This window comes from Moorena producens 3L (assembly GCF_000211815.1).
In the GTDB taxonomy this organism is placed as follows: domain Bacteria; phylum Cyanobacteriota; class Cyanobacteriia; order Cyanobacteriales; family Coleofasciculaceae; genus Moorena; species Moorena producens.
This window is the reverse complement of sequence record NZ_GL890934.1, coordinates 22,516-79,166: the sequence shown is the minus strand read 5'-3', so window position 1 is coordinate 79,166 and position 56,651 is coordinate 22,516. Positions and strand designations below refer to the sequence as shown.

At 43.6% G+C, this 56,651-nt stretch carries 44 protein-coding genes and 1 pseudogene; 26 read left to right on the top strand and 19 right to left on the bottom strand.

Features of this window, described 5'->3' with window-relative positions; all coding sequences use genetic code 11:
* Positions 1-359: 359 nt before the first annotated feature.
* Together LYNGBM3L_RS18770 and LYNGBM3L_RS18765 are read right to left on the bottom strand one after the other, a co-directional pair.
* The gene (locus LYNGBM3L_RS18770; protein WP_008186537.1) at positions 360-572 is read right to left on the bottom strand and encodes a hypothetical protein; all 213 of its coding nucleotides are present in this window, start codon (positions 570-572) and stop codon (positions 360-362) included.
* 262 nt (positions 573-834) lie between these two features.
* Positions 835-1,245, bottom strand: a complete 411-nt coding sequence (locus LYNGBM3L_RS18765; RefSeq protein ID WP_008186534.1) for a Fur family transcriptional regulator — start codon at positions 1,243-1,245, stop codon at positions 835-837.
* 310 nt (positions 1,246-1,555) lie between these two features.
* On the opposite strand from LYNGBM3L_RS18765, the gene purS reads away from it, so the two are divergent.
* The 7 genes from purS to arsC all read left to right on the top strand — a co-directional run bounded on the left by purS (position 1,556) and on the right by arsC (position 5,266).
* The gene (purS, locus tag LYNGBM3L_RS18760) at positions 1,556-1,837 is read left to right on the top strand and encodes a phosphoribosylformylglycinamidine synthase subunit PurS (protein WP_008186532.1); all 282 of its coding nucleotides are present in this window, start codon (positions 1,556-1,558) and stop codon (positions 1,835-1,837) included.
* Positions 1,834-2,529: a phosphoribosylformylglycinamidine synthase subunit PurQ gene (gene purQ, locus LYNGBM3L_RS18755; RefSeq protein WP_008186529.1), complete on the top strand. Its 696-nt coding sequence runs from the start codon at positions 1,834-1,836 to the stop codon at positions 2,527-2,529. Before purS ends, purQ begins: the two co-directional genes overlap by 4 nt.
* A 298-nt stretch (positions 2,530-2,827) precedes the next feature.
* On the top strand, positions 2,828-3,130 hold the full coding sequence (locus LYNGBM3L_RS18750) for an MSMEG_0570 family nitrogen starvation response protein (protein ID WP_008186527.1): 303 nt from the start codon (positions 2,828-2,830) through the stop codon (positions 3,128-3,130).
* A 14-nt stretch (positions 3,131-3,144) separates the two neighbouring features.
* A complete protein-coding gene (locus LYNGBM3L_RS18745) occupies positions 3,145-3,471 on the top strand; it encodes an ArsR/SmtB family transcription factor (RefSeq protein ID WP_008186524.1) in 327 nt (108 codons plus the stop codon).
* 150 nt (positions 3,472-3,621) lie between these two features.
* Complete coding sequence (locus LYNGBM3L_RS18740; RefSeq protein WP_008186521.1) at positions 3,622-4,077, top strand: ArsI/CadI family heavy metal resistance metalloenzyme; 456 nt, start codon at positions 3,622-3,624, stop codon at positions 4,075-4,077.
* Positions 4,078-4,093: 16 nt separating this feature from the next.
* The gene (locus LYNGBM3L_RS18735) at positions 4,094-4,810 is read left to right on the top strand and encodes an MIP/aquaporin family protein (protein WP_008186520.1); all 717 of its coding nucleotides are present in this window, start codon (positions 4,094-4,096) and stop codon (positions 4,808-4,810) included.
* A gap of 60 nt (positions 4,811-4,870) precedes the next feature.
* Positions 4,871-5,266 (top strand): arsenate reductase, glutathione/glutaredoxin type, encoded by a 396-nt coding sequence (gene arsC / locus LYNGBM3L_RS18730; protein ID WP_008186517.1) that lies wholly within the window; start codon positions 4,871-4,873, stop codon positions 5,264-5,266.
* A 421-nt stretch (positions 5,267-5,687) separates the two neighbouring features.
* On the opposite strand, the gene LYNGBM3L_RS18725 is transcribed toward arsC, so the two are convergent.
* The 3 genes from LYNGBM3L_RS18725 to isiD form a co-directional block, all read right to left on the bottom strand.
* Entirely contained in the window at positions 5,688-6,086 is a 399-nt protein-coding gene (locus tag LYNGBM3L_RS18725) for a hypothetical protein (protein ID WP_008186515.1), read from the bottom strand.
* A gap of 379 nt (positions 6,087-6,465) precedes the next feature.
* Complete coding sequence (coaBC, locus tag LYNGBM3L_RS18720) at positions 6,466-7,710, bottom strand: bifunctional phosphopantothenoylcysteine decarboxylase/phosphopantothenate--cysteine ligase CoaBC (RefSeq protein WP_008186514.1); 1,245 nt, start codon at positions 7,708-7,710, stop codon at positions 6,466-6,468.
* A complete protein-coding gene (gene isiD, locus LYNGBM3L_RS18715; protein ID WP_008186512.1) occupies positions 7,707-7,919 on the bottom strand; it encodes a protein IsiD in 213 nt (70 codons plus the stop codon). The genes coaBC and isiD overlap by 4 nt, the downstream gene beginning before the upstream one ends.
* A 301-nt stretch (positions 7,920-8,220) precedes the next feature.
* On the opposite strand from isiD, the pseudogene LYNGBM3L_RS18710 reads away from it, so the two are divergent.
* Positions 8,221-8,448: pseudogene (locus tag LYNGBM3L_RS18710) on the top strand (class I fructose-bisphosphate aldolase); the annotation flags it as partial.
* A 159-nt stretch (positions 8,449-8,607) separates the two neighbouring features.
* On the opposite strand, the gene LYNGBM3L_RS18705 reads toward LYNGBM3L_RS18710, so the two are convergent.
* From LYNGBM3L_RS18705 to LYNGBM3L_RS18680, 6 genes are all read right to left on the bottom strand, one after another.
* Complete coding sequence (locus tag LYNGBM3L_RS18705) at positions 8,608-9,315, bottom strand: hypothetical protein (RefSeq protein WP_008186510.1); 708 nt, start codon at positions 9,313-9,315, stop codon at positions 8,608-8,610.
* Between the two features lie 687 nt (positions 9,316-10,002).
* A complete protein-coding gene (gene ctpC, locus LYNGBM3L_RS18700; RefSeq protein WP_008186509.1) occupies positions 10,003-11,298 on the bottom strand; it encodes a carboxyl-terminal processing protease CtpC in 1,296 nt (431 codons plus the stop codon).
* Positions 11,299-11,765: 467 nt separating this feature from the next.
* The gene (locus LYNGBM3L_RS18695) at positions 11,766-16,928 is read right to left on the bottom strand and encodes a WD40 domain-containing protein (RefSeq protein ID WP_008186508.1); all 5,163 of its coding nucleotides are present in this window, start codon (positions 16,926-16,928) and stop codon (positions 11,766-11,768) included.
* Positions 16,929-17,299: 371 nt separating this feature from the next.
* Positions 17,300-17,680 (bottom strand): hypothetical protein, encoded by a 381-nt coding sequence (locus LYNGBM3L_RS45910; protein WP_008186507.1) that lies wholly within the window; start codon positions 17,678-17,680, stop codon positions 17,300-17,302.
* Positions 17,681-17,869: 189 nt separating this feature from the next.
* Positions 17,870-19,012: an IS4 family transposase gene (locus tag LYNGBM3L_RS18685; RefSeq protein WP_044492478.1), complete on the bottom strand. Its 1,143-nt coding sequence runs from the start codon at positions 19,010-19,012 to the stop codon at positions 17,870-17,872.
* A gap of 512 nt (positions 19,013-19,524) precedes the next feature.
* The gene (locus LYNGBM3L_RS18680; RefSeq protein ID WP_008186506.1) at positions 19,525-20,844 is read right to left on the bottom strand and encodes a P-loop NTPase fold protein; all 1,320 of its coding nucleotides are present in this window, start codon (positions 20,842-20,844) and stop codon (positions 19,525-19,527) included.
* A gap of 252 nt (positions 20,845-21,096) precedes the next feature.
* Between LYNGBM3L_RS18680 and LYNGBM3L_RS43885 the strand changes: the two genes are divergently transcribed.
* From LYNGBM3L_RS43885 to LYNGBM3L_RS18660, 6 genes are all read left to right on the top strand, one after another.
* Positions 21,097-21,249: a hypothetical protein gene (locus tag LYNGBM3L_RS43885; protein WP_154659848.1), complete on the top strand. Its 153-nt coding sequence runs from the start codon at positions 21,097-21,099 to the stop codon at positions 21,247-21,249.
* A 28-nt stretch (positions 21,250-21,277) separates the two neighbouring features.
* Complete coding sequence (locus tag LYNGBM3L_RS18675) at positions 21,278-22,120, top strand: cell division protein FtsQ/DivIB (RefSeq protein WP_008186505.1); 843 nt, start codon at positions 21,278-21,280, stop codon at positions 22,118-22,120.
* A gap of 219 nt (positions 22,121-22,339) precedes the next feature.
* A complete protein-coding gene (gene ftsZ / locus LYNGBM3L_RS18670; protein ID WP_008186504.1) occupies positions 22,340-23,611 on the top strand; it encodes a cell division protein FtsZ in 1,272 nt (423 codons plus the stop codon).
* A gap of 335 nt (positions 23,612-23,946) precedes the next feature.
* Positions 23,947-24,525 carry a hypothetical protein gene (locus LYNGBM3L_RS18665; protein WP_044493852.1) on the top strand — a complete coding sequence of 193 codons (579 nt, stop codon included), beginning with the start codon at positions 23,947-23,949 and terminating at the stop codon, positions 24,523-24,525.
* 528 nt (positions 24,526-25,053) lie between these two features.
* Positions 25,054-25,200 carry a hypothetical protein gene (locus LYNGBM3L_RS43880; RefSeq protein ID WP_008186502.1) on the top strand — a complete coding sequence of 49 codons (147 nt, stop codon included), beginning with the start codon at positions 25,054-25,056 and terminating at the stop codon, positions 25,198-25,200.
* Between the two features lie 639 nt (positions 25,201-25,839).
* Complete coding sequence (locus LYNGBM3L_RS18660; protein ID WP_008186501.1) at positions 25,840-27,189, top strand: helix-turn-helix transcriptional regulator; 1,350 nt, start codon at positions 25,840-25,842, stop codon at positions 27,187-27,189.
* A 368-nt stretch (positions 27,190-27,557) separates the two neighbouring features.
* On the opposite strand, the gene LYNGBM3L_RS45905 is transcribed toward LYNGBM3L_RS18660, so the two are convergent.
* From LYNGBM3L_RS45905 to LYNGBM3L_RS43875, 3 genes are all read right to left on the bottom strand, one after another.
* Positions 27,558-27,707, bottom strand: a complete 150-nt coding sequence (locus tag LYNGBM3L_RS45905; RefSeq protein ID WP_165691806.1) for a hypothetical protein — start codon at positions 27,705-27,707, stop codon at positions 27,558-27,560.
* A gap of 232 nt (positions 27,708-27,939) precedes the next feature.
* The gene (locus LYNGBM3L_RS18655; protein WP_008186500.1) at positions 27,940-29,193 is read right to left on the bottom strand and encodes an FtsX-like permease family protein; all 1,254 of its coding nucleotides are present in this window, start codon (positions 29,191-29,193) and stop codon (positions 27,940-27,942) included.
* 504 nt (positions 29,194-29,697) lie between these two features.
* Positions 29,698-29,865, bottom strand: a complete 168-nt coding sequence (locus LYNGBM3L_RS43875) for a hypothetical protein (protein WP_008186499.1) — start codon at positions 29,863-29,865, stop codon at positions 29,698-29,700.
* Between LYNGBM3L_RS43875 and LYNGBM3L_RS18650 the strand changes: the two genes are divergently transcribed.
* The 10 genes from LYNGBM3L_RS18650 (at position 29,865) to LYNGBM3L_RS18605 (ending at position 46,275) form a co-directional block, all read left to right on the top strand.
* On the top strand, positions 29,865-31,079 hold the full coding sequence (locus LYNGBM3L_RS18650; protein WP_008186497.1) for a response regulator: 1,215 nt from the start codon (positions 29,865-29,867) through the stop codon (positions 31,077-31,079). The genes LYNGBM3L_RS43875 and LYNGBM3L_RS18650 overlap by 1 nt on opposite strands.
* A gap of 92 nt (positions 31,080-31,171) precedes the next feature.
* Positions 31,172-31,537 (top strand): response regulator transcription factor, encoded by a 366-nt coding sequence (locus LYNGBM3L_RS18645; protein ID WP_008186495.1) that lies wholly within the window; start codon positions 31,172-31,174, stop codon positions 31,535-31,537.
* A gap of 29 nt (positions 31,538-31,566) precedes the next feature.
* A complete protein-coding gene (locus LYNGBM3L_RS18640; protein WP_008186493.1) occupies positions 31,567-32,112 on the top strand; it encodes a chemotaxis protein CheW in 546 nt (181 codons plus the stop codon).
* Positions 32,113-32,305: 193 nt separating this feature from the next.
* On the top strand, positions 32,306-35,302 hold the full coding sequence (locus LYNGBM3L_RS34975; RefSeq protein WP_008186491.1) for a methyl-accepting chemotaxis protein: 2,997 nt from the start codon (positions 32,306-32,308) through the stop codon (positions 35,300-35,302).
* Positions 35,303-35,574: 272 nt separating this feature from the next.
* Positions 35,575-38,613, top strand: coding sequence for a methyl-accepting chemotaxis protein (locus LYNGBM3L_RS18630; protein WP_008186489.1), 3,039 nt, complete (start codon positions 35,575-35,577; stop codon positions 38,611-38,613).
* A gap of 96 nt (positions 38,614-38,709) precedes the next feature.
* Complete coding sequence (locus tag LYNGBM3L_RS47610; protein WP_008186487.1) at positions 38,710-42,486, top strand: hybrid sensor histidine kinase/response regulator; 3,777 nt, start codon at positions 38,710-38,712, stop codon at positions 42,484-42,486.
* A 286-nt stretch (positions 42,487-42,772) separates the two neighbouring features.
* The gene (locus LYNGBM3L_RS18620; protein WP_008186485.1) at positions 42,773-43,282 is read left to right on the top strand and encodes a chemotaxis protein CheW; all 510 of its coding nucleotides are present in this window, start codon (positions 42,773-42,775) and stop codon (positions 43,280-43,282) included.
* A gap of 201 nt (positions 43,283-43,483) precedes the next feature.
* Positions 43,484-43,702, top strand: coding sequence for a hypothetical protein (locus tag LYNGBM3L_RS18615; RefSeq protein WP_008186483.1), 219 nt, complete (start codon positions 43,484-43,486; stop codon positions 43,700-43,702).
* A gap of 343 nt (positions 43,703-44,045) precedes the next feature.
* Positions 44,046-44,795, top strand: a complete 750-nt coding sequence (locus LYNGBM3L_RS18610; protein WP_008186482.1) for an ABC transporter ATP-binding protein — start codon at positions 44,046-44,048, stop codon at positions 44,793-44,795.
* A 265-nt stretch (positions 44,796-45,060) separates the two neighbouring features.
* Entirely contained in the window at positions 45,061-46,275 is a 1,215-nt protein-coding gene (locus LYNGBM3L_RS18605) for a bifunctional sterol desaturase/short chain dehydrogenase (RefSeq protein ID WP_044493842.1), read from the top strand.
* A 39-nt stretch (positions 46,276-46,314) separates the two neighbouring features.
* Here the strand turns inward: LYNGBM3L_RS18605 and LYNGBM3L_RS18600 are convergent, their stop codons facing one another.
* Complete coding sequence (locus LYNGBM3L_RS18600) at positions 46,315-46,713, bottom strand: DM13 domain-containing protein (protein WP_008186477.1); 399 nt, start codon at positions 46,711-46,713, stop codon at positions 46,315-46,317.
* A 900-nt stretch (positions 46,714-47,613) separates the two neighbouring features.
* On the opposite strand from LYNGBM3L_RS18600, the gene LYNGBM3L_RS18595 reads away from it, so the two are divergent.
* Complete coding sequence (locus tag LYNGBM3L_RS18595) at positions 47,614-49,878, top strand: glycosyltransferase (protein ID WP_044493827.1); 2,265 nt, start codon at positions 47,614-47,616, stop codon at positions 49,876-49,878.
* Between the two features lie 102 nt (positions 49,879-49,980).
* Here the strand turns inward: LYNGBM3L_RS18595 and LYNGBM3L_RS18590 are convergent, their stop codons facing one another.
* From LYNGBM3L_RS18590 to LYNGBM3L_RS18580, 3 genes are all read right to left on the bottom strand, one after another.
* Positions 49,981-51,630: an urea transporter gene (locus LYNGBM3L_RS18590; protein ID WP_008186470.1), complete on the bottom strand. Its 1,650-nt coding sequence runs from the start codon at positions 51,628-51,630 to the stop codon at positions 49,981-49,983.
* 103 nt (positions 51,631-51,733) lie between these two features.
* Positions 51,734-52,738 (bottom strand): nucleoside hydrolase, encoded by a 1,005-nt coding sequence (locus LYNGBM3L_RS18585; protein ID WP_008186468.1) that lies wholly within the window; start codon positions 52,736-52,738, stop codon positions 51,734-51,736.
* A gap of 10 nt (positions 52,739-52,748) precedes the next feature.
* Positions 52,749-54,434 carry an EF-hand domain-containing protein gene (locus LYNGBM3L_RS18580; protein ID WP_008186466.1) on the bottom strand — a complete coding sequence of 562 codons (1,686 nt, stop codon included), beginning with the start codon at positions 54,432-54,434 and terminating at the stop codon, positions 52,749-52,751.
* Between the two features lie 617 nt (positions 54,435-55,051).
* On the opposite strand from LYNGBM3L_RS18580, the gene LYNGBM3L_RS18575 reads away from it, so the two are divergent.
* Complete coding sequence (locus LYNGBM3L_RS18575; RefSeq protein ID WP_008186464.1) at positions 55,052-56,092, top strand: amino acid ABC transporter substrate-binding protein; 1,041 nt, start codon at positions 55,052-55,054, stop codon at positions 56,090-56,092.
* A 16-nt stretch (positions 56,093-56,108) separates the two neighbouring features.
* Here the strand turns inward: LYNGBM3L_RS18575 and LYNGBM3L_RS45900 are convergent, their stop codons facing one another.
* Entirely contained in the window at positions 56,109-56,288 is a 180-nt protein-coding gene (locus LYNGBM3L_RS45900; RefSeq protein WP_131827038.1) for a hypothetical protein, read from the bottom strand.
* Positions 56,289-56,651 lie beyond the last annotated feature (363 nt).

Genomic DNA, 56,651 nt, shown 5'->3' with positions numbered 1-56,651 from the left:
GTCGGCTATGGGTAAAAGAGTTAAAACTTTATGATTAAGGCAAGAGACGAAACCTTAGATCAGGTCGCCTTTATAACAATAGTTTTAAACCTTTTCTGCATAACCTACAACCCAAAAAGGCGACCTTATCTTACGGTAACTTCAAACCCTATTGTAAGGTTTCGTCTCCGGGATGCCCCGACCCACCGGAACAACACAAAAAAGTTCAATTTTGAGGTACGTAGGTGGCGGTTAGCTCTTAATTTGTCTTCCCTACTATTTTCATTATAGCATTCTTCAACCTATGCAACACAGTTCCTGTCCGCGATTCATCCCACACCTCAATGCGCATTGAGGTGTGGGATGAATCGCGGTCTTAGCTAAATCCCTTGAGAAAGTTCCTTGGAACAGAACATCTCACGAGATTCTTGCTTAACATAACCATTCATCACAGCTAGCTGTAGCTTCATGAAGGCATTTAAGTCTTCCAGTGGATATTTTCTGGTTAGAAGCTGCCGTAGCTTATCTTCTTCTGTCACACTCAAATAGCGAGTTTTGAGTGCTTTTTGTACAACTTCCCTGATATTAGCCATAACACAAGCACCTGTTAAAATCAATTAGCACCTTCGAGGCTGAAAGTCTGGCAAAAGCCAATTGAGACTATCCCTCTACAGTACTTATCACCCCTTTTTAAGCTTTTTAAGCTTTTTATGTTAATGATGTAGACGACAGTTAATCTGTGTACAATGGAACATTGTACATTGTACTGATATGGTGTCTTTGGTTAGGTAAGGGCGTCGCCAGCATCACCAAGCTTCTGTTAGCAGGGCTGTTTTAGGTGATTACGGTATTATCTCATTCTGAATCTTGATATTCTGTAGCATTGGTTACAGAACACTGTTCACATAATCCAAAAAATTCCAAGGTATGGTAAAAAATAGTGAATTGATAAGAATTTTGCAACTTCTTCTGTAATTGAGGTATGGGACATTCCTCAATGGGAATAGACATGCCACAATTGAGACAAGTGAGGTGATGTTGATCCTCTTGTACACCACTGTAGAGGGATTCTCCACTACCAAGAGTCCGGACTTGCACCATTCCTTCCAGTTTTAAAGCATCCAAAGCGCGGTAAACTGTAGCCAAACCCATAGATTGCTTACGTTTGCGCAGCTCGACATAAAGATCTTGGGCCGACATAGCCCGATTCAAGGTTGTGAGCAGTTTCAGAATTCGCTCTTGGGAGCGGGTGCGTTGGCCTTTCATTAATCTTTTTTTAATATCCTAGAAATTTTTTGATGTTAATGGTGCTTGTTGGTTCAAACTGTAAAGAAGGATTAATGATCAACGGATCATGAGCAATAATGATCGCGGCTGTGCCCAAATCCCAGGATTAGGCTAGCCCTAGTTACACGCTGTGGCAGCTAAAAAAAATACTAGCTCAAAAAATACTAGCTCAAAAAAATACTAGTTGCTCAGTAACCTATCAGTAACCTAATTGATAGACTTTTTTAATCCTTGATCGTTCATCCTTGATATTATATCCATTATCATTATACAGTGAAAGGGGAGAGTTGTGATTAAAAAATATCAGGCTTCTATTTATGTTACACTTAGAAATTCCGTATTGGATCCAGCCGGTGTAGCTGTTGAGTCAGGACTGAAGCAGCTAGGCTACGAGAGTGTAGAACAGGTGCGTATTGGTAAATATATCGAACTGAGGCTGAGTGCTGCTAATGAAGATACGGCGCGAGAGCAATTGAATCAGATCTGCGACCAGCTCTTAGCCAACCCAGTTATTGAAAATTATCGCTTTGAATTGGTTGAGATGTCAGCACAACTAGGAGTGGAAGCATGAAATTTGGGGTGGTGGTCTTTCCTGGGTCAAACTGCGATCGCGATATGGCCTATGTTACAACTAGCTTACTCCAATGTCCAACCAGGATGGTTTGGCATCAAGAAACCGATATTTCTGACTTAGATGTGGTGGTACTCCCTGGGGGCTTTAGCTATGGGGATTACCTGCGCTGTGGCGCAATTGCTCAGTTTTCTCCAGTGATGCCAATGGTGGTAGACCATGCTAAACAGGGTAAATTTGTCTTGGGCATTTGTAATGGCTTCCAGATGCTGACCGAAATGGGGATGTTACCAGGGGCATTAGTCAGAAATCGGGACTTACATTTTATTTGCGATCGCGTTCCAGTTAAAGTAGAGCGCAATGATTTATATTGGACTACAGCTTATCACCCAGGAGAAATTATAAGTCTACCTATTGCCCATGGTGAAGGGCGCTACTACGCTGATGCTGAAACTCTCAAAGCTCTCGAAGACAATGGTCAAGTATTGTTTCGTTACGCTACTGTTTCAGGAGAGATAGAGACAATAGGTAATCCCAATGGTTCCCTAAATAACATTGCCGGAATTTGTGATACCACTGGCAAAATTTTGGGTATGATGCCCCATCCAGAACGAGCAGCTGATCCGATGTTAGGCAATATCGATGGGATGAGATTGTTTCAGAGTTTGTTAAAGACTTTTAACAATTGCTAGTGTTTTCAATACCACAAATTACCGATAACCGCGACCGCTACATGGGTCGCCTAAACGTTATATGTGTGCCACAGATTCCAATTATACCGGATCTGGTTGACTGAGAAATATTGCCAGAAACTTCAGTTTAGTATTTTTGAAATTGGTCGCTGTAAATGCGGGAAAGGGTATTTTTAAAAGCAAAAGGAAGCAGAGGTTAGCCCTTGACTGGACGGCAAGTCTTTGTTCAAGTTTATCGTTATAATTAATTAAATAAAAAATTCCAAGTCTAAAATATAAAATCCGATCAGATAAGAAGATGCCTGAAACTCACTTCCAGATTGAATGGCCTGATGGTTATCAGGAACTTTGCTATTCTCCTTCTCTAGTAGTCAAGAAATATTTTAATGCTGAGCAAGACTATTCTCTGTCGGAATTTGTGGCACTATCTCGAACTGCGCTTAACGATGGTAGTGATCGCGTCAAAGCTCAATTTGGTTTCTCTTGTAGCAAAGCACTAGGACAACTGAAGCAAATAGAAGACACAGCTAAGAAGTATAGTAATCTATCTGAACCAAAAGTGCGATTACTTAAATTTATCGATGTCCAACCCACAGAATAATTCAATAAAAATTGATGCAAGCCACTTCTGCTCCAGACTCCACTACTATCCTCGCTGGCTTCCATGCTCTTTCCGATCCCCTGCGCCTGGCAGTGATTGAGCTACTGAGATCGCAAGAGTTGTGTGTTTGTGATTTATGCGATCGCTTAAATGTCCAGCAATCAAAACTATCATTTCACCTGAAAACCCTTAAACAAGCTGGTCTGATTCGCCCCCGCCAACAGGGAAGGTGGATGTACTACAGCCTGAATTTGCCCCAGTTTGTGGTTTTAGAGCAATATTTGGCAGAATTTCGTCGCACAGCTGTGATGGTACCTACCCGTAGTTGTTGCTCAGACTAGCTTAGGGTCTAGACTGCTTTTGATGTACCTAATACCATTAGCCCAATACCATTAGCCAATTCAGCCGATGGCTTAACTATTGTTTAAGCAATAAATCAATTTTTTTTGATATATTAGGATTAACTAATTAGTAAAACAGGAGGGTTCTTCATGGCTACTCTCAAAACTCATGTCTCCCTGAATGTCACTGACCTTCACAAATCTGTCACCTTTTACCAGGCAATGTTTGGTGTATCTCCAGTTAAATACAAAGCTGACTACGCCAAATTTGATTTGGCAAATCCGCCCCTCAATCTCACCCTAGAACTAAACCCCAACATGGACTCTGGTGGGACATTATCTCATCTAGGTGTACAGGTTGAAACGACAGAAGACGTACAAGCTCAGATCAAGCGTTTTCAAGCTGCAGGACTAGAGGTGTTAGAGGAAAAGAACACTCACTGTTGCTATGCCATCCAGGATAAAGTTTGGGTAAGTGACCCAGATGGTAACCGCTGGGAAGTATTTGTGGTGAACGTCGAAGATACTTCACCCGAGATGAATCTCAAGATTACCGACAATTCTCAGCAGGAATCCAATACTGTGACATCCTCCTGCTGTGGATAAATTAAATCACCTTTAAATGAGAATCCGCAAACTGATACCCAAACAAACTCTCGGGCCCTTAATATCCCATTGCTGGCGAGAGGCAGTAACTGAAGGCATGGCTACATTTATCTTAGTCTTTTTTGGCACTGGTGCTGTCATGGTTAATCACATCACTAGTGGAGCCTTAACTCATCTGGGCGTCAGTTTTGTTTTTGGAGCAGTGGTCGCTGCTTTAATCTATGCCACAGGACATATTAGCGATGCCCATATTAACCCAGCTGTGACTCTTGCTTTCTGGGCTAGTGGCTTTTTTCCCGCTCGCAAGGTGTTACCTTATATCCTGGCTCAATGCATTGGTGCGATCGCTGCTTCAACATTACTGTTGTTGACACTGGGGTATGTTGCTGATCTTGGCGCAACTCTGCCTCTACAAGGGAACTGGTTTCAATCCTTAGTCCTGGAAGTAGTACTCACCTTTATCTTAATGTTTGTCATCTTAGGCTCTGGTCTCGACCGCCGTGCTCCCATTGGCTTTGCTGGTTTGGCTATTGGCTTAACCGTAGCATTAGAAGCAGCTTGCTTCGGACCAATTACCGGTGCCAGCATGAATCCAGCCCGTTCATTGGGGCCAGCTGTAGTAGCTGGAATTTGGCAACATCAATGGATTTATTGGGTTGCCCCAATTGTAGGAGCGCAATTAGCTGTGATTGCCTATCGGCAACTTTCCCATGGATTTAGGGATATTCAATAAAACCATAGCTAGCTAAAAATTAACAACTAAAAACTAACAACTAAAAACTAACAAATTACTATGAAACAAATCATGTTTGTTTGTAAAAGAAATTCCTGCCGCTCTCAAATGGCGGAGGGGTTTGCTAGAACCTTAGGAGAAGGAAAGATTTCTGTTACTAGTTCTGGACTAGAAGCAAGCCGAGTTCATCCTACAGCAATTCAAGTAATGGATGAAATTAATATAGATATTAGAGACCAGACGTCTAATCCTTTAAAGGATTTCAAGGCTGAAGACTATGATGCTGTAATTTCCTTGTGCGGCTGTGGTGTTAATTTACCAGAAGCCTGGGTATTACGAGATGTGTTTGAAGATTGGCAGCTTGATGATCCTGATGGGCAACTACTAGAGACGTTTCGCCGTGTCCGAGATGAAATTAAAGAACGAGTAGCTAAGTTAGTGGAAACATTGAGCTAATTAGTTTAGCAAAGGGAACAGGGACTTCGGAGCAGGGAGTAGGGAACAGGGAACAAACATTCTCTCAATTGATTTAGGATTGCTATTGATTTACAGTTGATTGGACTTTGGAAAAAATTTTATGTTCTGTCTTTAGTATCCTTATCTATAAGACGATATCACCGGTCAATTCCGTCCAATTTTTTGAGTTATGCCCGATGTTTTCAAAATCGGGTCATAACTCAAAAAAAAGGGACTCTACCGAACATAGTGTGTATAAAACCGCGCTTTCTGAAAGCATTATTATGCTGTTATTCGCTTAACAAAACTACATAATGGTTTGATGAGTGATCGCTAAATCACAAGGGTTTCAGCGTGTGAAGTTATATTTCGCCAACAGCATCGCGATAGCGTAAGCCAACACAAATGTTCTTGGGCGTTATTACCAAACCATCGTTTGACCCAATTCATTACGCAAATTAATTACTGAACTTTCTCTACAAACACTCACAGGACAAACGTCGAATACATAGACAGCATCTCCATCAGGGGCACAAAGTAAAACGAACATTGCATCTTTACCCTGCATTCGACCTTCTACACCAGACATTCGCAAACGTCTTACAGTTCCGTTTTGTAACTTTCCTGCAGCTTCGTACTTTTTGAATTTTTCGAGTGCTTTTAATTCACAAGCTGTCCGGCTAGTTGTGCTAACAGCTGACCAACCAGAACCAGTACCCCAGGTAGGTCTTTCTGCCCTAGCTGCTCTAGGAAGGAATGCCGTTAATAGTCCCGAGGCAATAAGTGGAATTATAAGAGTAGTAGATAAACGTGTAGACATAATACAAAAAGTCTATTTTTGATTGGAATTATTATATCTACTAGTTTAAAGTAGATCACTAACAGTTCTGTATTAATAAATGTAACAACAAGGCTAATTATTATTTATTATTGTGCCACAAGCGTTTTGGCAGGGTAAGCGCAAGAATCAATAAGCTGTAGCTTATTGAGAAAAAAAGGGCATTATTATCAACAAGCCAACTCTATTGAGAATAAAGTTCTACCAGATTATAGGGGTTTCGAGCCACGCTCAACCGATATCCAGCCAATGCACATTATGGGCAATTTTTTCTTGCGCTTACCCTGAAGCGTTTTGGCTGTGCTTACAAAACTTTACAAAGAGCCCAAAACTTGTGTCCGACTACTTATAGTAATACTAGTTATCTAGTAATTATTTGATACTTTACATTACTATTGTCCTCGGGACTGTTTTGGATAAAATAAAATAAACGGTGAGCTAACTCTAATTTAGTGCAGCGATTAATCTGTTGATGCCGTCCTGTTTTATCAATCAAAATTGCCTGGTTGGTATCACTGCCAAAACCAGCGTTTGGTTTGTCAACTGGGTTAGCTACAATTGCATCCAATCGCTTTTTGTTTAATTTTTGTAACGCAGGTTTGATAATATCTCCAGTCTGTGCTGCAAATCCAACTAAGTACTGATGGGGCTGTTTCAGTCGTCCCAATTCAGCTAGGATATCTGGCACCGGTTTTAGGGGTAGAGCAGCAGGAAGTCCATGCTTCGGTATCTTCATATCCTGGTAGATTCCGGGGGTTACATCTGCTACCGCTGCTGCCATCACAATCAAATCAGCATTGGGAAAATCTGCTAGCATTGCCCGATGCATCTCAGTAGCACTAACTACTGGAACTGTCCGGATACCCATCGGTGCTTCCCAAGTAGCCGGTCCATGAACTAGGGTGACAACTGCTCCCCGATTTCTGGCAGCTTGGGCTAGGGCTAGTCCCATCTTGCCTGTGGCGGGATTCCCGATAAAGCGTACTGGATCTATATATTCCCGAGTGCCACCAGTACTGATTAAGACTTGTTTACCGGTTAAGTCTCGTTTGCCACCAGTGTACAGCAGGGATTGGATAGAGGCGATTATCTCCTCTGGTTCTGCCATCCGTCCTGCACCAATGCGATCGCATGCTAACCGTCCTGCTGTTGGACCAACACTATGATACCTGGGGTCACTTAACAGCTGTTGCCAATTTCGTTGCACTGACTGCTGCTTCCACATATCTGTATTCATCGCTGGTGCCAACAAAATAGGGCAACTAGACGCTAGAACCGTATTGGTTAGTAAGTTATCTGCTAAGCCATAAGCCAACTTACCTAAGGTATTAGCGGTCAGAGGAGCAATCACCAATACTTCTGCCCATTCCCCTAATTCAATATGCACCGGGCGTTCGTGCTTTGCTTGCCAGAATACGTTGTCTGTATAAGCTGGATGGCGAGAGAGGGTACTTAGAGTCAAAGGAGTGATAAATTTTTCAGCTCCCTGGGTTAGAATTACCCTTACTTCAGTGACCGCCTTAAATAGGGTAGAAACAACCTCACAAACTTTATAGGCAGCGATGCCCCCACATACACCAATTAAAACTTTTCTACCCTTATTCACGCCTCGTCGTAAGCTTCTATGTCCAGTAAGTAGATATAGGGTTCTGCTAACTCTGGACGCTGAAACGCCAGTGCCCGCAGCAGATGCCAATCTTTGAGTCCTTCAAATGCGCTAGAGTAATCATCCAGCTCTAGACGTGCAGCCAACTTGGCAACGTCCTCTGCACTGAGAGCGTTAAGGTCACGTTGGGAAATGGTCGTAGTTGCCATCACTCACGCCTCTCTTGGTTAGCTTTTTTGTTAACAGTTGTACTTCTTCGACAACTTTACTTATATTATCCCTATTTAGTTACACAACTGAGTATAGATAATACCAGCTTTAGGGTGAAGTATTCGTAAATTTTTTATCAGTTTTTAGGGGTCATTTGTATGGAGGCTTACCATAGAAATACAAATTATCCACAAACTAGCTGTAAGTAGTCAGTTATTATTAGTTATTATTAAAGCCCCTTTCCCAATCAGAAATTGTCAAAATAAAAGTAGAGTGACTTTTCTATGAACTCTTATGGTTATGACTGCTACCCTTACCACATCCCAATCGATTGAATCCTGGTTGGGTGATGAAGCCGAAAGCCTGCTTAGTTACAAGGCAAAGCTGAGGAAAGAGTTATTGCATCTCCCTGGCCCTGATTGGGTGGCACGGATTTTTGGAAATAGCGATCGCTATTGCCAAGTGCTCCGCAGTCTCCAGCAGTTTTATTCAACTGGACTACTGCTGATCGTTGGTTCATTGATAGTCTAGCCTCTTTGATCAGTAGGCTCAGATGGGTGATAGCACCTCAAGTAGCACCATCTGTAGCCAATTAGCTGAGGGCTGAATGCTTACAACAAACCCCACAACAGAAGCAAGTGGGGTTTGTATGACTAATTATTGTAGCTAATTAGATTGTGAGGCAAACTAAACTAGCTTTTTCTTAAGGGTTAAACCAGTACCTAAAGCACCTAAGGCCAATAATCCCAGCCCTGAAACAGGTTCTGGTACAGTGGTCAAATTAGCAAAAAACACTAAATCCGGGTCATCCAACCCTGCTTCGCTCCCCAGTATGTAGGTTGGATCACGATTAATCGGGTCTTCAGCAGCAAACCCAGTCCCACCAGTATAGGGGTTTCCTTGGGCCAACTCAAAGTTTACTCGGGTATCTATATAAACAAAGTATTCTGCTGATACGTCAGCCAGTTTGAGCCCATTTTCAGCAAATTTATATGTACCGTTACTGACTGAGGTACTACTCCCCAATAAACCATTTACTCCTACCGTTTGACTGGATAAATCAGCAGGAATACCTGTGAATCGCGAGTCAAAGACATAGGCAATACCCGAATTTTGAGTGCCTAGGGTAAATGAGTTTAACAAAACCGAACCGGATGTGGGAGCTGTGCCACTCCCCGCATCACCTGGTACATTGGGCGTAAAACTTTGACCCGGAAATGGCAAATCTATGATTTCTCCTGGTGGGAAAAAGTCGGCTACAAATAAACCACCAGTGCTATTTCCTACAGAAAAAGTCGCTGCACTCACCGGTTCTAAAGCAGTGGCTTGTAAAGCAACTGAGGTTCCTAAAACAACAACTGCTGCTCGAATGAAAGGGACTGATTTTTCTTTCATCGACTTTGAGGTAGTCATATGCTGGTTAATTAAGTGGTATATTTTTGATATCAAAAAATACTATGAGGTTAAATGACATGAATCTACTTAACCCCCTATTTCTTTACGGAATTAGGCATTTTTACTAACTCACGTTAATTACATAGATTAATACCAAATCAGTTTGCTTTTGATAAAGATTCAGTAAAGTTTCAGACCAGTAGAGATTTAGCATACTACGTCTCTACTTTTTGCTCAGTAAGGAAATTGATCTGACGACGAACCGGGCTAGGATCCTCATGATTTGGTAATTATTCTGACTTGTGGTACAAAAAAAACGGTCTCAATTATCAACAAGACCGCTCCATCAAAACAATGCTGACTCAATGTATACTAAGTCTGGAATAGCAAAAATTTTTCTCAGAATACACTACTTGGAAAGCCCGATAACTTACCAAATATAACACTAAGACATAAACTTACGACATCATACTTTCCTTGAAAGGGAAAGGGGAACAAGGAATCTCGGATCAGTAAAATATCTTAATTTATAACCGTAGTGTGTTTGCCAATTACCAATTACTAATTACCAATTACTAATTAGCAATTACCAATTACCAATTAGAAGTAGTTGGGAGAATTGGTAACATAAAATCTCCCATCTCTTGCCACACTCGACCCACTCTCAATCAGTGAAAGGTTTAAGGCTTAACGAGCTTTACCTTCTGCCCTTGAGCCTTGTTTGGCAGCAATTTCCTGCATCAAAATCTGAAACGCTTTGGCATACTGAGCATCTTCCAAGGTGCCAACTTTGTCACGATTTTTCTGCAAGTCTTTACGCTGTTCATCCGAAAGCTCAAACACAATATCTGGTTCAATTCCAGACTTATTAATATCGCGACCACTAGGGGTAAGGTACTTAGCAATAGTTACTGCCAGACCTGAGCCATCTCCAAGCCCTCGGACGGATTGGACTAGGCCCTTACCAAAAGTCTTAGTTCCTACCAATATGGCACGTTGATTGTCTTGTAAAGCACCCGAAAGAATTTCGCTAGCACTGGCTGAACCACCATCCACCAGTACCACTAATGGTTTATTAGTCAGAGAGCGATTAATTGCTTTCTGGTATTCGGCTTTGCCGATTCGATTAACTGTTGACACAATCGTACCAGAATCAAACCACATCCGAGCAATTTCAATGCTGGCATAAAGTAGCCCCCCAGGGTTAGAGCGGAGATCTAAAACATAGCCACTAACGTTCTGATCTTCTAACTTTCGGATTGCTTCCCCCATCTCCTTGGCCGCGTTAGCACTAAATTGAGAAAGGCGAATGTAGCCGATGCCATAACCATCTGAAGTTTCCCGATAGCTATACTTTACAGGGTGGATTTCAATCCTAGCTCGTGTGATCGGATAGTCTACTACCTTTTGGCCTCGCTGAATGGTCAAAGTCACGGAAGTCCCTGGCTTGCCTCGGATCAGTTGTACTGCATCGTTGACATCCATACCTTCGGTACTCTTGCCATCAATTTTGATAATGATATCCTTCGCCAGGATTCCCGCTTTAAAAGCTGGGGTATCTTCAATGGGGGAAATCACCATCAACTTTTTTGTTTCCTCATCCAGGGCAATCTGAATACCTACACCAGTTAATTCCCCAGATGTATCAATCTGCATATTCTTGAACTCTTCGGGATCCATAAACCGGGTGTAAGGATCGTCCAAGGGCTCTAGCATTTCCCGGATTGCCTTGTAGGCTTGTTCCTTGCTGCTGTAAGACCGATTCAGATAATCTTGGCGAACTTCTTCCCAATCAACCTGGTTGAAGGTAGCATCTACATACCTGCGGTTAATAATTTGCCAAACTTCATCAACTAGCTCCTTAGGACTCTCGCGAAAGAAAGCCTGACTTTGAGATAGATGAAGACCAGCTCCTGTAACTGCTACAGTTGTTAGGACTACTGCTGTCGCACCAAGAACCAGGCCACGTTTTGTAATTACCATAATCCTTTCGCTTAAGGTCGGGAAACTAATGCAAAGGAGCTAAGTTAAATCTAACGAACGGGGATGCCAGACAGCTCCTATGCAAATCAATCTGAGACTGACACCCCCTTGTTCAATTTTGGGTAGTCTAACCCTTTTAAGATACCCCTATGGCTATAGCCTTTTAGGGGTCATCTGTGTTGTTGATTAGGGTCGTGAGGATATTATTTATCCATACTAACCTCATTAGCTAATCAGGCCATCATACCACCACACCACACCACCATAATCCCATCTAGCTAGGATTTCAAGAAATAACCTATCCTGACTAAGGATAAGGAAGCTGGGGGTATCAGTCCCATATTATTAATTTTCCTCCCACCCAACTTCCCCTCCGGAAAATTATTGTGGTCATTGGTTTTCATCGTTAGTTGTTCAATGATTACCTATTCACCATTTCCCAGTCTAACATTACCGCTTCGAACCTACTAATTATTCGATTTTATATAGCTGTTTGTCATCAGCTGACAAAGTTGGCGATCGCTTTCTCTGACCTCTGGGTTGTTTTGGAGATAATTTCTTAGCCAGTGGCAGCTTTTATCTAGCAGATCGTCTAAATTCAAATTCCAAATGGCCACTGTCCCATCTTCACTAGCCACTGCCAAGGCTGTTCCATCATGGCTCCAGCTAAGATTTGTGACGCGATGCTCACCAGCTTTCAACGTTTTGATCAGGGTGTCGTCGAAGCGCCATAGCTGAACCTGGTTGTCCCAGCTGCTGGTTGCCAAAATTTTGCCCTTGGGGCTAAAACGGACTTTTGCCACACTATCAGTATGGCCTTTGAGGGTTGATTGTAAAGTGCCATCTTTGCGCCAGAGTTTCAGTGTGTTATCATAACTAGCGGTTGCCAAGAACTTGTTGTCAGGTGAGAAGCTGACATCCAAAACCCAATTGCGATGACCTGGTAGTGTTTTCAGGAGTTTCCCATCAGCACTCCACAGCTTTACAGTTTTATCATCACTGGCCGATGCCAATCGCTTACTATCCTGGCTAAACTTAACTGCATTAACCCGCTCACTATGACCACTGAGGGTATGAATCAATTTACCAGTGCGATCCCAAATTTTGACTGTCCTGTCCCGACTGGCAGACGCGAGCCGCTTCGAGTCAGGACTAAAACTAACATTCAATACCCAGTCCTGATGTGCTTTTATTGTCTTAATCAAAGTACCGCTACGATGCCAGAGTTTCACGGTGCCATCTCGACTACCGGAGGCAATTAGCTCACCATCAGCACTCAAACTAATGCTATAGACCAGATCATGATGCCCTGTCAAGGTTTGGAGCAGCTTACCGTTGCGATCCCAAAGCTTAACAGTTCTGTCATTACTAGCTGTGGCAATCTGTTGAGAGTCTGGAGAAAAGGTTACATCCTGTACATCATCTTGATGCCCTCTTAAAATCACGTGAGACTGATTAATACTACTCCAGAGCTTGATAGTTTTATCGTGGCTGGCTGAAGCCAGAATCAGTTGGTCAGTTTGAGGGTTGGATGGTTGTAGAGGGATATGAGAATTGCTGTGGGCTAGGTTGTCTTGAGAACTAAAGGGCTCAGTAGGACTGAAACTGACAGCACTAACCCCATCGCTGTGTCCCTTAAAGGTGTTTATTAAAGTGCCTTCACGGTTCCATAGCCGCACGGTATTATCATCACTGGCAGAGGCAATCAGCTGACCATCAGCACTGAAAGCAACACCTAGGACCCATCGCTGATGCTTGGGAAAGGTTTTGATTAGTTTGCCATTGGTACTCCACAACCTGACCGTTTGATCGTCGCTAGCGGAGGCAATTAACTGACTATCTGGACTAAATACTACACAGTTAACCTGAGCGCTATGTCCTCTAAGAGTATTTAGCAATGTTCCCGATTGACTCCACAGCTTAATGGTGTTATCCGCACTAGCAGAAGCAATGATCTTGCCATCTCTACTAAAGCTTACCGACCGCACTACACCCCGGTGACCGGAAAAGGTTTTAATTAATTGGCCATCAACGGTCCATAATCGAATTTTCTTATCTTTGCCAGCTGCAGCAATCATCTGGCCATCTTGACTAAAACTGACACTGTATATATGACCAGCATCAGTGGTAATTGTTCTGACTAGCTCCCCAGTTTGACGCCATAGTCTGACTGTGCCATCCCAGCTACTAGAGGCAATTAACTGACTATCTGCACTAAACGATACGCTGGTTACACTATCTTGATGACCTTCAATTGTTTGGATTAACTTGCCATCAGGATGCCACAGTTTTACCGTTTTATCGCGGCTGGTGGAGGCAATAAACTGACCATCTGGGGAAAAACTGATGCTCGAAACAATATCACTATGTCCTTCCAGTCGATTGTGTTCGGAAACTGAATAAACTGCCTGGGACAGAGCTGTGATTACTTGTAGACGGGTATCTGCCTCTACTGTTCGAGATGGTAGATATTGCTGCTCTTCCTGCTGTAGTTTTTTTGCGGCTCTTAACCCTTCGAGCAAAGCATCAAAGGTTTTATTGGACACGAAAAGAGCTTCTGAAGAGGCACTCAGCGCACTAAGCATAGCATTGATTCGTTGAGCTTCGGCTCGCCATCTCAACCCACCATTGGTCACTGCTAAAACTGCCATCACTGTGCTAATGGCAATGGCACGCAATCGTTGTTTACGAACCCGCAACAGTTGACTCTCACTTTGTTTTAGCCGTACTTTAATATTAGATTGGGTACGTTGCTTATATTTTTGACGAATCGGTAGAACTAGATAATCATGAATTAGCTGATATCGGTTTTGTGGTGTTTCTGGCACTCGGAAGACTAAACCAGAACCTACCAAAATTTCCAAAATCAAGGGGATTTGAGTTAGTGTGGCGTTGTTACCATTGGAGACTGCTAACTCAGCTTGGGTTTTTAAGGGACGGGTACCTCGTTGATCGGTTAAGGAGAATAAAACCTCCCAGACGGCATCTTCATTCTCTGGCCCACAATCATAGATAATTTGGGAAAGCGATCGCTCTACTAGAACTGTCTTGGGGTCATCTCCCAAAGCTCGGTATCCTGGAAGGGTAGTAATTTTTTCCGCTTGTAGCTGAGCACCCACGACTTGTAACTCAATTAAGCGCACCACTCCCGTATTGGTGACTAAATCCTTTAGCAGTGCCTCGATTAGAGCAGGTTCTAACTTCAACTGAGATACTGCTGTTAAGGAGTGAATAACGTTTTTGGCATTCTCTGGGGACAGATCCCCTAAGTGATAACGCAGCTTCTGATCCAGGATATTGTTGTTAATGACACTGAGATCCTTATAGCGCTCAAATTCCAACAAGTAATGTAGATAATCTTCTCGCATAGACAAGATTATTTTTACAAAGGGGAGATTGAGAGCCTGGGCTAAAAAATCATAAAACTGATGCCGTTGCCCTAAGTCGGTGGCAAGGAAAAAAAATTCTTCAAACTGGTCAAAAATCAGGACGGTTAATAAGTTATGCTGGGAACACCGATACAACTTATCGAGAATGGCTTTCGCCGTAAGCGTTCCCTTGGGGTAGGTTGTTCGCCCTAGGCGTTCCCTTGGGGTTGGTTGAACGGTTGAAGGTGAAAGGTTGGCATCTTTAAACTTGAAGAGGACTGTACTTGCTAATTCAAGGTCTAGACGTTTTTCCAGCTCACCGAGCCAATTCCTGTAAACCGTTTGCACCACCGTCAAAGTTTGTCTAGCACCAATAATTCTGGAGCTAAGTGCAGGAAGTAAACCAGCATTAATCAGGGAACTCTTGCCAACCCCAGAAGTCCCGTGAATCACGGTTAGTTTGTGGTCATTGCGGCTAATGCGTTCGAGCAGGCTATTGACATCGGTTTGACGTCCAGCGGCTGCAATTTCTAGGGCTGATGGACAAAAACCTTTCTTGGTAATCGTTGCATCAATTTCTCGACTTGGCCCGACACTCTGTAACGGAGCCATACCAGCAAAGGTAGAAAACCTAAACTGTTGTTCTATCAAGCGTTTTTGTTGCTTAAGTTCAAAGCCTCGTTGGTATGCTTTTTGCTCGAAGTAGAGCGTACGCAATTCCTCCAACAGTTCCATGAACAGCTGAGGCTGCTGCTGTAGAGGATTGGGCTCGATAGTTTTGAGGTTTATGGCTTGTTCAAGATAATTAATCGCAGATTTTGGCTTGCCCAGCTGACGCACAGATCTAGCCGCTAGCAGCAGATAGGAACCTCGGTGGCAAAGCTTTTGAGCGTTGAGAGTCGGCTGATATGTCTCCAGAGTACCCACAGCTGTGAGGGCTAAGTCTATAGCACGGTTCCAATGGGATTGCTCATAGGCAACTGTTGCCAAAAAGCCATAGGCTCGAGAGAGCTGAACTGGTTTATCTTGAGTTTGAGGCTGTGCCAGAAACGCTAGCGCTAAAGCTTCTAATTCTGTCCAATTTTCCAGGTGTTGTAGGACTTCTCCCAGTTTTATGGTCAACTGAGCCACCAAGTCCAAGCGTCCTGTTGTAGTAAACACCTCAATGGCAGTACAGAAGCTTTTCTGGGCTTGCTCCCACTGATGGCAACCGATGGAGCCTTGCAACTGGGCTTGACGGCAATAGCACAAGCCGATGTGATAGAACACTAAACCAAGCCGTTCTAAACCTGAAGGGGTGAGGGGGGGATGAGAGAAGGGGGGGATTGAGTGCTTAGTTTGTCCGAGACGTTGGTCGAAACAGTTACCTGTGTCCCTTTTGCCCTCTTTTCTCTTCCTCGAAGCTCTGGCTTGGATAGTTGTAAATCCCTTTACCTGTTTAACCGGTTTATAATATTGTTCATGTGAATGGGGAGCCTCACTGCACAACCAGCCTGCCCATTCTCCTATATCCTGTTGCCAAAAATTTAGACTCTGCTGATAATGCTCCAAGGCCAGATTAATCTGGTCATTTTCAAAGGCATCTCGCCCTAGAATAAAGTGCTTGCTAGCTAGTAGGACAGAATCTACGCTGATGTCATGAGATTGCAAATCCTGTAATGCCCACTCAAATTCTTGGCGTCGGGGGCAATCGGAAGCTAAAGAAAGCACCTTGTTGGGCAAAAACTCTCCCAAGTCTTTAGCCAAAATACTGGCAAAAATTTCATCTGTGGTCTTGTAACATAAAGCGAGTAATTGGTCAATGGTAAGTTCAAACCGAATCGAGGTAGTAGCCCAATTTTTAAAATATGGAGCAAGCCTGATCAACTTTTGAAGTCCCTTGTCAGTTACCCATACCACTAAGGGACAGGTTAAGCATTTGGGCAATTCATCTCGCACCTGGTTAGCTGAAAGTAGTACCTGGTTGATGCCATCAACTGACTCTAGACCCGATACCATTAGGGCAGATGTTGTCCCATACTGTTGGGTGGTAAAAATATTACTAAATAGAGTTTGACTAGACTTGTTAAGAATTAGCTCACCTATGGTGAGCTCTGTAATTTCTCGAACATACTGCCATATTTGCTTCCTAAATAACTCGTAGTTGCATCGCACCAAAATCAGTGCAAATTCTCCTTGGGAGAACATTATTGCCCGGGATAGGCTTAATAGAGAGCGAGCACTGTATGGGGCTAGTGTTTCTGGGGGATTTTGCTGCTTCATGTCACTAACCTTTTGACCCCTACTGGTACAGAAATTCCCTATTACTAGGGTGATTTACCCTCTAGATAGTAAGATTACTATCAGAACTTATCGGTAAGTATGGGTTTTCACTTATAAAAAACAATAAGCATAATCAGGTCTTACTCAAGAAAAACGTCTATCATAATTACCTTGATAAATAGTTCAGTAATTACTACTACTTAGTTGATAAATATATTTAATTAAAATTATTAATAGCAATGATAAATTCACTTATTTCTCCTCAAGTCCCTAGCCGGGATATCAGTGATTTCCCGGAATTTTTCATTTTTTATAGTGGGGTGGAACTATATAGCAATTCTCATAGCTATGAGGTACACAATTTCGGGATTTTAGGTAATAGGTAATAGGTAATAGGTAATAGGTAATAGGTAATAGGTAATAGGTAATAGGTAATAGGTAATAGGTAATAGGTAATAGGTAATAGGTAATAGGTAATAGGTAATAGGTAATAGGTAATAGGTAATAGGTAATAGGTAATAGGTAATAGGTAATAGGTAATAGGTAATAGGTAATAGGTAATAGGTAATAGGTAATAGGTAATAGGTAATAGGTAATAGGTAATAGGTAATAGGTAATAGGTAATAGGTAATAGGTAATAGGTAATAGGTAATAGGTAATAGGTAATAGGTAATAGGTAATAGGTAATAGGTAATAGGTAATAGGTAATAGGTAATAGGTAATAGGTAATAGGTAATAGGGATGCGCTGCATCTTCAGGTGCGACCCGTGGCGAATTTAATTCGCCAAGGTCAAGCGCACCTAACAGGGAATCAGCTTCAAAGAAGACTGTACCTCATAACTGTGATAAACACTATAAGTTCCTAGACGAAAACAGGTAAAACTGTTGAACTATCAGGATTTCCCCAGTAACTCTACCTGCTGGGGGGGCGACGAAAATAGTTATAAAGCAGACAGGACAAGCGATTTAGCTCTCATTCCTCGTAAATAATACTTCCATTTATTACGATTAAGTCTCATTAATTCTCGTACTAAATTAATACACTCATCGCTAAAACTGACCCAATTTTGAGCATATAATCCTATATAAAAACTACTGTGTCGTCGTTGTGAACGGCCATCTTCTTTTACTCTGCCGATATATTTTTGAATTCCTTTTAGTTTAATTTGCTGTCCTTGAATGGTAGCAGAAGTATAGGCTATTGATATCAATAAAATTAGCGAAATCAACCGATCACCATAGACATTAGTGTCTTCTAAATTATCGCCTCCTGTTTTAAAATCTCTAAACATTTCTTCAATGCCAAACCGTTTCTTATAAGCAGCAATCGCCAATTCTAAGGAATTTAAATTTGTCATAATGAACCATCCTTCTTTGGGGATAAATCCGGAAATATTACGCTTCCATTTGCATGCAACGTTAAAAGTGCTAAATCCCTTTATTTTAGTTATTTTTACTCCTTTAATAAAGAATGAAGTTCCTGGTATTAACCCAAGATTTGATAACTCAATCCAAATTTTCTTTTTGACTTCAATAAACTCATTTTTTTTGAGACGTAAACAAAAGTATACAGACTTTTCTGACAACCATTTCGCTAGCTTAACAGAACAAAATTCTCTATCTCCCAATAGGCAAATTTTATAATCTTTAAAAATGGGAATTATTGTTGATAGATGACTGCTCTGTTCTTTAAGATTACTGCTACCTAATTTTGGCATCAAAGTAAAGTATATTGGCAATGCTCTTTTATCCCAAATCAGGCTAGTTACTAAAAGATTTATTTTACCCCAATTTGTACGGTCAATTGCTATATAAACTAGTTCATCTGTTTCAAAGTATGTTTCTAGTATACTAGCTATGATAGGAAACCAAATAGTTTCAAATCTTAGATTTGGTAAAGACAAAAAGCGCTGAATTCTTTTTCTTATACTTTCAAATTTTATTCCAAGAGGTAAAGCATTTGCTAACTTTTCTATGCTAACTCTTTTGATTGATTGTACAAGCATCACTAAAATATTTAATAAAATAAAATTACGATACTTTAGTTGAATTTTAAGATGCTTTTGATAGAATAAGGGTAACATTTGCAACAGATAGGTCTTATTGACAATTTGAGACCTATCTTTTTCTATCACAGATCGTTACACTCTTGACGTATCAATCGTTTCAAGCCATATCGTCGCCCCCCCAGCTCTACCTGTAAAGGCTGCGGTTGTCCTGACTAGATTAGTTTTCAACTCAATTAGGGAGAAAATTTGTCCCTTTGAACCAAGTAGTAGGTGGTAAGTGCTAGGTTATACATGAGGGGATGTACCTTACCTGACGGGGGTGAACCTGAAGGCTAAACTAATGTCATACCAAGGGTTGAGACTGAAGTTCCCCCTCAAAAAGAAAAGGGTGATTGACAGGTAAGGTAACAAAAAAATGATAAGCAAAAGTGTTCTGAGCAAACTAATAAATTCGGTTTAGTTCTAATTTCGATATCAATAGTCCATCTCAATTTTCCAGAACACCCCAAACTTTGCACCCTGAACCTGACGACCCTACACCCCCTTCTCTGGCAAAATCCCTTGGAACTCAAGGGATTTTAGCCTTGTCAAAGAACTAGAGACCGAAACTTTTCTGTTTCTGCTAACGCTGGGTTAATCCCAAACCAGCGCCCTTGTTCATCTTGGTATTCATAGACAAACATACTGCGCAACAAGGTTTGATATTCTTGTTCCCCCTTGACGGACTGCTGTTGCACGACTTGAGATAGCAACTTCCACTCTTCATCTTCAACAGCCAGAGTCAAATCATCTCGGTATCCCTTAATCACACCCTCTAAACAACTCGTGGAAAAGGGCGGGTCTTCCTGTTGCAAACAGTTATAGAGCAACCCTAACAAGTTACGGACATGACCGCCACTAATGCGACACATCCGGTCAAGGGTTTCTGGGCTATCAAATACTAGTGGAATCAGGTTTAGTCGCTGTTGAGGATCAACCATTGGAAAAGCTCGGGCTAGCAATAGCTGTCGCAGCAGTGCCATACCTTCTGGATAGTCACGACCATCCCTTAACTGTATGGGCACCATGGGCAAAATTTTGGGAGCCACACCACCACCGACTCGATTTTTGAGAGTTTCGTACTCGTTGGAGAACATTAAGGACAAGGGTAGAGTGTAAACTACATGACAGTTCAAACGCCTTAACTGAGTACCACGGTCGATAAACAGATACTCTGGCTGGGAACGACCTGAAGCCATCGAGCGATTATCAACTCGGTCAAGATTATCAATAATCACCACCAAACCCTTTTTGCCAAGCAACTTCAGCTGCTGAATCGCTGATTGTAAAATTTCTTCGTTGATGGCATTCAAAATGCTTTGGGTGCGGGGTTCTAGGTGCTGTCGTAGCAGTTGGCGTTGCTGAGGACTGTCTTTACTTCTGGCTGTAATCTTGGCAATGCCTACGGAAAATTCGGCTTCTGTTGAAAACTCGATCGGAGTTTGCAAAAAGTCTTTGATTTCATTAAATAATTTACTAAAGTAAGTGGGTCTGAGCTGTATGCTTATAGCTTCTAGGCTTTCGCACACTGACCTAGCGATGCTCAGTAAAATGTCACTGACATCAACATCCACCATGTCTAGGTCTTGAGAGGACTCAAAATAAACAACATGAAATTGCTGCTTTTCCAACTCGGCTTTAAGTCTTAACAACTCAGTAGACTTACCACAGCCAATATGACCAGTAAACAATTGACAGGTCGGTTCATCTGGTGACAGACGGGTAATGGTTCGTCCTAAAGCTTCGATAATCTTTCCTCCCCTGACAGCGGAAAAATCGATATAGTATGGATGGTCTTCTGGATTACCCATATCTAAGGTTTTAGCTGGGTTACACGCTTTGAAAAATCTTGGTAGATGCAGTTCCATAAATTAACCTCCCACCGTTGTGGTGATGGTTGTGGTTTACAGAAGGCGGTTAGAAAGCCCACTCCTTCAACAGGGTGAGATAGAAAGCGTCCCCAGTAATTAGTCTTTTGTAAAAGACTAATCCCTAATCACTGACCCATCCCACGACTAAGGTACGTGGGATGAGTTAACTATAGAGGACTGATTAGGCACCAATGCCTTTTCCGATCAGGCTGATGGAACCTGTTAAGTATAAAACGTGGGAACCTAGTAGTGGTTAAATTAAAAAAAGTATTTGGTGCTCAGTCAGGAATTGCAAAGTTCAAACCTTGTCGTTCCCCAGATTTTTGGGTAGATTGGCGTGAAGCGATCGCGCCGCAGCGCAAACGCCCACACGCCAATTGTCAGGCTTACTTCAAGTCATAAATGTACTCTGTCGATTGATCGGTAGTAGATGAGCAACATCGCATCAGTCTCTGAATCACAATTGTCTAATCGACGCAAACAACTGCGACGGACACGCCGCATTAAATTTTATCAAAAGATTTGGCGTACACTTTTGGTGGGCGGTATCGCTGGAAGTTTACTCTGGGCAATAACTTTACCAGATTGGATGATTCGTCAGCCAGAACAAATCAAGATTCAAGGGAATTATTGGCTTTCTGCTGAAGCGATACGCTCCCTGCTGCCTTTATCCTATCCCCAGTCTTTACTGCAAGTACAACCCCACGTCCTTGCCGAGTTTTTGGAATCTGAAGCTCCTATTGCTTCGGCTCTAGTTAGCCGTCAACTCATACCACCAGGATTGACAATACAAATTAGAGAGCGTCAACCAGTGGCTATTGCTGAGCAGAGTAAGCCCCAAACCAGAAAAACTAAAAACTCTACCCCAACGTTGGGTTTAGTCGATGAGCAAGGGATCTGGAGCCCCAAGAGCAGTTACGAACCACTCTCGGCCAATCTGCAGTTGCCGAACTTGAAAGTGATTGGTCAAAATTCCGTTTATCGCCCTTACTGGTTCGATGTTTATCAAGCTGTGAGTCATTCGGCTGTCAAAGTTTTCGAGATCGATTGGCGAAATCCAGCCAACTTAATTCTGAAAACCGAGTTAGGAAATGTACATTTAGGTCCTTACAGTGAAAGCTTCCCCACCCAACTGAGAGTTCTAGATCAGATGCGAGAATTGCCGAAGCGCACACAAAAGAGCAAAATAGCTTACATTGACCTGCAAAACCCAGACTTACCATCGATTCAAATGATTACAGACCATGACAGTGTGCAATCGCGAGTTAAATAAGGATAACTAAGAAGGTCAGACAAGTGTAGAGGCCTACTCTGACGGCTAAACCGAGGCGATATTTCCAGCAACCTATGTTTTGTTTCAGGTCAGTTATCGGGTATAGACCCAGCCGTTGCCAGGGTCTTTGGTTTTTCAATCAACTTACTCTATAGTTAACTCAGACTGCTACATATAACTTATAAAGATAAAGATAAACACTTACCCTCACCTCTTGCAATGACGCTTAATAGTCAACTAGGGCTTGCTGCTCAAAGTTCTAAAATCATCGCAGAAGCAGATCTTTCATTAGGATCCGACAATACACATCCTTTTAGTAACTCTGTATTACAATTCGGTCAAACTTATGATTCTAATCGCATACCCAGGGAAGAAACTAGGAGTGACAATATCGTGCCAGGTAGCGTTGCAAAAATCAAGGTTATTGGTGTTGGCGGGGGTGGTGGTAACGCAGTTAACCGCATGATTGCCAGTGATGTCAGTGGAGTAGAGTTCTGGTCAATTAACACAGATGCTCAAGCACTAGCCCAATCATCAGCCCCCCAACGCTTACAAATGGGGCAGAAGTTGACCCGAGGGTTGGGAGCAGGAGGGAACCCAGCCATTGGTCAAAAAGCCGCTGAAGAATCCCGGGAGGAAATTGCCCAGGCTCTCGAAGACACTGACCTGGTTTTCATTACTGCTGGGATGGGGGGTGGTACTGGTACAGGAGCTGCCCCGATTGTAGCAGAAGTTGCTAAAGAGATGGGTGCTTTAACCGTGGGAGTGGTCACTCGTCCATTTACCTTTGAAGGACGCCGCCGTACTTCCCAAGCCGAGGAAGGAATTGCCGCTCTGGGGAGTCGAGTCGATACCCTAATTGTTATTCCCAATAATAAACTCTTGTCAGTGATTTCAGAACAGACTCCTGTTCAAGAAGCATTTAAAGTAGCTGATGATATCCTACGTCAGGGGGTACAAGGGATATCTGATATTATTACTATTCCTGGCTTGGTGAATGTGGATTTTGCCGATGTGCGAGCGGTGATGGCAGATGCTGGTTCGGCTCTGATGGGCATCGGGATGGGTTCTGGAAAATCCCGAGCCAGAGAGGCAGCAGTAGCTGCCATTTCTTCTCCTCTGCTGGAGTCTTCTATTGAAGGGGCTAGAGGGGTAGTTTTAAATATTACTGGTGGCAGTGATCTGACCCTCCATGAAGTGAATTCAGCAGCAGAAACTGTTTATGAAGTGGTTGACCCCAATGCCAATATCATCTTTGGAGCAGTAATTGATGATAAGCTCCAGGGTGAAATTAGAATTACTGTGATTGCTACGGGATTTACCGGAGAAGCCCAGTCTGCACCTAAATCCGTGGAAACTCCCCTGAATCGCCGACCGATTGCTCCTACACCGATGCCCCCTACACCCAAGGTTGAGCCTAAGAGTAGACCAGGATTAGATATTCCAGAATTCCTGCAACGGCGTCGTTTTCCTAGAGGACCAAAGGAGTAGAAAAAAACTGGCACAAACCAGATGGCATGGAAGTAAAGCAAAGCAACCTATAGCCAAGGCAAGACTGTTGTCGGTCACCTTGGTAATTGCTGATTTTACTACTAGGCGTGAAAACTTCCCTAGACATTGCTCCTGAGCCTGAACCCATGGGAAACTTTTTTCGGTTATCACTATCAATAGGCTGAATCAGCCAGACTATGGAGCAGGAGTTTTTGTTGACTATATCCCTAGCTTTGAGCCAACAAGGGCTGCCCACAGATTAAAATTTCAACTATTCTTGCCTTGGATGAAGTTTAGCTATACTTATGACTTCTAATCACCGAACCAACCCCCCTATGCCCAAATCCAGTAGCGATCGTTACCCTAGTTCAACATCGGCAAACAAATCGAATACATACTGTCCGTCAGTACCAATTTCTGTATACCGGGAACTAGCAGCTGAGTTGCAAGCAACACAGGCGATGTTGGACTCTCTCCATTCTCAAAATCAGCATTTAGTTAAACAACACCAGCAGCTGCGACAGGAAGTTAAAAAAGTTATTAATTCAGCTCTGCATCTACAGCAGGTGATCAATTCCTTAGAACCAGTGAGTCCAGCTGAAGTCCATCGACCTCAGCCAGTAAAGCAGCCGGAATCCCGTCAAGCTCCACCAATTCCATCCCAGCGCACCGCTACAACTATCCCAGGGGGTGAATTTTCCCCACCTCAGATAAAACCTCAAACCCCTCCCTCTTCCTATCGAGAAACTTTAGTGATTGAACAACAAGACAATCGCTCCCTGCGAAGTTCGCAGCCAGAGGCAGTGTCCTATGTCAATGGCTGGGTGTTGGTTATAGCCATCTTGGGAATTGTCTTGAGCGCATTTGGTGCTGGCTTTTTAGTGGTGAAACCGATACTAGATAGTAATCGTTGAACCATTGTGCTGCTTGATTAATCGATTTATGGCGGGTTCTTTGAGATTCATCAAAAAAATTGGGTCTGAAACCCCGTCCTTATAGGACGGCTTGATGTTACCATAAAGATGGTCAATGACCCACCCGAGACGATGGATTGACCAAAGGTCACGCTTCGCGAACAGACAGCCTATACGAGCAAAGTCCAGTAACCTGGCGGCGCAGCAAAATCGGTAGACCGGGAAAAGATGACAGGGCAATGGAAGGCCAACTCTCGAATCAAAAAGTACATCAAGACTTTTCGCAGAAATTCTCGATACATGAAAACCGCAGGACTTGCACCGGATAGTCTGGGTCGCGAACGTAAGACCATAAAACCCCGCTTAGGGTGGAGGCTGTTGCATTGAAGCACCAAACCAAATCGTGAGGTTTAGGAATCACCGTTCTTCTAGGACGGTGAGGATGTCAACCGCCTAATCTAATCTTTTACTAAACCTCGGCTGTATTTAACGCTATTTTCGCTTCCCCATTGCACCATTAACTGGAAAATGACGATCATTACTGCCAAGGGAAATCGGTTTTTAGCAGTTAATGGCCAGGTCTATAAGGTTTGCCAGGGTCAATTGTGCCCAGAACATTGGCTGATCACAGATCTGTTTACTCAGATCAAGTCCACAGTCATTAGTCAGTGGTGAAGGGCAACAAAAAACCTGCTCAACCTGAGTTCGATATCAGCGATCGCTCCACGAAAGAGTCAGGGATATAAGCTTTGGGCAACTAGGGTAGATTAAGGCTTTCAGCGTTACGTTGAACTCAGGTTAAAATTCATTGTTATGTTTAACTCATAACAATGAATTTTAGCAGAGTGAGTATTTAACGGGAACTAGAACTGGTAGTACACAGCAAGCGATTCTAGGTCGGTTGTGAGTCCCCTGTTCACGTGAGTTCGAGATCAGGGTACACTCCAGAAAAAATCACGCGCAGGGATACAGGCTTTCAGAGACTAGGATAGATTAAGGCTTTCAGGGTTAGGTCGAACTCAGGTTCTTCCTATGATGACTGAAGTTACCCCTCCTCGTTGATATCCCTAGCCATAGTTTTTGAGGAGGGTCTGACCAACAGACTTACATCTGTGATGGATTTAAGAAACACGAACCGGCAGCAAATGCATCAACCATAGGGGTTTGACAAAGTCTTTCTGCCAGAGTTGGGTTTGAATTGATCGGGACACAACTGGGAGGTAAGACTCATATCAATGACCAAAATGGCAAGCAGTTCTCAGAAAGAGGATTTAAAATGGACTATCAGGTTTCTATGAGTATGAGCGTGCAACTGTGATTCCCTATGACTTTCTAAAAGCGATCGCAAATGAACACGGTGTATCTAAAGCCGAGCTGGAGGTTGTGGCTTTGGCGATGGAGGGTCAATCGACAAACGCGATCGCAAACATCCTCAACATTAGTGAACATGCAGTGCGCAAAAGACTCAGCGAGGTCTACAAAAAGTTTCCTATATCGGGTACAGGGCCTGTAAAGCTAACCAAACTGCAACAGCTGCTGGTCAATCGCTATCAGACTCATCTAGAAACCCAGGATATCTCCTCTAACTGCAGAAGCTATACCCCTATCTCTACTGTCCAATCCTCAAACCCCAAGCACATGGATTGGGGTGAGGCACCAGATGTTTCTGTTTTCTATGGTCGCACTGAAGAACTACGCCAGTTAGAAACATGGATTGTTAAAGATCGTTGCCGCTTGGTGGCACTACAGGGTATGGCAGGGATTGGTAAAACCACCTTGTCAGTGAAGCTGGCTAAACAAATTCAGGATCAGTTCAAGTATGTGGTATGGCGTTCCTTACGTCAGGCACCACGGTTAGAGGATATCCTAGCAGCACTGCTCCAATCTTTATCTGGGCCCCTAGAAACTGTAGGATATGAAACAGCAGGAGGGTTAAACCCAGTCCCTAGTTCTCAAACTACCAAGGAGCTTATCTCCCAACTAATTGAGTACTGCCGCCAACACCGTTGTTTGATAGTCCTCAACGGTGCCGAATCTATTCTACAGATTGGTACACTTGCCGGCATCTACCGAGAAGGGTATGAAGGCTATGGTGAATTGATCAGACGCTGGGGAGAAGAACCCCATCAAAGCTGTTTGTTGATTACCAGTCAGGAGAAACTCAGCGAAATTTCGTTACTTGAAGGAGAGACTTCACCTGTGCGTTCCTTAAAACTTGAAGGTTTAGGGGAAGCCGCGCAATATATTTTGCAGGAAAAAGGATTGTCTGGGCAGAAAAACTGGGACTATTTAATTAAGGGGTATCGTGGGAATCCCTTGATGTTAAAACTTGTTGCCATAACCATCAAAGAAGTTTTTGATGGCAGTGTGACCGATTTTTTGGCAACTACCCTATTTACCCATGACGTTAGTGACTTTATCGAAGAAATCTTAGATCGGTTATCAGATTTGGAACATAAAATTATATATACCATGGCTAGTCACAAAGAACCTGTAATCCTAACTCAATTACAGGATGAATTACTGGAGATATCGCCTCAGGAATTACTCAGGGCTCTGGCCTCCTTGAGACAGCGATCCCTAGTGGAGAAATCTGAAGGTGGGTTCACCTTGCCTCCTGCAGTCATGGAAGTGACTAACCAATTAATTGCTGAGCGAGAATAGTCATAATATCCCAGTTTACTAAATTTTTTAAACTATTAATAGTTCAATTTTAGAACTGGGTGATATCGAGTCCAGTTAATCAATTCGTATTCAGGTAAGTAGTTAGTTTTAAATTGTTAATGGTCAAGGGTCAATTAACAATTTACAATTAACAACAAATAATGATAAGTACTGATAAGTATTAAACTAGAAATGATCTGACCATTTTTGAATTAAAGATGCCAAATTCAAAATTCAAAATGAATAGCTTTCTAATTTTGAATTGTTGACACCTAATACCAGCACCTTAATTAATTTATGGGGTATTTTTGAATTTTGAATTGATAATTTTGAATGGCAGCGAAGCGATGTTCGAGGGAGCATGTCACTTATGCAGCAACATTAGTACGCTTATCTGGGGAATGGGGAATGGGGAATGGGGAATGGGGAATGGGGAATGGGGAATGGGGAATGGGTAATAGGTAATGGGTAATAGGTAATAGGGGGAGCATGTCAGAAATGCCGAATATTTTTACCATTACTATAGCCCCCTCATGGGTAATTGCTTGCTCATATGGTACATAGTTGATCTGTTCTGCAACTAATACCGGCTTATTAACATAATTTTTGTTTTTTTGTCAAGTAGTTCATTTGTTCGGCTTCTTTGACCTGCTCCCGATGTTCTACCCCCACGAATGAATTCGGGGGGTATTTTTGAATTTTGAATTGATAATTTTGAATGGTCGCGAAGGGATTGACTCAAAAAGGTTTCTATGCTTTAAATACAATAGCTGGATCAATACGAGTCACCTTTTGGATAGCGAACAAACCCGAAGTTACACACATTACCACAGTTATGCCAAAAACACCTGTGGCAGATAATGGTGTGATTAAAAGAATAATTCCTTTTGATTTAACCCATACACTCAACCCCCAGCAAAGGAGCATACCAGGCACATAACCAAGAACAGCCATCCACAATGCTTGTTCCACAATAACACTATAAATAAACCGGTCCGGTGCGCCCATCGCCTTTAGGGTACCAAACTCTTTGATATGGTCAGAAACCGAGGCGTAGAGAATCTGAGTGACAACTACCATGCCAACAATCACTCCCACAACAGCACCTAGACCCAATACAAAACCAAGACCTGTTCGCACCTGCCAGTAATTTCGGGTCTTGCGTGCCATCTCAACCTTCGTATAAGCACGAGTCCCGGGTAAAGCAGCGTCTAAATTCTGCTTGAGTTCCTCAAGATCCTGACCTAGTTTAGCCTTTACCATGATATAGGTAATGGGGTCTGTTAGGCTCAAAGGTGTAGGTTCAGGAATCTCCGACTCATCAGACTTATTCAAAGACTTTGACTTTTCGTAAATAGTGGTACACTGCAAATTATCTGAAGATTCTACAGTGCAGTTAAGCTTAGAGGTATAGCTGGTGTTGATATAGGTATTGGCATTTTCTAAGGAAGTAAATAAGAATGGGCTAGCTACAAGGGATTGACTATCTGTGGTTAAGCCGACCAATCGAGCAGGCAAGAAATTAACCGTAGCGGTATCACCGATATCTTTCACATTGAGCGTCGGTAATCTGCTTTGATCCACCATAATGGTATAAGGCTCCTTAAGGGTCTTCAGTCTACCCCGAGTGATTTTTCCGGGTTGGAACAGTGTTCCCCCTAGGTCAAATCCAATCAACGTAACAGGACTGGTATCTCCCTTAAGAGGACGCCATCGACCTGACCCCATGAGTAGTGCTTCTGCTCGCTCCACACCTTTGACTCGTTGGGCTTGATCCAGCTGATTCTTTAAAAGTGGCTCGGTTAGCTCAAACTGAACCATTCGCTCAGAACTTACCCATATATCTGCCTCCGACCCCTCAATCAGAAGAACTGTAGAGCGAGTGAACCCGTTGAGTATACCAGTTTGGATGGTGACTAGGCTAACGGCAAACATAATTCCTGCTTGAGCCACCAGAAAGCGAGGGATGTCTGCCCAGAGGTTTTTGCGAGCAATAGAGACCATAGAAGATCATGCCGAGAGAACTTTTAAGTAATATCACGTGCGAGAGCATAGAAATTGTAAGGTGTGGGTTTTTGGTCATTGTTATTTCTCCCAACCTTGGGTTCGAAGAAGACCTGATCGCAAGCGCCAGCCACGAAAACTATTCCATGGGCATACTCTCTTGATTTAAAAAGCTTCCAGAAATTAATAGGGCAAGGGTTTCATGGGTGTAGCGCGTTCTTCTGAATGCTTACAGTCAAAGTCATAAAGCCAGTGTAACTCATAGACTTTTAATTAACTAACATTAACTAACCAGTAAATTTTTGTAAATCCCTGCCAAGATGGCAACATGGCTCAGTGGCAAGAGTCATACATTTCAGTAGTTTTCTGGCATAGAAGGTCATAAATAATCAAAAACTTCGGTCAATGGGTAAATACCCCATAGTCTATATCGTGTAATTTGTGTAAACTCACGGATACATCAACCTCATAAAATTCTGTAGCATTGAGCTAGCAGTTACCTGATCAATCATAGGTTACTTGTGCATCTCGGTGAAAGTCTTTAACTGTTCCCGGTGTTTTTTCTTGCCTATGGTTAAGAAAGCCTCTTCCCAATCCGCAAATTATTCCGGTAATGGCAGCACTAGGACAATCAGTTTTGCTGACAACGGCAATCAGGTAAACCAAAGGCAATGATGGCGATAGAACAAAATTATCCTCTAATTCCAATCAAAGAGTTTACTTCCGTCAAACAAGCTGGGTTGTTTGAAATTTTGAAGCAGCCTCGGTTTAGCGGTCAACTCATTCTTAGTGATCCTAGTAAACAAGAATGGATATTTCACATTTATATGGGTCGCCTCATGTATGCTACCGGAGGGACTCATCCAGTGAGACGGTGGCGTAGAAACCTACTCATTCACTGTCCTCAGACATCTGCTCAGCTTTCATCACTGCAAGAGGATCTAGCTAATACCAATTGGGAAGATGTCAATGTCTGTTGGGACTATCATTTACTATGCCTATGGGTAGATCTGCACAAGGTTACCCGTGATCAAGCTATCAAAATGATTCAGTCTGTCATGGTAGAAATACTTTTTGATGTTACCCAAGGCATGCAGATCACCTATCAAATCAAACCAGATTCCTCATCATCATTATCATCATTCTTTAAACCACTGGTCTTGATTGACGCAGAGCAAGTCATCCATGAAGCTGATGAACTTTGGGAAGCTTGGCAAAGTGCTCGTGTAGCAGACCGCTGCCCTAATCGGGCACCAATTATCAGGCAGCCCGAACAACTGAGAGTTAAAACATCCCCTCAGGCTTATCAAACTATGACCAAGCTGTTGAATGGACAATATACCCTACGAGACTTGGCCATACTAATGAAACGGGATGCTAGGGCAGTTACTCTCTCCATTCTGCCTCACCTGCAATCAGGATTAGTGGAACTGATAGATATTCCGGATTTACCTGCTCCAGTTTCACTACCTCCGAACGAAACATCGGTCAAAATTGTACCTGAGCAGAAACCTTTGATTGCATGTGTGGATGATAGTCCCCTGATCTGCCAAAGCATGGAAAAAATTCTTACCTCAGAAGGCTATCGCTTTGTGGCTATTAATGATGCACTTAGGGCGATCGCTACTTTGTTAGCTACTAAGCCAGAGTTGATATTTTTAGATCTGGTCATGCCCAATGCTAATGGCTATGAAATTTGCGGTCAATTGCGCAGGCTCTCCTTTTTCCGCAATACTCCGATCGTAATTTTGACCGGTAACGACGGCATCATCGACCGTGTGAGAGCGAAGATGGTTGGCTCCTCAGATTTTATGAGTAAACCCATCAATCCTGAAGAAGTATTGAGCGTTATCATTAAACATCTTAAACAAGTTAATTATAATTGACTAGATAGCCGAAATTTAAGTGTTTACAAAAAAATATGTTTAAACACTTGCTTACTTGATTATAATTTTAGAGTTATTTAAATCGGATAAAAATGGTTACCGCATTAATTGTTGAAGATTCATTAACTGATCTAGAAATTTTCAGAGGTTATCTCAAGGAAAATGGGTTTAATGTATTAACTGCCCATAATGGCTCAGAAGCCCTAGAAAAAATTAGCAGTAATCAGCTGGATTTGATTGTCCTTGATGTTGTCCTTCCGGATCGCAGTGGTTTTGAAATTTGTCGAACCCTTAAAAATGAAGCTAAGACAAGCCAAATACCTGTGATAATCTGCTCCACCAAAGATACTGAAATGGATAAATTTTGGGCGTTGAAGCAGGGAGCAGATGCTTACCTGTATAAACCTGTTGATAACGCAGAACTCCTAAAAATCATTAACCAACTGGTCAAGGGCTAAATCTGAGCTATAAAGAAAGAGAGATCATCATGGTATCCAAGTTTGTCCCAGCATTAGCTTCCCCGTCATCAGCCACTGAAACTGCTGCGAATGAAATTAGACAGCAGTTTCTGCGGTTTCATCTGGTACCTGATACTACTGCTTTAATGCCAATTAATCAGCTGACTGAAGTGCTGACCATTGCTGTTGGTCAAATTATTCCAATTGCCCATATGCCACCTTGGGTGATGGGTGTTTACAACTGGCGGGGTGAAGTTCTTTGGATGGTCGATCTCGGACACATTGTCGGACTAACTCCTTGGCATCAGCAACCGGTAAATACATCACACTACACCTCCTTAGTGTTGCATATCCAGTCTCATGATCCTAAGTCCATTAAATACAACCAAATGCTAGGGTTGGTCGTCAACCGGGTAGAGGACATTGAATGGTGCAATCCCGATTTGATTCAACCTCTGCCATCATCAAGCCTGAATCCTGAATTGGCAAAGTTTTTACAGGGATATTGGCTGAAACATGGTGGTGAAATGCTAGTAGTTTTTGATGGCAAACTAATTTTTGATACCAAGTTTTAATCCTACTATTCAGCGACGGTAACCTGAACGTATTATTCCATAATCAATCATCACAACTAATTATAGATGATGATTCGTTAATTACTTATAACGGTAATAAAAAAAATACTGGGATAAAAAATAAGTGTTTTATAAAAAATAAACGAATACTTTTCATTATAATAATAATGCCAACAATACAAATAATAATGATATGGTAAAATCCCAAAAGGCGCTGGTTAAGACACTCTTGCCTGAGTCAACTATTCCTAACGTTAAATTGCGGGTTGTTCAAGAGTTAACAGAAACTGATACCGAGGTAAACCATTTGCCAGACCAAGATATCAACCCAGGAGATCAGCTTCTGGAACTGGTTAAAACTGAAAAAAAAAATCAGAAGAATAAAAATACTCTCAGCCGCCAGTTGTTGACAACGATTATGCCAACGGTATTGATTCCTCTGACTCTGGCTAGTCTAGTAAGTTACAGAATTGTTCACGACCATGACAAAGAGCGAAATAAATTACAGCAGCAGGAGCAAGCTCTAATTGCTGGTGAAGCAGCTAGCCAACTGATTAAGGATACCTTTACCGTACCAACCTTATTAGCTAGTAATCCTTTAGTCATCAAGGCAGCTCATGCTGGTAGCAAAACCGCAGAACAGCAAGAACTTCAGAAACTGGCTATTCACGAGATTGAATTACGTTTTCAAAACACAAAGCTCCTCCAACCCAATCCACAACTCAATAGTTACTTAAAGAAAATCGTCAAGGATGTAGGTCTAGGGGAATTATTTGTCACTGACCGCTATGGGTACAACATTGCTTATAGTAATCTCACCTCTGACTTTGTGCAAAGGGATGAAGACTGGTGGCAACAAGCCAAGCGTCAAGGGCGTTGGGTCAGTGAACTAGACTTTGATGATTCAGCTAATGTCTTTGGTTTTGATCTAGCTCAGGCAATCAAGGATCCTCAATCAGGAGAATTTCTTGGGGTGATTAAAGCTGTGCTACCCATGAATCAATTAGAGCAACTGTTCCCTTATCTAGAACATATCGGATTGATGGGTTCCCAACAAGTGCAGCTGATAGACACTAGCCAAGGCATGGTAATTAGTACCCTCACCCCTGAAGGTAGTCTGGATGAGGAGGAGATCATTGGAGGTGAAGCAGTTTGGGAAATTGCTAAGTTTTTAGTCCAGGCACCGACCCAGCTAACTATTAATACTAAGCAAGACTTCAATCGCTTCAAAGCTAAGTATTCACTAAAGGAAGCAAGACTTTCGACCTATACGAATAAAACGGGAAAGCAGGTAAAAATTGTTTACTTCCTCTATAAAGATAAGTTCTATACCATTGTGACTAACCCACAAACGGATTGGGTATCCGTTGCTTCCGTGGACAAATCAGAACAGCAAAACGCTGGTAATGAGTTAATCTTAGCGTTTGTCTTTATAGCCCTAGCCTTGGGAGCAGTGATTCTGGTAGTTGTTCTGCTTTTATCCCGCCGCCTATCTGCTCCTCTAAGTCAATTGTCTGATACAGCCAAGGAGGTGGCTGCGGGTAATTTAGATGCGATTGCTCAACCGAGTGGTACCGCAGAAACCCAAACCCTGGCTCACACCTTTAATAAACTAGTAGCCCGGATTAAACTTCTGGTACAAGACCAAAGCCTTGAGGCTAAGCGTGCTAAGCAACTGAAAGACATTACGATTCAGCTAACTCAAGCCCTTGACCTCCAAGAGATCCTGGATATGGTAGTGCGAGGGAGCCGACAAGGGCTGGATGCGGATCGAGTGGTTGTCTATCGCTTTGACCCCAATGGGAAAGGTACTGTCATTGCTGAATCCCTGGCTGCGGGTTGGCCCCAGGCTCTCGGTGCGGAAATTGCTGACCCTTGCTTTGCAAAGAATTACGTGGATAAGTACATCCAAGGTCGAGTTAAGGCAACACCCAATATTTATGAAGCTGGTCTGAACCGGTGTCACCTGAAACAGTTAGAACCCTTTGCGGTCAAAGCCAATTTAGTTACCCCGATTCTCGTTGAAGGGGAACTCTTAGGCTTATTAATTGCTCACCAATGCAGTGAACCTCGGACCTGGCAAGCCTCAGAAATCGATTTCTTAACCCAAGTAGCTAACCAAGTGGGAGTAACCCTTGACCGGATCAACCTCTTGGAACGGCAAAGAATTGCTGAAGCCGAGCAACGGACGGCTAAAGAGCAGCTTCAAAAACGAGCACTGGAATTGCTGATGGAAGTAGACCCAGTTAGTAAAGGAGACCTCTCGATCCGTGCCCGTGTAACCGCCGATGAATTGGGAACTGTTGCTGATTCCTACAACGCTACCATTGAAAGCTTGCGCAAACTTGTGGTGCAAGTGCAACAGGCAACCAAGCAAGTTACCACCACCACTACTCAAGATGAAGCAGCGATTCGAGAACTATCCACAGAAGCCTTGCGACAGTCGGAGGAAATTACTGCAGCCTTACAACGAATTCAAGACATGACGACTTCAACTCAAGCTGTGGCTGCCAGAGCCTCTGAAGCTGAAGCTGCAGTCAAACAAGCGGCTCAGACAGTCGAAGCTGGGGATACTGCTATGAACCGCACTGTGGAAGGCTTTATGGCGATTCGGGAAACTGTAGGCAGCACTGCCAAGAAGGTCAAACGTCTTGGGGAATCGTCCCAAAAGATTTCTAAAGTAGTTAACCTGATTAGTAACTTTGCAGCTCAAACCAACTTGCTAGCCTTAAATGCTTCTATTGAGGCAGCTCGTGCTGGGGAAGAAGGTCGAGGCTTTGCGGTGGTTGCTGATGAAGTGCGAGCCTTAGCCCATCAATCAGCAGAAGCAACGGCAGAAATCGAAAAAATTGTGGCACAAATCCAGATGGAAACCAATGAGGTGGTAGCTGCCATGGAAGCTGGTACTGAACAAGTGGTAGGAGGCACAAAACTGGTGGATGACACCAGGCAGAGTTTGAATCAAATCACTGAAGTAATGGTCAAGATTAATGAGTTGGTCGAAGCGATCGCTACCGTAACTGTTGAGCAAACTCAAACAAGCGTTTCAGTGACTCAGACTATGACTAATGTGGCAGCGATCGCTAATCATACCTCCATAGAAGCGTTGCAGGTATCCCACTCTTTTAAACAACTGCTTACAGTTGCCGAGCAACTGCAAGATAGTGTAGGCAAGTTCAAGGTGAGTTAGTGTTCTTAGTCAATTTTTAATTTTTAATTTTTAATTTTTAATTTTTAATTTTTAATTTTTAATTTTTAATTTTTAATTTTTAATTTTTAATTCTTAATTGCCATTTTCAAAGCAACTGTGATCTCAACAATATTGACTGGAAATTATATGGCTGTAACTCCTGAAATTTTTCAGTCACCCCGAGTTAGGCAATGGTGGCAGCGATGTCCAAATCCTGGACGTCTTGACAAGGATAAACTACCTATTTTTAATTAATTAATTGGGCGTATTCCATGACTAAAATCCCTCCTCATAATAACTCCCTTAAGGATAACAATGGTCACCAGATTGATACTAATTATATTAAGTTATCAGATAAATTATCTGATAATTTTTCAGAAAATGGTGATAATGGCAGCTACCAAGCTTTGCTTCTGTCAACATTTACTCGGAAAACTAAACTGGGTAAATCACTGCTACTACCCCAATTAATCCAGTCAAAGGTTGCACCAGCCCACAAACTTCCATCTTTATTTTTTCAATGGTTTTATAACCTTCCTATACAAAGGAAGCAGCTTTTCGCCCTGTTGACGTCAGAAGTGATCTCCGTAGTTGGCTTAGCAGGTGTGGGGGCTTTTTTGATTGTTACAGGAGGTCGTGCTCAGTTAATCAACCAAGCCACATCAGAATTGGCGGTTATGGATATTATCTATAATATCAAAATTAATCAGATGGGGTTTGGCTTTCGGGGACAAACTCACAATAGCGCAATTATTCAAGCGGTTCAAACCCATGCTCAAGGCAAACCCTTAACCCCCGGGTTGTTCAAACAAGTGAAAGATATTCTCCAGCAAGAAATCCAGACTCGTAGGATTGAATATGCCACGTTGGTTGGAAAGGATCGGCGAATTATTGTCAATGCTAATGCTGATCGAACTGGGGAGTTTTTCGATCCCAACGACTTAGTCAGTCAGGTTCTGGAAAATCCTCAGCAAATTAAAACCAGTGAACTAGTCAGCTGGTCTGAGCTTGCTAAAGAGTCTCCCTTTCTACCTGCTGGGATTGTCCAGCAAAACAATCTCTTGATTCGCTACACCGTGACACCGATTAGAGCCACCGACACAGGAGCAGTTTTGGGAGTATTGGTTTCTGGGGATATTGTCAATGGCAAGCTGCCTATCGTCGAGGATACCCTAAAGTCTTTTGGGGGAGGTTATAGTGCGGTATATCTACGTCAAGCCGATGGTCAATTCGTCTTGGTAACTGCCTTAGATCAGGGTGAAAGTACCAATTTAGCAGAAGCTCAACCGAACGTCTTCTTGCCCGATACCCCTTTCCTGAATCAAGCGGTAACAGCTCAGGGTAATCCGATTACCAAACGCATCAATATAGGGAGACAAACCTATACAGTCGCTGCCAAGACGCTAAATAATTTTAGTGGTAAGCCAGTTGCCCTTTTGGTAAGGGGAACCTCAGAAGCTCAACTCAACTTCCTGCTCAGCAACAAGCTACTCCTACAGTTGGTAGTAGTCATCTTAGCTTTAACCGCTAATCTATTACTAGCTATTCTTCTAGGACGAGCCATTACTAAACCTATCCAGCAGCTACAAAACTTAGCCGAGCAATTTGCTCAAGGGTCACGCCAAGTCCGAAGCAATCTGATCACTAACGATGAGATCGGTAAGCTAGCTAGGACCTTTAATAAAATGGCTGAGAGTGTTACCAGTCAGGAAAACCTGGTACATCGAGAGGCAAATCGGACACAGGTCATTATTAACCTTGCTGCTACCCCCATGGACAAATCTCTCGACCTCAAAGCTCTTTTCCAAGAAGCGGTGGAAACAGCCCTCAATCAGTTAAATGCGGACCGGGTAGTTATCTACCGCCTGAATCCTGATGGTAGTGGCTACATTGGATTCGAGACAGTTCAACCCGGTTGGCCCAAAGCAATTGAAAATATGGTTGAGGATAGGATTGAGAAGAAAATTGAAGATGCTTGTATTCCACAGCAACTGATTGATGGCTACAAACATGGGCGTGTCATTGCCACCAATAATGTATTTGAAGCAGGTTTCCATCGTGACCACGAGAAGTTGATGGAACGATTGCAAATCAAAGCAAATTTAGTGACACCAATTGTCCACGGAGAAACACTCTACGGTTTACTTATTGCTCATCATTGTAGGGCCCCACACCAGTGGCAAGAGTCTGAAATCATTTTCCTGACGCAGTTATCTCTTCAGCTGGGCAATGTTATGGAGCGAGCCATGTCCTTAGAAAAAATGGAGGCAGCCCGCCAAGAAGCCGAAAACCTTGCTCAGGAACAGCGCCAGCTCAAAGAGGAGCTGCAAAAGCGTGCTCTAGAACTGTTGATGGAAGTAGAGCCAGTAAGTAAAGGAGACCTCACCATTCGAGCCCAGGTCACTGCCGATGAATTGGGAACTATTGCCGATTCCTACAATGCTACCATCGAAAGCTTGCGGAAACTTGTACTGCAAGTCCAACAGGCAACCAAGCAAGTCACTAGCACCACTACTCAAGATGAAGCAGCCATCCGAGAGCTATCCACAGAAGCTTTACGACAGGCGGAGGAAATTGCTAATGCTTTACAAAAAATTCATGACATGACAGTCTCAACTCGCTCTGTGGCTGCCAGTGCCTCTGAAGCCGAAGCCGCAGTCAAACAAGCAGCTCAGACGGTGGAAGCTGGGGATGCTGCTATGAACCTCACTGTGGAAGGTTTTATGGCGATTCGGGAAACTGTAGGTAGTACGGCTAAGAAGGTCAAACGTCTTGGGGAATCGTCCCAAAAGATTTCTAAGGTAGTCAACCTGATTAGTGGCTTTGCTGAGCAAACCAATATGTTAGCCCTCAATGCCGCTATTGAGGCGGCTCGTGCTGGGGAAGCTGGTCGAGGCTTTGCAGTAGTTGCTGATGAAGTACGAGCGTTGGCTCATCAATCGGCGGAGGCAACGGCGGAAATTGAAAAGCTGGTAGCAGACATTCAGGCGGAAACCAATGAGGTGGCAGCCGCTATGGAAGAGGGAACTGAGCAAGTGGTAGTTGGGACTCAACTGGTGGATGACACCAGGCAGAGTTTGAATCAAATTACTGCCGTAACGGTCAAGATCAATGAATTGGTCAAAGCAATTGCCATCACAGCTGTTGATCAAACCCAAGCAAGCGTTTCAGTTACTGAAACTATGACTGACGTAGCAGCGATCGCGAATAGAACATCCACAGAAGTCAGCCAAGTATCTAACTCGTTCAAAGAACTGCTAACAGTGGCTGAGGAACTGCAAGATAGTGTAGGCAAGTTCAAGGTGAGTTAGTGTCATTGTAGTTATTAGTTATGTTGTTAATGACCAATGACCAATGACCAATGACCAATTTGCAATTTTCTCTTGACCAATGACCAATGAAGAACCATGGCAACTCACTCTGAGATCCAAGACCAAGCCTATCAGTTTTTTATCGAAGAGGCACCAGAGCTGTTGCAACTGATCGAGACAGGTTTACTGAATCTCCAGCAAGAACGAAGCACGGCTAAAATCCACGATTTAATGCGAGCCGCTCACTCCATTAAGGGAGGTGCTGCCAGTGTTGGGCTAGAGGCAATTAAAACCTTGGCTCATCGTCTCGAAGATATCTTCAAGGCTTTCTACAGCGACGAGGTACAACTTGATACTGAGCTAGAAAGCTTGCTGCTCAAAGCTTATGACTGCCTCCGGAACCCCCTCATCCAGCAAATTCAGGAAGGCTATTTTGACCCAGAGCAAGCGCTAGCCAGTGCTCAATCCACTTATGCCCAGATTGAAGAACGACTCGGTGATGCCCTTACACAGGTTCATAACTACATTCCTAGTTCCGGTGACTTAGGTATTGATATTGTATCCTCTATTTTTGAGGTTGATGTGGCTCAGGGACTAGAACGTCTTGCTGCGGTTTTAGCCAATCCCCAAAATTATGAGGTCGTGGGGGAATTAAAGGCACAAGCAGAGGTATTTGCTGGCTTTGCCGAGTTACTGAACTTGTCCGGATTTGGCGCGATTGCCCAAACGGCTATAGCGGCAGTAGAGCAAAATCCCCACCAAGTCCTGAAAATTATTGAACTGGCCCTAGCTGATTTTACAACAGGACGAGCTGCTGTACTAGCAGGCGATCGCACTCAAGGGGGAAATCCCTCGACTGCTCTAGTTGCTTTAACACAAGCTCCTGCCGCTCCGACTAATGACATCACAAATAGTCTAAATACCACCTCTGAATTTGAAGATATCTTTAGTGACTTTAACCTAGGCGAAGCAACCAATGCCTTTGATGACTTTACCTTATCCGAGCAAACCGCTACCGAACCATCCCAACTCAATCCACTAGGTGAAGAGACTTTCGAGACCTCACCCACCCTTGCCGATCAGGAAACTGACCTAGATCAAGCAACTGTTGACCCACCATCTTGGAAGGTTACCGACTCAGCTGATGTTACTGATATTTTTAGTAACTTTAACCAAGATCAACAGACCTTACTCTTTGAAGACGTTGCTCTAGGCCAGGAAACCACTGGCCAGCAGCCCCAAGTGAACCTGCCAGCTCAGGAAGTTCCTCTGAGCGCACCGATTGTTGCTGATCTCAGAACTAGTGACTTGGGGCAAGCAAGTCTTGACCTACCATCTGATCAATCTACACCTTCAGAGGATCAAGTTAACCCAGTCCAAGAGGAAGAAGCATCTTTCCCAGAGGAAACCATTTCCCCGACCGCAGAAACTGTTCAACGCTCGGAGCAAGACCTGAGTAACTCTAAGGCTGACCCTACCCCAGGATCTAAACCAGTAGCGAACTCGCCCAATCCATCAAGCACTGCTTCTGCTCCCCGGAAGAACTCATCCCTAGAGGTCCCAAAAACCCTGGAAGCCGCAGTGGAAAAGATTGAACAAATCTTTGAAAGCCTGCCACCGCTCCAGGATATGCCTGCTTCAGATGTTCCATCACCACCAACGCTACCAGCAGCGGCATTCCTAGCCAATGAATTAGCTATTAACCCATCCACTCAATCGGGTAAATCCCAGCAGCATCAACCTATTCAACCTAATCGAGCTACTTCTAAGCCGTCAGAGCATCCCAGCCAAAGTCCAACCTCTATTTCCCCTGAGAGTTCAGTCCGGGTTAACTTAAAGCGACTAGAACGGATGAACAATCAGGTAGGGGAACTGGTGATCAACCGCAATAGTATTGGGCTGCAAAATGAACAATTACAAGGAGCAGTGCGGGAACTTACCCAAAGATTTGACCTTTGTCAAACCATTGTTAGTCAATTACAAGACTTATCTGATCAGAGTCTAGCGAGTGCCTCAAGTGCTGGATCAATGGTCTCAAATCCTAGCTTTGCCTCCCTTAGTAAGAATGAGTGGAATCAGCAAGGGACGAATTCTGTTGGTGAGCGAAACTTATCCCAGCAATCGGTAACGTGGTCAGGCCAAAAGAGTCTAGAGAGTGAGTCAGACCCATTGAACAAACCCCTATTTGATTCCTTGGAAATGGATAGCTATAGCAACGTCCATGCTTTGATCCAAGGACTACAAGAAGAAATGATGCTGCTTAAAGAAGCCGTGGGGGATATAACCCTATTTGCCCAGCAGTCTGATCAGACCTTGGAACAACAGCGGCAAATGCTTTCTCAGCTACGAGACGAGCTGATGTGGGCGCGGATGTTGCCTCTGGGTCAAGTACTCAACCGCTTTCCCCGGGCTTTACGGGATCTTTCTACCCAACACCACAAGCCAGCCAAACTCAAGCTTAGTGGTACAGGAGTTTTGGTGGATAGAGCAGTCCTGGAAAAACTTTATGACCCCTTACTACATTTACTCCGGAATGCTTTTGATCATGGCATTGAATCCCCTCAAATTCGGCGGAAACGAGGTAAATCAGAGCAAGGACAAATTGAAATTCGGGCTTACCATAAAGGCAATCAAACCATCATTCAAGTCAAGGATGACGGTGAAGGTCTCAATATTGAACGCATTCGTAACCAAGTATTGGTCAAGGGATTGTTGTCAGCCAAACAAATTGCTAAAGCTCCCCCATCCCGCCTGTTAAAGATGATTTTTGAGCCAGGATTTTCTACCGCAGCTAAAGTCAGTGAACTGTCTGGTAGGGGAGTAGGTTTAGATGTAGTACGCTCTCAAATTCGAGCTCTCAAAGGTAAAATCTCTGTTACCTCATCCCCAGGTAAGGGTACAACCTTTACCCTACGCCTGCCGTTAACTCTAACCATTGCTAAATTACTAATTGCTACAGTCGGCCCAATTGTTATCGCTTTACCGTCAGACAGTATTGAAGAAATTGTGGTTCCCAAGGGGGATCAGATGCAAAAATCTGGGACAAAACGGTTTTTGCTCTGGCGCGGACAAATGCTTCCCACTTATACCATGTCTGATCTTTTGGAATATAACTGTCCAGTCAGGGAAACCACTCCTAGCAAAGCTTTAGTCTATGTCCCCACTCCTGAAGATTGGGCATTACCTCTGGTAGTAATGCGTCGAGAGCAGCAGGCTTTTGCGTTAGAAATCGATCGCGTGATCACAGAGCAAGAGCTAGTGATTAAACCCTTTGGCAAAGCCCTTGCGGCTCCCAGTTATACCTATGGTTGTACCATCTTGGGGGATGGTAGTTTAATTCCGGTGATAGATGGTAACGCCCTGCTAGAGCAATTTTTAGCTCAAAGCCAGGAAGAGACTCAACCAAGAACCTTGTCCCATATCCTTGAAGCTACCACTAAGAAAAAGTCATCGGTTAACCGGACTCAAACTCCTGCTAAAACTGCTCCAATTCCCACAATTTTAATTGTGGATGATTCTACAGGTTTACGACGAACCTTGGCTATGACCTTGCAAAAAGCAGGTTACCGAGTGTTACAGGCTCGGGATGGACAGGAAGCCTTGGAACAATTGCGGCAAAGTTCCAAAGTGCAGATGATAATTTGTGATATTGAAATGCCGAATATGAACGGTTTTGAGTTTCTTGGTCAACGTCGCCAAGACCCTCAGTTATCAAAAATTCCTATAGCAATGCTTACCTCTCGTAGCAGTGAAAAACATCAGCGTTTAGCAATGCATTTGGGGGCTAACGCTTACTTTACTAAACCTTATATTGAACAATATTTTATTGGAAAAATCAAAAAAATTATTGAACAAAGTAAATCTGAAGTTTAAGTATTAATATATCAGCTAATGCGCTACGCGCAAGCTACTTGATGTGCTATCAGCCATTCCTAATCAGCCAGCAATTAGCAATTAGCTTCTTGAGGGGTGTCCACGACTAATCAGTTACTTGCAACCATATCCTTGAATTATCGGGCATCATTATACTTTTAATGCTAAGTTGACAAACTTAGTCTGGTGAGTTACTCCATTCAATTCCTATTGCTTCCAAATCCTGATCATAAGACTTGGAATCTTTCATCCTTCATACTTATTCTAACACTATGAATTGGACATCATGAAAAATAACTTAATTGACTCCCAGCCTAATGATACTCATCGATCGCCAAATCAGAAGGCTACATCATTCTTGAAATTAGTGGTCTTTAGAATAGACAGCATCAATTTCGCCTTTCCGATTGAGTGTGTCAACAAAGTAATTAATTATACAACTGTTTATAGCAGTGGACTCAATGATATTGGCATTGCCCATATCGATGATCAGGAAATTCCTATTATCGACTTGTATCGCCGGTTATTTAAATCTAGCCAAATCAGCACTTCTAACCCAGGACGTTTCCTGCTGATTGCTCAAAATACGAGGGGTGAAGGATTTGGTATCCCTGTACTCAAAACACCGAATTTGATAGAGGTTTCCGTGACTGATATTCGTACCCTACCAGAGTCTTTTCGTCAAGCTGATACCCTAGGAATTGCTAGTCATGTTGCGGTGATTCCCCAAGAAAATACATCTTTGACAGTCTTTTTGCTAGATGTTAATCAATTGCTTCCTTGGGTTTCTGAATAGGGAAAAGGTGAACAGGGAAAGGGAAAAGGGGTGAAGCATTGAGCAATCAGCTATGAGCTATCTTCGCCCCTAGCTTTATGGAATGGGAATAGTCCCAGTGGATGAGATTTCTGTTATACTTCAAATTATGTAATGGCTATCTGCCAGAATTAAAGGTTAAGCGGGAAGTCCCGCGCTCTATCCGTGCTTGATGAGCTTCCTATGGGAGAGCCTTTTTCTGGGAATTGTGCCAAGAAGTTGCTAGCATCAAAAACGCGCTTTGTCGATAACCAAGTCAAAAAACCTTGTTGCCAAAAAAACAACCAAGCAGAATCATCGGTCTTAGAAACTAGGACTGCTGCTGATGCCAGGAATATCAGACCTGGGTTTGGGCAACTAAATTTAGGCAATTCCTTGTTAAGTCGGAATCCAGTGCTTTAGCTTAAGCTCAGGGTCTGGTAGTTCACGGGTGTAGCTTCCACCTACGCTTCTATCTACGATGCATAGCACTGTTGCTTAGCACTATAAGGGTGAAGTAGAAGCAGTCGGAACAAGTATCCGACAAAACGCATCTAGAGATAAGATGTAGCATAGTAAGTCTTATCTCTAGCAGTAGGACTTATGGCGAGTCCCTCTGATGTGAAACAAAACGTTTCTATTCAGTGTAGCTCGCGGGTGCGCAGATCAACCTGCCAGAATCCCCTAGCTTTAGCGATGGGGAGTCGTCAATTTCCAGCAGTACGACCTAAGAGTCTAGTCAACTGGTGCTGCTAAAGTTTAATATATGGTGTTTCCCAAAAAACTGATTAAGGGCGGCTCTAAAGTATCTAAAGTTATAGATTTACCTAAGTATGGTATACGCTCCATTCTTGCTAAAGGGGTGCAGATGGACTTCCAGTCAGGACAAAACCGTGTTCAAGTCCTCAAAGGAATTGACTGGGAAGTCAAACGTGGTGATATCCAACTTTTAATGGGACCGTCTGGCTCTGGCAAGACTACCCTTTTGTCAATCTTGGCCGGATTACTGACCCCGACCTTGGGAAAAGTCTATTTACTGGGTCAAGAAATTACCGGTATGTCTAGAACTAAGCTGGCAGAGTTTCGACGAGAACACATTGGCTTTATTTTCCAACACTTCAACCTATTTCCAGCTCTGACAGCAGCAGAGAATGTGGAAGTTGTGCTAAACATTAAGGGAATTCGGGGGGTAAATGCTCGACAGCAGGCAAAAACGTTATTAGAGCAGGTTGGTTTAGAGGGGAAAGGACATCTTAGACCAAGTGACTTGTCAGGGGGACAGAAGCAACGGGTAGCGATCGCGCGGGCTTTAGCTAAAGAGCCACCGCTAATTATGGCAGATGAGCCAACGGCAGCCTTGGACTCTCACAGTGGTCATACAGTCATTGAGTTGCTGCGTCGTCTGGCTAAGGATAAAGGCTGCACAGTGCTGATGGTAACCCACGATCCTCGTATTATCGATGTAGCTGACCAAGTGTCTTATATGGAAGATGGTATGTTGAAGGTTGAAGGTTGAAGGTTGAAGGTTTAAGGTTGAAGGTTGAGGGTTGAGAATTGAAGGTTGAAGGTTGAGGGTTGAGAATTGAAGGTTGAGGGTTGAAGGTTGAAGGTTGAAGGTTGAAGGTTGAAAGTTGAGGGGTGAAAGTTGAGGGGTGAGGGGTGAGTGTTAATGATTCACCCTCAACATCTTAGTTTTATTTGTACCTACCTAATTATGATGTGAATGGGCAATTTGCCAACACGACAAATTACTGTTCACTCTAGGCATCATAATCATGTTTATGGTAAATTTCTGGCTAGCTATAGGGGTTTTGGGACTGGGTTCTATTCTGTGGGTAGAACTGGTGCGAGACTTCTATCACCTCCTGTCCCATCACTGGACACCTCTGTATCGCTTGCATGTGTGGCATCATCGGGTCTTCCGTCAGGATTTAACTGCTGTCAGTGATACCATTTATCGACAGGCGCACTGGCGTAATGATGTGCCAGAAGCGTTGGTTATGCTAATGTTAGGCTTGGTGGTATGGTGGTTGGCTTATACCTGGACACCAAATCTGCATTGGGCAGCTTTGGCTGGTTCTGTGTACACTATGGTATTTCTATTTGGTGCGATCGCTCGTGGCTATGGCATCAAGGGAGCCGATAAGTTGACTGATGGAACCCACCTTCCGGGTCCATTCCTCTGTCCTCCTTCCCCTTGGATGGTGAATCGCAGCTACCATTGGCGACATCACTTTGATAACCAAAAGGCTTACTATGGCGGCACATTGACTTTAGTAGACAAACTGATGGGGACAGCACTATCGCTCCAAGGAAAAACTATTGCAGTGACGGGAGCATCGGGAACTCTGGGACAGTCACTATTGTACCATCTCCAGCAACGGGGAGCAAAAGTGATTGCTCTGACCTCCCAAGAACAAACTGTTACTTTAAGTGTCAATGGTGAAAGCTTGCCAGTAAAAACCTTCACTTGGCAAGTGAGTAAAGAGTCAGAACTAGCCCCACATTTGGAAAATGTGGATATTCTAATTCTCAATCACGGCATCAATGTTCATCAAGAACGGACAGCCGATGCGATCGCAAAATCCTACGAGGTCAACACATTATCAAGTTGGCGGTTGCTAGAGATGTTTTTATCCACGGTTCGGACGAACCAAGATATTGCTCGCAAGGAAGTTTGGGTTAATACTTCGGAAGCGGAAGTTAATCCAGCTTTTAGTCCTTTGTATGAACTGAGCAAACGTACCCTAGGAGACCTAGTTACCCTGCGTCGTCTAGATGCTCCTTGTGTAGTACGTAAAGTAATCCTCGGACCATTTAAAAGTAATCTCAATCCAGTTGGGGTCATGTCAGCGGATTGGGTAGCCAAGCAAATCCTTAATCTAGCCACTCGTGATGTGCGTAACATCATTGTGACTATTAATCCCATAACCTATTTAGCGTTTCCAGTCAAGGAATTTTTTGTCAGCCTATACTATAGGCTGTTTAGTCATTAGTCCTTAGGAACTTGCGTTAATTGCTACTAATTAGTGCTACTAATTACTAAGGGTGGCGTAGCCATTCGCGTAGCGTGGCCGAAAGGCCAAGGTGACGTTGAATTTACGGCACCATATGACTACAGAGCTAAAGTCCTCTGGATTAAGATCAGCAGGGATACGGTACCGTTGAGTGCCACTGACCTGCTGAAGACGACCAAGACTTTGATAATTTTCCTTACTGTAGGATTTGGGGACAGTTTGGCGGTGCAACAGCACCATTAAATCAGGTCCGTTATCGGTTTTAAAGGTTTCGTCAAACTTTAGGTAACGTTGTCCATTGTCTGTGACTAAACTTACCATGCCTTGAGTAGAATGGGCTGCTGTTACAAAATTTCCTGATCTACTTGTTGCCTGTGCCAGTGTTGCAGTTGGTTTAGCAGCTGGAGCACTGGACACATCAATCTTGGTTGTCGTAGATGTAGAGGTGGATGGTTTTTCCTGAACAGTACTCTGATTCCCAGGTACTCCTGCTACACAACCTACGCTTAAAAAGGCAGTAGCACCAAAGTAAGTATTCAGCTATCAGCTATCAGCTATCAGCTCTCAGCTTTTGAATAAGCGATGCAGAGGTGCGACCCGTGGCGAATTTAATTCGACGACTGTAAGCGCACCATTACGGTCTTGGGGAGGCAGTGCCGCCAAAGGGGGTTCCCCCCACTCGCGGTCTGCCATGGTTTCCCCCACTCGCGCTTGGGATCAAGACAACAAGTAAGCATTGGAATAATGCTGAGTGAAGTCCCAGGGTCGTTCGCACAGCGTGGCCAAACGCGCACGCGTGGCCGAAAGGCCAAGGCCAAAGCCTTTGCCAAAAAGCACCTCAAGTAGCGTGAGCCTTTAGCTGACGGCTGACGGCTGACGGCTGAATGCTTAGGCACCAAAGATCGCTAAATAGTGAAGTTTCATCAGATTATCTATCTCGTGGAAACATTACTCTATTTGCTATTATGTCTAGTCTTCGGTGGCAGTAGTCTGAGTTTTGGTTAAGAAATTTACTGAGTAATTCTAAACTCTAGCTCATTAAAAATTTTATCCATTAATATATCCCAAAATTGGTAAGTTAAGTAAATTTTAATATTTGGCTCAGGTTCTATTAATCTATTATCAATATCATCTAGATTAGTCACATACTATTTTATTAGTTTGGTTGAGTTTAAAATAACAATTTATGAGACAGTAATGGCTGTAATAGTGTTGTAAAATTCAAGGGGCAAATAATTGCTATAACCTTTATAATACCACACTTTTTAATGTCCTATTCCCTATTCCCTGCCCACAGCGCTATACCTGTTTTTAGACATGACAGTTCCCAAAGTGAGCTACCCAAACTCTAGGTGTTCTTCTAACAAACAAGTTTTTAGGTTACGAGCCGCAACGGTCGTGATGCTGATTCTAGTTACTAGTTTTAGTGCGATCGCTTTAGCTTGGTTGACTGGTCAGGGGCAGATTACCCAGCTATTTGCTCAGCTGCATGTCTGGCAAAGAAACCCACCGATGTGGCTGGAAGCACCAATGGTGACTCAGCAGCACTACTTATTGCTACCAACGATTATTTTAATGGTTGTTGTCCTGGGGGTCACGAAAATCTCTCCCCGTCCTCGCACTTGGTCTAGAAATCTAGTGGTGGGGATTTTGCTAGCACTATTGGCACGATATCTGCTCTGGCGAATCTTCTCTACCCTGAATTTAGTGGATCCCCTTAATGGTTTCTTTAGCCTAGGATTATTTTTCCTGGAAATGTTGTTGCTAACCAGCAGTATTATCCAGCTATTTTTAATGTTAAGGGTCAAAAACCGTAGCGCTCAGGCTTCCCAGTTATCATTAGATGTTATTTCAGGAAGGTTTAATCCTTCTGTAGATATCTTTATCCCAACCTATAATGAACCCTGTTTTATTTTAAAGCGAACAATTATGGGTTGTCAAGGCATAGATTATGACAACAAAAAGGTTTATTTACTAGATGATACTAAACGTCAACATGTTAAAGAGCTAGCTGCTGAATTGGGGTGTAACTATATCACTCGTCCAGATAATTCCTATGCCAAAGCAGGAAACTTAAACCATGCTATTCCAAAAACCTCAGGGGATTTGATTGTATTCTTCGATGCGGATTTTGTACCAACTAAAAATTTTCTTACTCGCACCGTAGGCTTTTTTAAAAAAAGTAATGTGGGATTAGTCCAAACTCCTCAAAGCTTTTATAACCCTGACCCGATTGCCTACAATTTAGGTTTAGAAGATGTGCTACTACCAGAAGAAGAGGTATTTTATCGTCAACTTCAGCCCATCAGGGATGGTGCTGGCGGTGTGGTTTGTGCCGGAACTTCCTTTGTTGTGAAACGTGATATTATAGAAGCGGCTGGTGGTTTTGTAACCGATTCTTTGACTGAAGATTACTTTACTGGTATTCGGATAGCAGCAATGGGTTACCAGGTTATTTATTTAGATGAAAAACTTAGTGCTGGTTTAGCTGCAGAAAATATTGCTGCCCATGTAGCTCAACGATTGCGGTGGGCTCAAGGAACATTACAGGCATTTTTTATTGATGCCAACCCTCTAACTATTCCGGGGTTAAAACCGATCCAAAGACTGGCGCATTTAGACGGATTACTACATTGGTTTACCGGTTTATCTCGCTTCGGATTCCTGTTAATGCCTCTAGCTTATTCCTTTCTAGGGGTGATTCCCTTACAAGCAACGGCTGCTGAATTGTTGTATTTCTTGCTACCTTATTATCTGATACAGCTCACGGTTTTTTCCTGGTTAAACCTCCGTTCCCGGTCAGGGTTGTTCTCGGATATTTACTCATTGCCTTGGTGTATTCCTCTGAGCTTGACAGTGATAAAAGTTATGCTCAATCCTTTTGGTAAAGGATTTAAGGTAACACCCAAAGGGGTAAAACGCGATCGCTTTGTGTTTAACTCCAAGTTGGGATTACCTTTGATTATCCTATTTATCGCTACAGCAGTGAGCCTATGGCAAAATTTGAGTACTTCTATGATGTATTGGGGGAGTGGGATATCAGCTACTGACGCTCAGATGATTCAAGGTCTGAGTCTAGGTTGGATTTGGAGTATCTATAACCTGATCATGTTGGGTATTGCTTTATTGATTGTACTGGATGTCCCCAATCCTGACCTTTACCAGTGGTTCAAGTTGCGCCGAGTGGTGCGGCTTGAGATCGGAAATCAGACCGTCTGGGGTATGACCACCAAGATTTCAGAAATTGGTGCTCAAGTGGCTTTGACCGAGGTGGCTGATTTACGATTCGATACCGGAAACACTGCCACTGAACCGTTGCCAGTGACACTAGAGATGATCGAGGAAAAGCTAAAGTTGTCAGGAGTAGTTACTGAAATTGACAACAGTGGTGAGGAAGCTACTCTACGGATTATGTTTGACCCATTAACTCTCCAAGAGCATCGCACTTTGGTAGAGATGCTCTTTTGCCGTCCGGGTCGATGGCAGCGACGGGAAAGTCCATCAGAAATGCGATCGCTTTTACTGTTGTTTAAGATTTTGCTGAAACCCCGAGTACTATTTGATCGCCAGGGTAGGAGTTGAGAAACTATCAACACTTTACTAGTGCCTATTTATCATAATTCTGGCGGGGTGACCATAGTAGCTAGAATCATAGTAGCTAGAAACTAGACATAATCAATTGATCTAAATCACTAGCAACAATTCGAGAAATCCTTCCCAGTTAAGCTCTTTGCCTCCAATTCGCTGTTGCAAAAAGGTCACTTCATCCTCTGAAAGGGGAGGCTGATCCACACTGGCTAACACGACATTCATTTCGTCTAGCTCAACCACTCCATTCTTATTTTTATCAATGGGAATAAAGTATGTGGCAAACTCATTAAGTCTCGACATCAGACGACGGTGGCGCAGCAGCAATTCCCCAAATTCCTCGAAGCCTATTTCTCCGCTGTTATCCACATCCATGCTGGAAAAGACAAAGTTGAGTTCATCGTCACTGATGCTATGCCCCGCCTGCTGGAAGTGATAGCTAAGTTCTTCCAAAGACAAGCTACCGCTTTGATCCCGGTCGATAGCATCAAAGATGTAACGCAGGTCACCTTTGAGCTCTTGGGGTGCTTTATCAAATAATACCTTGTGATGCTGCCCAAGCATGGCTCCCTGCAACTGCCGACGGAAGGCCGAAATCACTTCCTTGGCTGTGAGGTAGCGGAATCGATGTTCTTCGGGGCTAGCAATGGAGTAGGGTGCAACAGGCACCAAGGAAGAAAGCGATCGCTGTAAGATTACGAAGCAGGCATAAGTACCCAGATGAAAGGAAAGAGCCAAAATTGGCAGTTTCAAGGGTGTCATTACCAGACTCAGCAGCCAGGCAATCAGGGCTGCCCCAAAGGCTCCACCACTTGCAAACAAAAGGCTTCGTCGATTAGGGGTATAGAAAATGCCGCCAATAGCAATTGCCGTTAATGCTGAGTTGTATCCCCACAGTCCAGCGTACAGCACATTGAGATTTACCCCCAGTACCATGCCAGTGACCAAACCAATAACCGACCCTAAAACCGCAATCAGGGCTCCCATGGGGCTACACAAGGCCAAGGCAATGATAATTAACAAGGCAGATACTAAGCTGCCTGAAAAAAAGATTTGACCAATTCCGGTGATTAGGCCGGATAAAATGCTTACCCCATCTAGGGATTCAGCTGGGTTAGGGAAGGGCGGTGGTGCCCCTAATTCAAAGAAGGGTTGCGGAACGTAGAGGGCAATTACCAGAAAGCTGTACGTGACGATGTGAAATGGCACTCCCATAGAGGGCAGCCCTAAATAAACGGCCATCCATAGCCCGATATACTGCATCAATACTGTGCTCAGGGCTGCACAAATGATAACCGCCAGTACCCAAAGCAAGTTTCCAGTACCATTGCCCCAAGTGCCAAACGTTCCTAAAGCCAGCCCCACTAAGGCTCCGTTTAAGCCAAAAATCCCATTGCGAATACTGGCGCGATCAAGACCCATCAAATAGGCCGTCCAGGTTGCCACAACAACTCCGACAACTAGCATCAAGGCTACCCAGGGCGACTGAAGAAAAACCGCAAGAGTAATGAGTAGTCCAGTGATAGGATTATTGGCAAACCCGACCTGACCAATACCCCGTAAACTAGCATTGATAAAATCTAACAGCGGACGCCGCTCCCAGGCTTGGTTGAGGTCTTGCAGAGTTCCCATGATGGGCAAGGGATGCCGATGAGAGGTTTTCTCTGACTTCAATAAACGAGATAACAACTCATGGAGGGGCAAAGGTTGAGGTTTATCTTGAGAAATTTCAGATGTTTGAGACATGGTAAATTGATGCTTTTCTTGGGTGAGATCGACTCCTGTGCGGCTATTTCTTGAACAGGGCTAAAACCTTAAGGATGTGGTTTGTGCTCAGGACTGAATTGCTCTAAATCAGTTCATAAAATAGTTTTAGAAAACGATCAGTATCAACATCCAAACAGGCTTCTACATTGGGAGGATAGGTGGCTTCATCCCGACGATCGCGCAGATCGGCCAGGGACATACCAGAGGTAAATTTTCCTTCAGTTTCTACCACCATATAGACCGATTCTGTAGAAACCAGGCTCGGATCAATGGCAACACCCACAGCTAATGGGTCATGCAGGTAGCAGCCGTGGAAACCTTCGTTGTCTCGATAGAATGCCATATAAATGCCCGTGCAATCGGCAATGAACTGAGCCACGGCTGTTCGCGTAGCGTGGCCGAAAGGCCACGGATGTTTCTGAGCGTAATTCTCTACATCTTTTCGGGGAAGGGGTGCCTTCATAGCCACATCCAAACCCACCAGGGTCAGGGGAATGCCCGATTCCATTACCATTTGGGCTGCATCAGGATCCACAAAGAAGTTAAACTCGGCAGCAGCTGAAATGTTGCCCGGAACCTTCACCGCTCCACCCATGATCACGATGCGGCCTACCTTTTGCAGGGTGGTGCGATCGCGCTGCAGAGCTGTTGCAATATTGGTCAATGGTCCTAGAGCCACAATGGTCAAGTCGCTGCCATATTCCTGGGCGGCTTTCAGCAATACATCAACAGCATCTTCTGAAGAAGGCTCCATGGTAAGTTGGGGATAGCAAGGGCTGCCATCAGCATTTTTGAACTGATCCAGTTCTCCCAGTCCATCGGAGCCATGAATGCCTGCAGCATTGAAGGGAGGACGTACCAGAGGTTTTTCACAGCCTTTTGCCACCAGGGGAGGCTGGTTTGGTTGGACAATGTCAATCACCCGCAACACATTATTGGCAGCTTGATGAACATCAATATTGCCAGCTAACACGGTGACTGATTTGAGCTCAATTTGTTCACAATTCAGGGCCATGATAATCGCGAGGGCATCATCAACACCCCCATCAGTATCGATAATCATGGGACGGGCTTGGGAATTAACCATTGTATTCTCCTTACATTGCTAACGATGCCAGCTCATCCATCGACACCATACCATCTTTATCGACATCCAATACCTCAAACATCAGGCTGATTAATCCTTTCTGGGTGCGGCCTGTCCGTTCTGCCAATGCTGCCCGTAGTTCTGGCGGGGAAATATAGCCATCCTGATTTTGATCGAGAAAGGCAAAGGCATTTTTGACACCCTGTTTTAGCTCTTCTCTGGTGATTTCCCCATCGCCATCGGCGTCCCATTGCTCATAATTAATCAGGACTCTCCAGGCATCTTTCATGGAGCTTTCCATAATCAGGTTTTTGCCAGGTAGACATTGCTCCAAAGGGGGAGCACCACCGTTTGCTTTAACATAATCTAGCAACGGTTTGATTTCATTAAGCCCCGTCAGCAAGAATTGATAAATACCGAGGGTGTACATTTTTTGGGGGTCAAATGGGGTGTGGTTAATGCTAACAATTTTCAGACTGGGGTAGTCTTCAACTACTACATCAAAATCAGCATGGAGAAAATTGGGTGCTTCCCGATCGGGGGTGCTGCGAGTTTCGGTAATGGCCTCTTGTAAGACGTACCCAGGCACCTGAATCAAGGCAATTTCGGTGTCAAATGGCAGCTCTTCTAACAAATCCCCATAGGTAAATCCTGCTCCTTTTTCATAGTCTCGCTTACCTCGAACGCATCCTCCCTGGAGCATCACTAGATCGACATTATTCAAGCTTTTCTTGATATAAGAACATAGGGTTGAGGCCACTTTTTCGGGTTGGAATCGCGTCCGTTTAGAGGACATGGATTCTTTCACATCAAAAATTTCCACATCCATCAGCGAACCTAGAAAATTTTGGGTAATTTCTACAAACATTTGGGCGTTGGGATCGGCATCAAAATGGCTGGCTGGCAACAGATGAACAGCACTATGGCACTGCTCGGAAGCATCCCACCACACATCAACAACCACCACATTAGTAGCATCAGCACCAGCCTTAACAATCAGACTCCGCTCAATTTTCTCAATATAAATCTCATGCTCGTGCCCCCCAACAATTACAGGAACCTTACCACTAAGTTGGTGATCTTGCTGGATCTCCGTGGCTAGCTCCCGATCTTCGGCAATGGTCTGATGGGTCAGTGGAATCAGCATAGTTGCGTCATTGGAACACTTAGACCAGGTTTCCTTTAAAGCATCAAAGATGGGTTGAATGGTTAGGTTCGTCCCTGGTCTGAAAATATCGGTATTGTTAGTGCAAAATCCAGCAAAGGCAACTCGATGGGAACCTACTTCAACAATTTCATATTTTGGTAGTGGCTGACCACTGGCATCCACAATTGGCAAGTCCAAGATGTTGCTATTTAAGCATTTTCCTTCGTAGGTTTTGAAACGCTCACCTAGGACATCCAGGCTGACATCGAATTCATGGTTGCCAAAGCAAATATAATCAATGTTGACTACCTTGAGCACGTCCAGCATGGCTTTACCGCCATCTAGTGAGGTAATCAAACAAGGAGAGAGAAAGTCTCCGCTGAGGCAGGCAATCACCACGGCATCTTCCGATGTTTCCTTTAGGGATTTAATCACTGTTTCCACGTAGGGATAATTCTTGATGTCGTAAACATCATTGATCGAAATGATTCTGAGATAGTTGCCCACCGCCTCTCGGGGTTTCGGCAGATACAATCGAGGAGTTGTCATGACGGTAAGTAATTTTTAGGTTTCAGTAATTTTATCTAGAAAAATGATAAACAAAGAGATCAGCAAAAATTATAATTAAAATCTTAAGAATGACACTGATGCCAGTGACGGCGTTGCTGAATACACAGATGCATCGGGAGCAGGCACCGGAACATCTAAAGACTTGAGGTTTGGTCGTGATTTAGGACTACCTGTAGTCTATAAATACTTATTTCTTTAACGTGCCTGTCCTGCTTATTACCACCTTAGTTTTTTTTCAAAAAAACTTAAAAAGAATTACAATTAAGAGTTTGTAACTACAATAACTAAAGTTCCCTGGTCTGAAGTTCTCGAAAACTGCGGCGAAGTCTACTTTACTTACCCATTAGCAGCCGTGCCATAGGATAGCAATCCGTGTAGAATTGTGATAATTTTTGATTTGATCGGAAGTTCCCTACTCCCTACTCCCTACTCCCTACTCCCTACTCCCAGTTCCCTTTGCTAGATAACTAATCTAGCTACATAAGTAATCTAACCAACTTGATCTAAAATGCAAGCAAGCTTAAGCAGCGGAAGCTCATGTCAGCTGATCGCGTGAGGCCGTTGTATATCTAAAAAACAAGACCAAGAAAAAACTTATGCCTAAATGGAGTTCTCTGGTACTAGCCACTCTAGTATTAGTTGCACCCTTAACAGCCTGTGAAGGAGGTGGGACAAGCGCTAAACAAAGCCGCTTAGATATAGTTAAGAGCCGTGGCAAGCTGATTTGTGGTGTTGACGGTGGCATTCCCGGATTTAGCTTTGTGGATGGGAGCGGTAACTACTCCGGGCTAGATGTGGATGTCTGTAAAGCAGTTGCTGCTGCTTTGTTTGATGACCCAAAAGCAGTAGAGTACCGTAACCTTGACTCCACGGAGCGATTTCCCGCCGTCCGGAATGGTGAAGTGGATATGCTCTCGCGCAATACCACTTGGACTCTTAGCCGAGATAGCTCTACCAATAACTTAGAATTTGCCCCTACTACCTTTTATGATGGTCAGGGCATGATGGTGCGCAAAAACAGTGGGATTAAGACACTCAAAGATTTTAAAGGAAAATCCGTCTGTGTGGAAACTGGAACCACTACTGAGTTGAATTTAACCGACAAGATGCGGGAAGCAGGTGTCGAATTTGAGCCAGTGGTATTTCAGAAAGCAGACCCTGCCTATACTGCCTATAACGAAGGACGTTGTGACGGCATGACTTCTGATAAATCCCAACTATTGGCCAAACGTAGCACTCTGCCTAAGCCTGATGATCATATACTTCTAGATGTTACTATGTCCAAGGAACCCTTGGGACCAGTAACTGTTAATAATGACTCCGCTTGGTTTGATGTAGTTAAGTGGGTGACCTTCGCCTTAATTGAAGCCGAAGAGTTAGGGATTACTAAGGCGAATGTGGCACAAATGAGTAACAGTCCTAACCCGACTGTCAAACGCTTCGTGGGTGTTGAAGGTGACTTAGGCAAAGGTCTCGGTTTAGAAAATGATTTTGCAGCGCGAGTGATTAAGCACGTGGGTAACTACGGCGAAGTCTATGACCGTAACTTGGGTAAAAATTCTCAGTTCAAACTCAATCGGGGTCTGAATGACCTCTGGACTCGTGGGGGTATTTTGTATTCTCCACCCTTCCGTTAAGGGATTGTTAACTGTTTCAGGTTGAAGGTTGAAGGTTGGTTGGTTGAAGGTTGGTTGGTTGTTCGCGTAGCGTGGCCAATAGGCCAAGGTTAGTTGGTTGTTCGCGTAGCGTGGCCAATAGGCCAAGGTTAGTTGGTTGTTCGCGTAGCGTGGCCAATAGGCCAAGGTTGATTGGTTGTTCGCGTAGCGTGGCCAATAGGCCAAGGTTGCAGGTTGAATGTTGAAAGTTGGCTGTTAACAGTAAACCTAAAACCTAAGAGGATCTTTGAGAAGTACCAAATGTTTGGCATGAGCCACGATTATCCCCGAAATCTGGGAGACTTTGAGCCAAATTATACCCCAAAGGGGGGCTAGGGAGCGGTTTCGAGTAGCATCCAACACTTTGAAAACTGCCTCTAAAACCTAAAATCTGTAACCTAAAACCTAAAACCTTTAACCAACCTACAACCTCCAACCTTCAACCAACCTGCAACCTTCAACCAACCTCCAACATTCAACCAACCTCCAACATTAAACCAACCTCCAACATTAAACCAACCTCCAACCTTCAACCAACCAA

What these genes read in the sequence shown, in the direction of transcription:
- LYNGBM3L_RS18770 (WP_008186537.1), bottom strand. Translation starts at nt 572, where the DNA reads ATGGCTAATATCAGGGAAGTTGTACAAAAAGCACTCAAAACTCGCTAT.
- LYNGBM3L_RS18765 (WP_008186534.1), bottom strand. Translation starts at nt 1,245, where the DNA reads ATGAAAGGCCAACGCACCCGCTCCCAAGAGCGAATTCTGAAACTGCTC.
- purQ (WP_008186529.1), top strand. Translation starts at nt 1,834, where the DNA reads ATGAAATTTGGGGTGGTGGTCTTTCCTGGGTCAAACTGCGATCGCGAT.
- LYNGBM3L_RS18750 (WP_008186527.1), top strand. Translation starts at nt 2,828, where the DNA reads ATGCCTGAAACTCACTTCCAGATTGAATGGCCTGATGGTTATCAGGAA.
- LYNGBM3L_RS18745 (WP_008186524.1), top strand. Translation starts at nt 3,145, where the DNA reads ATGCAAGCCACTTCTGCTCCAGACTCCACTACTATCCTCGCTGGCTTC.
- LYNGBM3L_RS18740 (WP_008186521.1), top strand. Translation starts at nt 3,622, where the DNA reads ATGGCTACTCTCAAAACTCATGTCTCCCTGAATGTCACTGACCTTCAC.
- LYNGBM3L_RS18735 (WP_008186520.1), top strand. Translation starts at nt 4,094, where the DNA reads ATGAGAATCCGCAAACTGATACCCAAACAAACTCTCGGGCCCTTAATA.
- arsC (WP_008186517.1), top strand. Translation starts at nt 4,871, where the DNA reads ATGAAACAAATCATGTTTGTTTGTAAAAGAAATTCCTGCCGCTCTCAA.
- LYNGBM3L_RS18725 (WP_008186515.1), bottom strand. Translation starts at nt 6,086, where the DNA reads ATGTCTACACGTTTATCTACTACTCTTATAATTCCACTTATTGCCTCG.
- isiD (WP_008186512.1), bottom strand. Translation starts at nt 7,919, where the DNA reads ATGGCAACTACGACCATTTCCCAACGTGACCTTAACGCTCTCAGTGCA.
- LYNGBM3L_RS18705 (WP_008186510.1), bottom strand. Translation starts at nt 9,315, where the DNA reads ATGAAAGAAAAATCAGTCCCTTTCATTCGAGCAGCAGTTGTTGTTTTA.
- ctpC (WP_008186509.1), bottom strand. Translation starts at nt 11,298, where the DNA reads ATGGTAATTACAAAACGTGGCCTGGTTCTTGGTGCGACAGCAGTAGTC.
- LYNGBM3L_RS18695 (WP_008186508.1), bottom strand. Translation starts at nt 16,928, where the DNA reads ATGAAGCAGCAAAATCCCCCAGAAACACTAGCCCCATACAGTGCTCGC.
- LYNGBM3L_RS45910 (WP_008186507.1), bottom strand. Translation starts at nt 17,680, where the DNA reads ATGCAGCGCATCCCTATTACCTATTACCTATTACCTATTACCTATTAC.
- LYNGBM3L_RS18685 (WP_044492478.1), bottom strand. Translation starts at nt 19,012, where the DNA reads ATGTTACCCTTATTCTATCAAAAGCATCTTAAAATTCAACTAAAGTAT.
- LYNGBM3L_RS18680 (WP_008186506.1), bottom strand. Translation starts at nt 20,844, where the DNA reads ATGGAACTGCATCTACCAAGATTTTTCAAAGCGTGTAACCCAGCTAAA.
- LYNGBM3L_RS18675 (WP_008186505.1), top strand. Translation starts at nt 21,278, where the DNA reads ATGAGCAACATCGCATCAGTCTCTGAATCACAATTGTCTAATCGACGC.
- ftsZ (WP_008186504.1), top strand. Translation starts at nt 22,340, where the DNA reads ATGACGCTTAATAGTCAACTAGGGCTTGCTGCTCAAAGTTCTAAAATC.
- LYNGBM3L_RS18665 (WP_044493852.1), top strand. Translation starts at nt 23,947, where the DNA reads ATGCCCAAATCCAGTAGCGATCGTTACCCTAGTTCAACATCGGCAAAC.
- LYNGBM3L_RS43880 (WP_008186502.1), top strand. Translation starts at nt 25,054, where the DNA reads ATGACGATCATTACTGCCAAGGGAAATCGGTTTTTAGCAGTTAATGGC.
- LYNGBM3L_RS45905 (WP_165691806.1), bottom strand. Translation starts at nt 27,707, where the DNA reads ATGGTAAAAATATTCGGCATTTCTGACATGCTCCCCCTATTACCTATT.
- LYNGBM3L_RS18655 (WP_008186500.1), bottom strand. Translation starts at nt 29,193, where the DNA reads ATGGTCTCTATTGCTCGCAAAAACCTCTGGGCAGACATCCCTCGCTTT.
- LYNGBM3L_RS18650 (WP_008186497.1), top strand. Translation starts at nt 29,865, where the DNA reads ATGATGGCGATAGAACAAAATTATCCTCTAATTCCAATCAAAGAGTTT.
- LYNGBM3L_RS18645 (WP_008186495.1), top strand. Translation starts at nt 31,172, where the DNA reads ATGGTTACCGCATTAATTGTTGAAGATTCATTAACTGATCTAGAAATT.
- LYNGBM3L_RS18640 (WP_008186493.1), top strand. Translation starts at nt 31,567, where the DNA reads ATGGTATCCAAGTTTGTCCCAGCATTAGCTTCCCCGTCATCAGCCACT.
- LYNGBM3L_RS34975 (WP_008186491.1), top strand. Translation starts at nt 32,306, where the DNA reads ATGGTAAAATCCCAAAAGGCGCTGGTTAAGACACTCTTGCCTGAGTCA.
- LYNGBM3L_RS18630 (WP_008186489.1), top strand. Translation starts at nt 35,575, where the DNA reads ATGACTAAAATCCCTCCTCATAATAACTCCCTTAAGGATAACAATGGT.
- LYNGBM3L_RS47610 (WP_008186487.1), top strand. Translation starts at nt 38,710, where the DNA reads ATGGCAACTCACTCTGAGATCCAAGACCAAGCCTATCAGTTTTTTATC.
- LYNGBM3L_RS18620 (WP_008186485.1), top strand. Translation starts at nt 42,773, where the DNA reads ATGAAAAATAACTTAATTGACTCCCAGCCTAATGATACTCATCGATCG.
- LYNGBM3L_RS18615 (WP_008186483.1), top strand. Translation starts at nt 43,484, where the DNA reads ATGGGAGAGCCTTTTTCTGGGAATTGTGCCAAGAAGTTGCTAGCATCA.
- LYNGBM3L_RS18610 (WP_008186482.1), top strand. Translation starts at nt 44,046, where the DNA reads ATGGTGTTTCCCAAAAAACTGATTAAGGGCGGCTCTAAAGTATCTAAA.
- LYNGBM3L_RS18605 (WP_044493842.1), top strand. Translation starts at nt 45,061, where the DNA reads ATGGTAAATTTCTGGCTAGCTATAGGGGTTTTGGGACTGGGTTCTATT.
- LYNGBM3L_RS18595 (WP_044493827.1), top strand. Translation starts at nt 47,614, where the DNA reads ATGACAGTTCCCAAAGTGAGCTACCCAAACTCTAGGTGTTCTTCTAAC.
- LYNGBM3L_RS18590 (WP_008186470.1), bottom strand. Translation starts at nt 51,630, where the DNA reads ATGTCTCAAACATCTGAAATTTCTCAAGATAAACCTCAACCTTTGCCC.
- LYNGBM3L_RS18585 (WP_008186468.1), bottom strand. Translation starts at nt 52,738, where the DNA reads ATGGTTAATTCCCAAGCCCGTCCCATGATTATCGATACTGATGGGGGT.
- LYNGBM3L_RS18580 (WP_008186466.1), bottom strand. Translation starts at nt 54,434, where the DNA reads ATGACAACTCCTCGATTGTATCTGCCGAAACCCCGAGAGGCGGTGGGC.
- LYNGBM3L_RS18575 (WP_008186464.1), top strand. Translation starts at nt 55,052, where the DNA reads ATGCCTAAATGGAGTTCTCTGGTACTAGCCACTCTAGTATTAGTTGCA.